We start from the raw sequence: 57671 nt of genomic DNA, 5'->3' as shown, positions 1-57671 counted from the left end.
GTTCCGTTTCAACGTCTGCATGGGCGTTCGCAATATAAAGGCACGGGGATTGGTTTATCCGTGTGCCGACGTATTGTAGAGCGTCACGGCGGTACGATAGCGGCACAAAGTGACACCGGTGAGGGAGCAACCTTCATCATAAAACTACCTGTGGAAAGCGAGCTTTTCACATTGCAAGGAGAGGCTTAAATGCCATTTTCTAAAGTAAAGCCAATCACCATTTTAATGGCTGATGATGATGAAGATGATCGTTTATTAACGCAAGACGCACTCGCTGAAAGCCGTGTATTAAACGAGTTATACTTTGTTGAAGATGGTGTGGAGCTTTTGGAGTACCTAGAGCGTAAAGGTAAGTTTGAAGACAAAAACTCATCGCCACGACCTGGGTTGATTTTATTGGATTTGAATATGCCACGCATGGATGGACGCGAAGCGTTGCAAGCGATTAAAGGCAATTCAAACTTAAAAGGTATTCCTGTAGTTATTTTAACCACGTCTAAGCAAGAGGAAGACATGGTTAAGGGTTACGATTTAGGCGCGGCTTCATACATTACTAAACCAGTTACGTTTGATGGCTTAGTTGAACTAATGAAAACGTTAGGTAAGTACTGGGTGGAGTTTGTAGAGTTACCTAGTACGTTTAATGACTAAATAAAAAACTGGAGACGCTATGTTAGATAAGGCAACCAGACTGTTACTTGTTGAAGACGATGAAGATGATTATATTTTAACCTGTGATTATCTAGAGCAGCTGAGTTCGCATACATTTGATATAGAGTGGATCAGTGATCCCAAGCAGGCAGTTAAGGTACTTAGTAAAAATCAGCATGATATTTGCCTGCTTGATTACCGCTTAGGGGCTTCAGACGGCTTAGCAGTTTTAAAGCAAGCTGTAGAAAATGGTTTTAATGGCCCTATCATTATGCTCACAGGGCAATCAAACGACGCCCTTGATTTAGCCGCTTTGGATGCCGGAGCTGTTGATTACCTCGTAAAAAGTGAAATGAGTTCAAGTCGCTTTGCCCGCTCTATTCGCTACGCATTAGCCCGACGCGATGTTGAAGATGAACGCCTTGAACGACTCAAAGCAGAAGCCGAAAATCGTTCTAAAGACCGCTTTTTAGCACATTTAAGCCATGAGCTACGCACTCCGTTATCGTCAATCTTGGGCTATACCGAGTTGCTTATGCAAAGTGAATTTAACAATCATGCCAATAATGAGTTAGGGGTTATTTATCGTAATGGTAAGCATCTACTTAGCTTGTTAAATGATGTTCTCGATTTATCAAAAATAGCTGCCGATAAACTGGAGCTCAGCTGCAGTGATGTCAACCTTGATAGTTTAATGGCTGATGTGTTTACCTTAATGCGAGTATCTGCGCTGGATAAAGGGCTGTCGCTGCGTTTTGAGTCATTACAACCTTTGCCCCTTGTAATTAGTATTGATGCGACACGGTTTCGGCAAATTTTAATTAATATCATCAATAATGCGATTAAGTTCACCGAGCAAGGCGATATCATTGTTCACGCATGGACAAAAGTTATTGATGGCCGTGAAATGCTGTTTTTTAGTATTAAAGATTCTGGAATGGGTATTGCCCCTGAGAAACAAGCACTTATATTCAAACCATTTGAACAAATAGCCGATGTAGAATCGCGCTCAGTTGGCGGCGCGGGGTTAGGTTTAGCTATTTGCTCTGAATTGTTGAGTCGTATGCAGGGCGGGATCACATTAGAGTCTGCTATTGGTCATGGATCTGAATTTACTATTTCAGTGTATCCGGGCAATATTCAATATGTAGAGCGCAGTGTATTAAAGCTCGATTTGACACCTAATATGCAGCAAAAAATGGCCCCCTGTAAAGTCAGTGGCCGAGTATTGGTGGTGGATGATTTACGAGATTTACGGGTGTTAGTTGGGCATATGATCTCTTCTGCTGGTGCAAAGGTTGATTATGCTGAACACGGTAAGCAAACACTTGATAAAGTAACTAAAGCACAACAGCAAGGTGATCCGTACGACATTATATTTTTAGATATTCATATGCCGGTGATGGGGGGCAAAGAAACCACGATTGAACTTAGAAAAATGGGTTTTAAGGGGGCGGTAATCGCGCTTACTGCTGCCACGATGAAAGGTATACATAGCGAGTTATTGGCGCTGGGCTTTAACGATGTGATAGGCAAACCTGTTGATTCAAGCTTACTTTATCAGTGCTTAACTAATTACTCTATGGCGGCTAATAAGCCCGTTGATAAATTAGCGCAACCAGCGCGAGTAAAAAGTTGTGCGCGTTTTTTATTGGTTGAAGATGATGCAGATGCGGCGCAAATCACCCAGTTATTACTGGAAAGTTTAGGGGTTGAAACCGTTGTTGCAACTAGTTATGAGCATACTTTAGCAATTCTAAAAAATGACTCTCAATTTGATAAAGTGTTATTAGATATGCATTTGCCTGATGGCAGTGGCTTGGATTTAGCTCGTTATACAAAGCAGTATTATCCAGATTTAAAGCGAGTAATCGTCAGTGGTATACAGCCAGATCCGAAGCAAATCGAACTCCTTGAGATAGAGCAAGTATTACTTAAACCGATTAATTTAGCATTACTAACCCAACTTATTGAGGGTTAGTAATAATTGATTGACGCACCACTAATTCAGGTTCAAAAAGAGTTTGTAAAGCTGGGGTGGTTTTTTTATACACCTCACTTAAAATCCAGTTAGCAGCCATTTGGCCCATTTCGTTGATTGGGTAATTGACGGTACTAAGTGGTGGATACACATGACGGGTAAAAAATACGTTATCGTAGCCCATAATAGAAAGTTGCTCAGGCAAGATTAATGATGACTCACGGGCACTGGCCATAGCGCCGGTTGCCATTTCATCATTGGCACAAATTAGCGCTGTAAATTTTGAATTACCGTTATATAAATGCTGAAAGCCTGCAGTGCCGCTGTCTTCCATAAAATCACCTTGATATAGTAATTGCTCATTAAAACTAATGTTGTGCTCTGCTAGAGCTTGTTTGTGCCCTGCGAGGCGATCTTGAGCATCTTGTTTCCACAGTGGGCCGCTGATATAAGCGATATTCGTATGGCCTTGCTCTAATACGTGTTTAGTCGCTAAATAACCGCCTTTTACGTTATTTAAAATAATGCAGCGCGATGCTAGTTCGCGAATGTATCGATTGATCAGTACAAAAGGAGTTTTCCCTTTGCTCAACTCTATTAAGTAGTCATCACTAATTGCTTCAACATGCAAAATTAAGCCATCACAATTACGACTAATTAAAAACTCGATTGCTTGTTGTTCACGTTCTTCGTCACTGTGACCTGCTGCAATGATCACATGCTTGCTTTGTTTACGAAAAGCAGTCTCAATGCCGCTCATCATTGGGCCATAGAAAGGGCCTTGTAGTTCGGAAACTAATAAACCAACACTATTTGAACAGTTAGATGCGAGAGATTGTGCTATGGAATTAGGCCGGTAACCAAGCTGTGTCATCGCAACGGTTACCTTTTTTCGCGTTGCATCACTGACATTAGTATTATTATTCATTACCCTTGAAACGGTCGCTAATGAGACCCCAGCAAGTTTTGACACCTCATAAATGGTCGCCATGATATTCCTTGTTAAGTACTACTTCTTTGCGCTAAATCAGCGTTTATTTTCTCTAAGGTATTATTATCAAGAATATACCTTTTCATGATCAACGCGACAAGTACACTACCAATTGCAGGAAACAGTGTAAACGAGGTTAAAATACCGACTTTAGTTGCTTCATTAAGCTCAGTGTTAGCTTGATAGCCATAGTAAGCCAGTAACCAACCAGCAATAGCTCCGCCCAGTGCCAGGCCTAGTTTAATAAAGAACACCACGCTTGCATAGACCAAGCCAGTTAGCCGATGGCCATTTTGCCATTGTCCGTAGTCAATTGCATCTGCCATTTTTGCCCATAACAATGGAGTTGCCATTTGGGTGAAAAAACACCATAAAAAATAGACTGCAAACGCGAGCACTAATTGGTCGTCAGATAAGAAAAATGCAAAACAGCTTATGGCCGCAGAGATGTATTGGAGATATATATATGCTGCTTTTTTGTCAACCCGTTTACTCAGTGGTTGTGCGCAGGCGCAGCCAAGGATATTACCGATCATTCCCAAGGTAACAAATTGCGTAACTAAGTCGGCTTCACCAAGAACATATTTTACGTAATAAATTGCTAAAGTCGTACGCAGCACCATACTCGTGAGCAGCATAATGGCAGCACCACAGAGTATTTTAAAAGGACCGTTTTGCCACAACGTTGCCATTTGTGCTTTGAGGCTAAGGGTTTGTTGCTGTGGTGCAACCACGCGTTCCTTAGTAAAGCGAAAGCAGGTCAAAAATAATATCACACCGAAACAGCTCATCAGTATCATAGTAAGCTGATAGCCAAGAGCATTATCGCCTTTACCAAACCAGCTTACTAATGGCAATGTGCAAGCACTGACGAGTAAGCCACCGAGCATACCAAATACAAAACGATAAGATTGAATGGATACGCGTTCACTCGGATCGCGACTTAGTACTCCACCCAAAGCTGAATAAGGAATATTAATTGCGGTATAAACCAGCATTAATAGTGTATAGGTGACAAACGCGTAGATGACTTTTCCTGTCGCGCTTAAATCTGGTGTGGTAAAAGTAATTACACTAACCAGCCCAAACGGGATCGCGAGCCACAATAGGTAAGGCCGGTAACTACCATATTTGGTTCGGGTTGCATCGGTGAGCGCCCCCATTAACGGATCGGTGATTGCATCAATAACTCGCACCACTAGGAACAGAGTACCAACGATGGCCGGAGAAATACCAAATATATCGGTATAGAAAAAAGTTAAAAATAGCATCACGGTTTGAAAAATGATGTTACTTGCAGTATCACCTAAGCCATAGGCTATTTTTTCTTTTCTAGTTAGCATAATTGGCACTCATGTTGTTATTATTTTTTGCGCTGTGTGAGCAATGCGCGATATTGTATTGCGCTCTCTTTTAGTATGCGTTGCTGGTTTTCATAATCAACATAAACGAGACCAAAGCGTTTTTCATAGCCGTATGCCCATTCAAAGTTATCCATTAAGCTCCATGCAAAATAGCCTTGTATATCAACCCCTTGCTCAACTGCGTCATGCACTGCATTGAGGTGGGTATGATAATAACTAACGCGCTCTGTATCGAGTACTTGGCCATCTCGTAGTGTATCTGCCATGGCCGCACCATTTTCAGTTACATAAACTTTAGGTAGTTGGTATAGCTCATTTAATGATACTAACAACTCAGTTAAACCTTGTGGATAGACTTCCCAGCCCATGTCAGTCACAGCTATGTTGTTGATTTGTGCTTCGGCAAACCAGTTATCATCAGTGTTTTTGTAGTGTATGCGGGTATAGTAATTAACGCCAATAAAGTCGATTTTTTGACTGATTATCGCCATATCATTAGCAGCTATATGGGGTTGCACTTCACTACTGAGGCTATTTAAAAGCGCCGGATACTGACCTTCTAAAACTGCTTTGATATACCACTGATTGTGATATTGATCGGCTAATAATGCTGCTTGTGTATCGTTTTCTGTCATTGGATAAGCTGGGCTGAAGTTAAGAACAATACCAGCTTCTATATTAGGGCAATTGGCGCGCAGTACTTGCATGGCAAGACCATGGGCTAACAATAAATGATGAGCCGCTTGACGACCTGCTTGTTGACTTTTAATACCGGGTGCATGTACACCCACTTCATAGCCTAAATAGGCACTGCAAAAAGGTTCATTTAAAGTCGCATAAGAGTCAACTAAACCTGTCAACTGCTTGGTAACTAAATCAGTATAGTGAGCAAATGCATAGGCGGTGTCACGGTTTAACCAGCCACCGTTATCTTCCAAGTGTTGGGGTAGATCCCAGTGATATAAGGTGACATAGGTCTTGATATTGCGTGCTTTTAAAGCCGTTAATAAATCACGATAAAAGCCAATGCCTTGCTGATTAATACTGCCATCTTGATGCAATACGCGCGGCCATGAAATTGATAATCGGTACGCATCAACGGCTAAGTCAGCAATCATTGCGATATCTTGTTGCCATAGTTCAACATGGTTACAGGCTGTATCGCCATTGCTATTGTCGGTGATAGCCCCTGGTTGGTCACAAAAAGTATCCCAAATAGATGTCAGGCGTGCGTTGCGAGCTCCCTCAATTTGAAATGAGGCTGTGGCTACACCAAAGGTAAACTGAGGTTTAAGTAGCGCAGAGCTAGGCGGCAGAGAAATAGTTTTAAACACGATTAGGTGCATCCTTTAACATTCAGTTTTGGCAATTACTTTTACATTAAGCGCAGCATAGTTATTAAAATGGAAGCGCTTACAGAATATTTGTAAATAAATTGCTAATTTCGATTTATATGATATAAATGTAAGCGCTTACATTTTATGTTGCAACTATTATTTGCTTTTTTTAAGTAATGAAAAAGTACTTTAATAAACGTAACGAACTGATAATTAAAATAATTAGAGAGTTTAATATGGCAAACGTCACACACAATTTGGCAACGAATGAACATAGCCTACAACCAATGGGCAAACAAACGTTTGCTTTAACGTCGTTGACCACCTTATTTTTTATGTGGGGGTTTATTACGTGTCTAAACGATATTCTGATCCCCTATTTAAAAGGGATGTTTTCACTCAATTATACCCAAGCGATGCTAATCCAATTTTGTTTCTTTGGGGCTTATTTTGTGATGTCGATACCCGCTGGTAAGTTGGTGAGTAAAATAGGTTATCAATTTGGTATTGTGGTGGGCTTGGTGGTGGCAGCGGTTGGTTGTGCATTATTCTATCCCGCAGCCGTAGCGCATGTTTATGAGCTGTTTTTATTGGCGCTATTTGTACTGGCCTCGGGGATTACCATCTTACAAGTGTCAGCCAATCCATACGTAAGCGTACTTGGCGCTGCAAAAACAGCGTCGTCGCGTTTAACCATGACCCAAGCATTTAATTCGTTAGGTACTACGGTTGCGCCAATCTTTGGTGGCTGGCTTATTCTAACCGAAGTCAGCCAAGCAACCGCAGAGCAAGTTAAACTTCCTTATCTAATGCTTTCAGCAAGCTTGCTGGTACTTGCGGTTATTTTTGCTTTTTTAAAATTACCTAAACTTGGCAAAGCAGCAGATGCTGAGAGTGAAAATCAATATGTTGAGAACTTTATTGATTTAGGTAGTGTTTGGCAGTATCGCCATTTAATTTTAGGAGCCATTGGCATTTTTGTTTATGTCGGTGCTGAAGTCGCAATCGGCAGCTTTTTAGTAGGCTTTTTAACCTTAGATCATATTGCGGGTTTTACTGAGCAGCAAGCAGCACATTATATTAGTTATTACTTCGCTGGCGCCATGATAGGTCGCTTTATTGGTGCTGCCATCATGCAAAAACTCAATGCAGGTAAGGTATTGGCATGTCATGCACTACTTGCCATGGTACTGGTGTTAATGGCGATGACAGGACAAGGGGCATTAGCAATGTGGGCTATTTTGTTGGTCGGATTATGTAACTCAATTATGTTCCCAACCATCTTCAGTTTAGCCCTACAAGGCCTTGGCAAATATACCTCTCAGGGTTCGGGTATTTTATGCTTAGCCATTGTCGGTGGTGCAATTATTCCATTATTACAAGGTGTCCTAGCTGACAATTTTGGTGTGCAATTAGCACTATTACTGCCGATCGGCTGCTATTTATATATTACTTACTTTGCGCTATTTGGCTCAAAAGTAACAACCTCAACTCGTCATTGATAACTAGGTGGACAATATGACAATAACAAAACCACGTACTCTTTTGGTAATGATGATTGCAGCAATGGCGATGAATGGCTGTTCGCAATCAGAACAAACAGCAGCGACCAATGATATTTGGCCGATGATCAAAAGCGGTGTTAAAGACGATGCCAATATGGAGCAAAAAATTGCTGACTTGCTCGGCTCAATGAGCTTAGAACAAAAAATAGCCCAGATGATCCAACCTGAAATTCGCGATATTACAGTGGAAGATATGCGTCAATATGGTTTTGGTTCTTACCTTAATGGCGGTGGGGCTTTTCCTAATAATAATAAACATGCCACGGCTGCTGATTGGATTGAACTAGCCGAAAAAATGTACCAAGCATCAGTAGATGATTCCCTTGATGGTAGCCGTATCCCAACTATGTGGGGAACCGATGCAGTTCATGGTCATAATAATGTTATTGGTGCGACGTTATTTCCGCACAATATCGGTTTAGGTGCGGCTAACAATCCACAGTTGATTGAAAAAATTGCTGCAGCGACCGCGCAAGAAGTGATGGTAACCGGTATTGATTGGGTGTTTGCACCTACTGTTGCAGTAGTACGAGATGACCGCTGGGGCCGCACTTATGAAGGGTATTCAGAAGATCCACAAATTGTTAGAGATTATTCAGCCGCAATAGTAAAAGGCTTACAAGGCGCAGTTAATCAAGACTTTTTATCAGATAAACGGGTGATCAGTACGGTTAAGCATTTTATTGGTGATGGTGGTACACAAGGCGGTGATGACCAAGGTAATAATATTACCAGCGAAGCAGAGTTATTTACCATTCATGCGCAAGGTTATGTGGGAGGCTTAGGTGCTGGAGCACAAACAGTTATGGCGTCGTTTAATAGCTGGCATGGCGAAAAAATCCATGGCAGTAAATATCTCTTAACTGATGTGCTAAAAGGCAAAATGGGTTTTGATGGCTTTGTTGTGGGTGATTGGAATGGTCATGGACAAATTCCTGGTTGTACCAATGGAAACTGTGCACAAGCCGCTAATGCCGGCCTTGATGTATACATGGTGCCTACTGATGCATGGAAGCCACTTTATGAAAACCTTATCGCACAAGTTAACAATGGCACAATTGCGCAATCACGAATTGATGATGCGGTAACGCGTATTCTGAGAGTAAAAATGCGTGCGGGTTTATTTGATAAACCAAGTCCTGCAAATCGTCCACTTTCAGGAAAAACAGAGGTCATTGGTAGTGCTGAACATCGTAAAATCGCAAAACAAGCAGTTCGCGAATCTTTAGTACTCCTAAAAAACAAACAACAGTTACTGCCGCTTTCGCCAAAAGCAAATGTGTTAGTAGCTGGTCTAGGTGCTGATAATATCGGTATGCAATCTGGCGGTTGGAGCATTACTTGGCAAGGTACGGGGAATCAAAATAGCGATTTCCCAGGTGGCACGTCGATTTTGGATGGTATTGAACACACTGTTAAGCAAGCGGGCGGGCAAGTTCAGCATGACTTAAACGGTGAGTTCAATACTCGTCCAGATGTCGCTATTGTAGTATTTGGTGAGCAACCTTACGCAGAAGGCAATGGGGATTTAGATAATCTTGAATATCAGCGGGGTAATAAAACGGATTTAGCGCTACTGCGAAAATTAAAGCAAGCCGGTATTCCCGTTGTATCATTATTTATTAGCGGCCGCCCAATGTGGGTAAACGCAGAACTTAATGCCAGTGATGCGTTTGTCGCGACGTGGTTGCCAGGTAGCGAAGGGGATGCAATTAGCGATGTGTTATTTGCAAATGTAGATGGCTCAGTAAATCATGATTTTAAAGGCAAGCTGTCGTTTTCTTGGCCGAATAACCCAGTTGATAACGAAAATCGTGGTGATAAAGATTATTCGCCATTATTACCGTATGGTTTTGGCTTAACTTATTCAGATAAAAACACCTTGCAAGATGATCTTGTTAAGCAAACAGGAATATCACAGCAGCTTGATGATTTAGTATTGTTTGAGCGCGCGGTTAAAGCGCCATGGAGTCTGCATTTACAAAGTGGTGAGCAGCAAAAAGTGATGGCAAGTAGTCGCGAATCAATCGGAGCTGTTAGCGTTAAAACCTTTGATAAAGACGTTCAAGAGGATGCGCGTGCAATTACCTTCAGCGGCGATGAACTAGCAGCAGTGCGTTTAAGTGCGGCATTCCCATCTGATTTACGTTCGTTTGTTGAAAAAGCAGGGCAATTACAAATGCAAATTAAGGTTGAGCAAAGTGCCGATGCCCCGCTTTGGCTTGGTATGCAATGTGGTGATGATTGCCAAGGTAAATTGGATATTGCTAAGCAGCTAAATGCAACCAACGAATGGCAGACTTTAAACATTGATTTACGGTGTTTTGCACAGCAAGGTGTTAATTTAGGTCAAGTATTTTCACCTTGGCAGTTAAGTACAGCTGCGCCATGGCAGGTATCGATTGCGAAACTCAACATCACCAGCGAGCATGTATCTACTGAGGTTATTTCATGCCAGTAATGCCTTTGTTGATCTTAATACCAGTGACATCGATCTAGATAAATAGCAATACGAAGTTAATTGCCAATAAACGTCATAAAAAGTAGTCTAGGCTGCTTTTTATTGAATAGGAAAGATCGAAATGAAACCAGTGAATCCATCAAAAGTCATTTGTATTGGTCGTAACTATGCTGCGCATATTGCTGAGCTTGGTAATCAAGAGGCAGACGAAATGGTGGTGTTTTTAAAGCCGCCAAGCGCGATAACAAATACCTTAATGTGTACTCATAAGGATGAGCAATTACATTTTGAGACTGAAATTTGTTTTCAAGTTAACAATGGCTGTTTAGCTGCTGTGGCGGTGGGACTGGATTTAACTAAGCGAGATTTACAGAGTAAATTAAAAGCCAGCGGTTTACCGTGGGAACGCGCGAAAGCCTTTGATGGCTCTGCATTGTTTAGTGAGTTTGTACAAATAGACGAACAAGCTATTGAGCATTTAAGCTTAACCTTACTGATAGATAATAAGGTGCGACAACAAGGCGGCGTTGAGTTAATGCTTTATAAACCTGCGGTTATTTCAGCCCAAGTTAGTGAGTTTATGACTTTAATTGATGGCGATATTATTATGACTGGCACACCTGCAGGAGTAGGAGCTGTGAACGCAGGAAGTAAATTTATTGCTCAGTTACACTTGGGCTCAGACTTATTGGTTCAGCAAGAGTGGTTGGCTGAGTAAGTTTTAATATCTGTTGTTGATATTGTTGATCAAACTCTGCAAAGGTATTTTCAAGCAATACACGCTGTGTTTGCTGGTACTTTGCAGACGGCAGTATGCTATTTGTTAGCACTCGATTTATTTTTTTTAAAGCATTATTAGCAAAATTATTAGGGGCATTGGTTGAGCAGCCAATCGCACCTAAAACCAGCTTATCGGCGTGATCGGCAATAGGTAAGGTTACTACATTATCAAATTCGCTGAAGCGGTTGTAGTAATCGGCTAAAAAAGGATAGTCGATAGTGTAATCAATATACCCATGATTGAGCCGATTGATCACCGAGCTGCTTTCGTTTTCACTGTTCCAACTTAATGATGTATGTTGGTCGCTTTTAGTATTTCGAGCGATGGTATTTAACTCTGGAGTAAATTTACGCGCAGCGGATTGACCAAAAATAAATTTATTATCTGTCAGTAGTTTAACTAAATTTATCGGTGAACTGTGTTGTTGGCTAATTACTTTCGCTGTTTTAGCTGAGGCAATGATAGCAAATGGTGGGTACACCGTAGTTGGCACCGAGTAGAACACTCGCGGGGTGTTAACTTTACGATGGATCATACAAGGGAAACATGCTTGTTGACCTTCATCGAGGTACTTACCTATACGTTTTTGCGGCAACATGAGGCGGGTATGCTTTATATCGGGTAATTCACTGATGAGCTGTTCGACTAAGTAATCACATAAGCCACCATCGGGAGTTTGTGCTGTTTTGGCCAGATGAAAAGGCGCTGTATTGCTTTGTAGCCAAGTTATATGGGTTACTTCATCGGTAGTATTAGCAAGTACATAGACGCTTGAAAAAAAAGAGAATAATGCAACGATGTAATAGACAATACGCATAGCTATATTTACTTTATCCGCTAATAATTTAAATCGAGTATACAATAACTAATATTTTGCGCTACTAAAGACTGGTAAGTTATTACGGTAAGTTAATTTTTTAATACTTTAGTGGTGTTTTTTTTGATTCACTATTTGTGAGAAGTCGTTTTTCAAGTATTTTAATCCGGTGGAAAGCCCAAGCATTGATAATGATTGGGCTTTATTGATTAAAATGGCATTGGGTATTGCTTAAATACATTACCGATATCAGTTAGAGCTTGTTCACTTAATTCGATGTTGAACGCGGCAATGTCATCTTTTAGTTGTACCAAGCTGGTTGCACCAATAATTGAAGAAGTAACGCCATCAACTTGGTCACACCATGCAAGCGCCAATTGTGCTGGGGTTATTTGGTATTGCTGGGCAATTTCAACATAGTGGCTGATTGCTTGTTGAGATTGCGCTGTGTCACGGAATAAACCATTACGCTGCACCAGTGTCCAGCGGCTACCATCGGGACGTGCGCTATTTAAATATTTACCACTTAACATACCGCCTGCTAAGGGTGACCAAGGTAAATAAGCAATATCTTCGTGAATACATTGCTCTATTAGATAAGGCCAATCTTTAGCGTGTAATAAACTAAATTCATTTTGAATAGAGACCATGCGCGGTAAATTATGTTGTTCACTTAACCGTAAAAATTGGCTAATACCCCATGGCGTGTCGTCAGAGAGACCACAATATTTAATTTTACCAGCTTTAACACAGTCGTTTAAACCTTCAAGAATATCGAGCATACCCGCTGTGTGTTGCTCTGTATTAGCGTCACTAAAACGGATCATACCTGGCCAATGTTTGCTAAAGTGCGGTGATTGACGATTCGGCCAATGCAGTTGGTATAAATCAATTACATCGGTTTGTAGGCGTTTTAATGACTCGTCAACGGCATGAACGACTGCTTGACGAGTAATATCGCCGCCATCGCGTATCCAAGCTAGGCCATTGCCAGCAATTTTAGTGGCGAGCACAATATCGTCTCGCTTACCTGGATTACGCGCTAACCAATTACCGATAATTTGCTCTGTCTTTCCGTACGTATCAGGAGTGGGAGGTATGGCATACATTTCTGCAGTATCAATGAAGTTTACGCCATGCTCTAAGGCATAAGCAATTTGCTCATCAGCATCTGCTTGATTATTTTGTACGCCCCACGTCATGCTGCCTAAGCATACACGAGACACATTTAGACCACTGCTACCAAGTGGGTTGTAACGCATAATGATTCCTTACTTTTATGATTCTCGGCTGTACTTATGTAATGCAGCCAATAATGGCTCACTTAATTGTGCTTTCTTACCCGTTTTAAAATTAAACATCACCACTTGCGATGACCCTAATGTAGTCAAGGCATTTTGCGCTTGGCTAAATACGCTGTAGTGCATCATAAAACGGTCTTTTTGAATATCACTGATGGTAACGCCTACCAACACTGTATCAGGAAATGTGACAGGGCGTTTATAACGCGCGTTATTTTCACTGATCACAGGACCAATACCTGTTGTTTGTAAATCTTCGAGTAAATTTATTTGATTAAAAAAATCAATTCGAGCAGTTTCAAAATAACGAAAATACACCACATTATTGACATGTTGTAAGGCATCCATTTCTCCCCAAGCAACATTAATTGCTGTATGGATAGGATGTTGTTCTATGAATGATTGCATATTCGACAGCTCTTTAAAGTAAAAACGTAGATTAGCAATTGGTGCTGTTTAGCTCAAGAAAATTAGGAAAACAGTGAAAATGTGCTAGTTTTAGTAGTTCACGGTTACGTAAATGAATACTTTAATCTGATTTAAAGGAGCTAATTATGAATACAGTGACAGCAAAAATAATGAAACGCTTAGCGCTACTGGTGGTGATCTGTTTGGCATTCGTTTGTTATGCGATGGGTAATGCTTCTGGGATGGTGATACTAATCGTAGTTGGTTTTATTTTAGAAGGTGCTTTTTGGTTATTCGGTGCGAGGTTATTTAATCGTAAAAAATCCTCACAGCAAGAATCATCGAGCTGATGACTTGCTAATAAATCAAACTTAATGAATAATGACTGTTCATTTGTACAGTGCTTGGTTTGAGGAATGAAAAAGTTTATTCATATTGACATGGATTGCTTTTACGCAGCCGTCGAAATGCGCGATAACCCCGCGCTTGCTAATGTACCTTTGGCAATTGGTGGCAATAGCCGCCGTGGAGTGCTCTCTACAGCAAATTACATCGCCCGCGAATACGGTGTGCGCTCTGCGATGTCTAACTACCGTGCTAAACAATTATGCCCAGATTTAGTGATTGTACCAGGGCGTATGCAAGTTTATAAACAAGCCTCTTCGCAAATTCGTGCTGTATTCCAGCGCTATACCGACCTTATAGAGCCTCTTTCTTTAGATGAAGCTTACCTTGATGTGACTGAAAGTAATGCATGCCATGGTAGTGCGACCTTAATGGCAGAGCAGATCCGCGCCGATATTTTTGCAGCCACCGGTTTAACTGCTTCGGCTGGAATTGCGCCGATAAAATTTATTGCCAAAATTGCCAGTGATGAAAATAAACCGAATGGTCAATTTGTAGTATTGCCTGAGCAAGTGGATGACTTTTTAGCGCAATTACCTTTGGGTAAAATACCCGGGGTCGGTAAGGTTACCCTTGAAAAACTCAATTTAAAAGGCTTATACACCGGTGCTGATGTGCGCGCTAAAGGGGTTAATTGGATGCAGCAACATGTTGGTAACTTTGGGGTCTCGCTGTATCAAAAATGTGCCGGTTTACATATTGGTAAAGTATCCACAGAACGTACCCGTAAATCGCTCAGTGTTGAGCATACCTATGAATATAATAAAACCAGCTTACAAGCGTGTTTAGATCAATTGCCAATATTATTGGCTGAGCTTCAACGTCGATTAACAAAACAGCAATTAGAGCAACGTATAAATAAACTCAGTGTCAAAGTGAAGTTTGCTAATTTTGTGGTGACATCGGCCGATCAAACTTGCCACCGACTTGATGAAACTATCTTGGCTGAGCTGCTGAGCAAAGCATATCAACGTGGCTTGCAGCAGCCAGTGCGGTTACTCGGTGTAGGGGTCGGTGTTAAAAATGAACCGCAGCAACATGTACAGCTGAGTATATTAGATTAAGATACTGCGCGCTATTTGCTTCAATAAATGATAAGTGGGCAGTGAGTAACTGCTGTATTTTACACTGTAACTCCAAGTTGCCAGCGTTATGTTAGCTCGTCGTACATTGCTGGCAATAGCTATTTAAATCAATGATAATAAGTTCCTACGTATTTTGACAACAGGACCTTTTTTTATGGCATATCCTCACGCAGTTGCAGCCCCGCAATTAGATAACGCAAAACATGATGCGCTTATTATTATTGCCGATAACTTTTCTGAGTTAGACGATCCGAATCTAAGCCAAGCTATTAAAGCGCAAATGGCGGTTGATGCACGTATTGGTAAGCAAGTCACGCTGCTTGTTGTTGATTCTAAAAGGGTAATTTTAGCGCCGACAGGTCCATTAAATCGTGATTATGACGATGTACGTCGTTATTTTGATGCAGCTAAATTGGCTATCAATGAAGCTAAAGCATCAGGCAGTACAAAACCTGCTATTTACTTACCACAAGCAAGCCAAGATAGCCGTTATCAGTATGCCTTAGAAGTTGCTTATCTTGGTGCTTGCCAAGCGTTGTGGCAGCCGCTTGAGGCGCGCGAGTTTCATGGTGAAAGCATTGAACCGATCACTCAAATAGCCTTGTTTGGTGCTAATGAGCAAACAATTAAAGCAGTAAATGCCATTGCCGCAGGGCAGTATGCTGCTCGTGATTTATGTGGCACTGAGCCTGAGCGTATGGCGCCACCACGTTTTGCTGATTACTGTGTAGATTTATTTAAAGGCAGCAAGGTCAATGTTGCAGTGATTGCAGATATTGCCACGATTGATAAAGAGTACCCGATGATGAGTACCGTGGCTCGCGCTTCATATGCGGTTGAGCGTCATCACCCTCGTGTTGTAAAACTTGAATATGTACCAGAGGGCGAAGTAACACGTACCTTAATGTTTGTCGGTAAAGGCTTAGTATATGACACCGGTGGTGCCGATTTAAAAGTGGGCGGGCATATGGCCGGTATGAGCCGTGATAAAGGCGGCGCAGCCTCTGTTGCTGGTTTTATGAAATCAGTGGCAGACTTTCAACCACAAGGCGTTAAAGTTATTGCTTACTTAGCGGTAGTTCGTAATTCAATTGGTTCTGATTGTTTTGTACCAGATGAAATTATTACTAGCCGTGAGGGCGTACGTGTTCGCATCGGTAATACGGATGCAGAAGGGCGCTTAGCTATGGGGGATTTACTCAGCGAGATGAAAGATTTAGCAAAAGGAGAAGTTAATCCTGAAATCTTTACGGTCGCAACGTTAACCGGACATGCAGCTCGTGCAATGGGACCTTACAGTGCATACGTTGAAAATGGCCCTGCACGTGCGGCTAATATTTCTCGTAAGCTGGCTGACAGTGGTGACTTATGGGCTGATGGTGCAGAAGTTTCTCGCAGCCGTCGCGAAGACTATGATTTTATTAAACCGCGTACTTTAGCTGATGACGTATTATCAAGTAACAATGCAGCATCAGCAGTTACCGCACGTGGTCATCAGTTCCCTATGGCATTTTTAGCTATTGTTGGTGGCCTTGATAAGCATGGTTGTGAGTCAGCACAGCCTTTACCTTATGTGCATATGGATATTGCCGGTAGTGGTGTTGAAGGTGGTGATTGGCAGCACGGTAAACCAACTGCAGCAGGCCTAAGCAGTTTATTTGCTCGTTACTGCTTATAATAAGCAGTATTAAATACAACAACCCCGTCATATAAAATGACGGGGCTTTTTTGTAATTTGTTTTTGTTAATCAATCTAATTTAAAGCGATTAACCACATCAGTTAGCTGTTGGCTACTGTGTTTTAGATTATCGCTTGCACCTGAAAGTTGTGATGTATTGGCCAGAGATTGTTCGGTTGATTGCGATAGTTCATTAATTCGCAAATTGACTTCATCCGCAGCACTTGATTGTTGCTCAGTCGCACGGGCTATTTGACCATTCATATCGGTGATAACCGACACCAGACGTTCAATTTCAGTTAATGAGGTATTGGCAGAGCCAGCTTGTTGTACTGTGCTGGTGGATAATTGTTGGCTAGCTGTTACCGCCTCTACAGCCGCCTGTGCGCCTTTTTGTAATTTGGCTATCATCGCCTGAATTTCGTCTGTGCTCTTGCCTGTGCGACTTGCAAGAGTGCGTACTTCATCAGCTACAACGGCAAACCCTCGGCCTTGTTCGCCAGCACGTGCCGCTTCGATTGCAGCATTGAGTGCCAGTAAATTGGTTTGCTCCGCAATACCGCGGATCACGTCTAGTACCGATCCTATATTATTACTTTCTTGAGCTAAATCAGCGGTAACTTGACTCACAGTTTCAATGTTTTTGGACAGTGTTTCTATGGATTGAATTGTTTTAGCAACGACTTCTTTACCTTCAGATGCATTCACCGCGGCTTGGTTAGCGGCTTGTTCAGCCGCTTCGGCATTGCGACTTACATCATGAATTTGGTGGGTCATTTGCTCCATTGCTGCAGCGACTTGCGTTGAGCTATCGTTTTGCAGTTCAATAAAAGAATGATTGGTTTTACTCGCATCATCCACTGTTTGGGCATGCTGGTTAACATCATTGGCATTATTTGCCACTTGTTTAAGTGACTCACGCATTTTGGTAGTAAATAAATTAAAGTGGCGAGATAATCGTGATACCTCATCATTACCATTTTCATCTAAGGTTTGGGTTAAATCCCCTTCACCTTGAGAGATACTTTTCATCATATTTGCAGCAAGCCGAGTTGGCAGTAAAATACTTCTGGCGATTAAGTAACTTAAACTAATTAACAGCAAAATAATCACTGCGGCATTGAGAATAACTAAATTCCGTAAGCTGGCAAAAGCGTTATCAATAGTATCAATATAAACACCTGAACCGACTATCCATTGCCACGGGGTAAAACCTTTCACATAGGCTATTTTATCAACTGGTTGATCTTTACCTGGTTTAGGCCATTTGTAAGGGATAAAACCTTCACCACTTTGCTTAACTATTTTAACCATTTCAACAAATAACGGTACGCCATCTGGGTCTTTACTGTTGCTGAGTGATTTACCGTTTAATTCTGGTTTAAAAGGATGCATAACCATGGCTGGCTGAAAATTATTGATCCAGAAGTAATTGTCATTGTCATAGCGAATACTAGCTATTGTAGCTAGAGCACCTTGTTGGGCTTGTTGCTCGGTGAGTTCGCCGCTTTGTTGTAATGAATGATAATGGGTAATAACGCTATAAGCAGCTTCAACCAGATTTTTAGTTTTCGTATATTGGCCTGCTTTGAGTGAACCATATTGCTGAGTTAAACTGGTAATACTTAAAAAAAGTAAACCAACAACGACCAAACTTACCAAAATAGCTAAGCGCTGAAAAATAGTAAAACGGCGTAGGTACGACATAAAAAATCCTTTAGAAGTGCTCGCAGAAGGCGCGCATATATTAAGCGTAGTAAATATTACTTTAAAATCTAGTTAACTGTTCCTTGTTTTGGTCTAAAGTTTTTAAATAAATAGGATTATCATTAAGTCAAAAAAAAGGCTGATTTTTCAATCAGCCTTTATGCGGTCATTACTGATTTACTCTACATCAAAATGACGATTAAAGAAGTTAGTGATTGTTTGATGCAAGTGAGTTTGCACTTGTTTACCCCGTAAGCTGTGCTTGGAACCAGGATAAGTCATCATTTCAAATTGCTTTTCGTTATCTTGCAATTGTTTAAATAACTTAGTGGCATGGGTAAACAATACGTTATCGTCGGCCATACCATGGTAGATCATTAATGGCCCTTTCAAGCCATCTGCGTATGGAAATACCGCACTGTCTGCATAGCCTTTGGCATTTGTATCAGGATGTCCTAAATAACGCTCGGTATAGTGAGTATCATACAGTGCCCAATCAGTCACTGGCGCTCCAGATACGCCTGCTTGAAAATAATCACCAGCTTTAAACATGGTCATTAATGCCATATAGCCACCGTAACTGTGACCATAAATACCAATACGTTGTGGGTCAACATAATCAAGCGTACGTAAAAATTCGACGCCTTTTATTTGATCAGCCACTTCAACCACACCTAAATGTTTGTAAATGGCATCTTCAAACTTTTTACCACGATTATACGAACCACGGTTATCTAATTGGAACACTACATAACCTTGCTGTGCCATATATTGGAAATATAAGTTTTTGCTGCGCCAACTATTGGTTACGCGTTGTGCGTGCGGGCCGCCATAGACATTGACAAGAACAGGGTGTTTTTTACCATCATTTACCGTTGCAGGTTTAAATAAACGATAGTGCATCACTTGACCATCATCAGCAGTCAAAGTGCCATATTCAGGCTCAGCTAGATCAGCAAGATAAGGGGTCAGAGGATGGTTTTCATCAAGTTTGTTTTGCTCTAGCCAAGTAACAAATTCACCGTTTACTTTACGCAGTGCCGCTGAGTTTGGTTTGTTGACCGATGAACTGTTATCAATAAAAGTTTTACTGTCTTTTGCCATTACCACATTGTGATAAGCACCTTGCTCAGTGATACGTTTAATATCGCCCTTTTTAAACAGTGGAACACTGTATAGCTGGCTTTCCAAAGGCGTGTCTTTGCGTCCGGCAAAGTAGACAATGCCTTTTTTCTCATCAATACCTTTTAAGCTATCAACCACCCAGTCACCATCGGTGATCTGACGCACTAACTTACCATTGGTACGATATAGATATAAATGCTTAAAGCCATTGCGCTCAGAGGCCCAAACAAAATGTTTTTTGTCTTTCAAAAACTGTAGATCAAAATGTAAGTTGATCCAGGTATCACTAGTTTCTGTTAAGGCGACTTTTTGCTCTGTTGTTTCGCTGTTATAAAAGCGCAATTCTAAGTTGTGCTGTGAGCGGTTTTGCCACTGATATGATAGGGTTTTGTCATCTTCTAACCATTTTGCACGGGCAATGTAAATGTCTTCGTCTTTACCTAAATCAACCCAATCAGTTTTTTGATTATCGAGCTTAACCACACCAAGTTGAATTTTTACATTATTAGTGCCGGTAAATGGGTAGCGTTGGTTAAACAGTTTCACTTCATCAGCGTAAATTTCATTGCGGATAGCTTCTTTAACTGGGCTTTCGTCAATGCGAGTGAAGGCTATTTTTGATTCATCACCAGACCACCAATAACCTGTCATTCGGCCCATTTCTTCTTGCGCGACAAACTCCGCCATGGCGTTTTTGATCACACCGCCGCCATCTTTACTCAGCTGAATTTCTTTACCTGATTTAAGATTTAGCGCATAAAGATTTTGTTCACGGACAAACGAGACAAAGTTTCCTTTTGGTGAAAAGCGTGCGTCGGTTTCAAATGCCTCAGTATCGGTCAGTTTACGGCTTTTTCCTGCTCCTAGCTCGTAATAATAGAGGTCACCATTAAGTGGAAATAACAAGGCTTTACCGTCTTTAGACCATTTGTATTCTAAAATACCTTTACCAAAAATACGTTGGCGCTCACGGCGTGCTTTTTCTTCGTCTGAGAGGTTTTCGGAGCCTGAAAAAAGTTTGGCAGAGTCGACTAAAATACGATTTTTGTTATCTTTTAAATTATATTCCCACAAATCATAACGGTTGTAATCGTCGCTTTTACCTTGCAGGTAGGTAACTCGGCTACCGTCTGGTGAAAACTTAAGCTGTACAGGTGCTTTACCCGCTAAACTTGGATCATCAAAAATACGTTCTAAAGTAAGAGGCTTAGCTTGCACTGTGATGGCTGTTGCCACCAAAGGTAGCAAGTATGAGAGGTGTTTAATTTTTTTTAACACGTGTTTACCTTCGCTCGAATAAAAACTGCAACGATGGTAAAGCCAAGCGTGGGCAACTGCAACTAAATGCTATAAAGTAGCGAAAATGTAATGCACTTAATTTGTAAGGAATAAAAATGACCGTTGAATTCTCTTTAGCCCCAGAACTTGCACGTGATTGTATTGAACTGGCCGATTGGCCATTATGCAAAGTGTTACTTATGAATGATAGTCAATACCCGTGGTTTATTTTAGTGCCTCGTAAAGCGAATTTAAAAGAGAGCATTGATCTAAGCGAGTCTGAACAGCTATTGCTAATGCAAGAGTCAGCGAAGTTAAGTCGGCTCCTCAAGGAGGTACTTAACCCAGATAAACTTAATGTCGCAGCGCTTGGTAACATGGTTCCACAGTTACATATTCATCATATTGCCCGCTATAAAACCGATGTCGCATGGCCTGCGCCAGTATGGGGGAAGTATCCCGCCGTGCCTTACAGTGAAGAGCAATTGGCACGTTTAAAAACACATTTTTAATCGTGGTTGAGTGTTTATATAACAGAATTTTATCATGGAATTATGACTTTTAGTTGGGTGAAAATAGACTATGCTTAGGGTCACTAAGTCGTGGCTGTTTATTACATTCAGTATATAAGGATTGCAAACTAACGGATGAAAGCTTTTGTATTGTTTACCTTGTTAATTGTATTTTCGCATCACAGTGCAGCAAATACATTTTACTTTGTTGGTACCACCTTTCCGTCGGTACTTGAAAAAAATGAACAAGGTCAAATAGAAGGCTTAGGCGCCGACATCGCAGGTGAGATTTGCCTGCGTTTAGGTTGCCAAATTAAAATTGATATTTTGCCATTTAAACGGGCGCTAAAAATGATTGAACTTGGCAAAGCTGATGCATTTATAGGCCCTTATAAGTCGGCTATTAGAGAGCAATATATGGTTTATAGTGAGGCTGCTTTCTATCAAGATCCGCTGGTTTTTTATGTCAAAAATAGTAATGAATTCCAGTGGCATAATAATTTAGAAACATTAAAAGAGTTATCGGTAGGATTAACAAGAGGTTGGAACTATGGTGACGATTTTGAGCAATATAAAAGTCAGTTGGAAGTTTCTGAAGTGGGTACTGTAGAAGCCAGTTTTTTGCAATTAATTCATGACCGTGTCGATATTATAGTGACTCATCCAAGAGCCGCACAGCCCGTTATTAAGCAGTTAAGTTTAGCTAATCAAGTTAAACAGTTACAACCGCCATTAATTGTTAATAAAGGCTATTTTGGTTTTTCAAAAAAACGTAATTTAAATGAGTTTATTACCTTATTCGATAAAGAATTAAATAATATGATTGCTAATGGTGAAGTAAAAAAAATGAGTGAAAAATATGGTTTAGCATTCCCGTAATAGCAATATTGAATTAAAAAAGGCGTTTTAGGTGAGCCCCTAAAACGCCTTTTTAGTATTAATTATATTATTCTAAACCTAACTCTTTCTTACCTTGTTTAAATGTGACATCTACAGGGATATTAGCTTGGCTTAGTTTTTCTAAATCTTTAGCAAGTTCCACTTTGATATCACCATGTGTGGCAATCAGTTGATCAACTTTCTCATAATCACCATCACCTTGTAAGGTTAAGATCAAACCAGATAGCTTGGCCATTGCTTGGCCCATTTTTTCCATATTTACGCTGTAAAGGCCTTGCTCATTTTTAGAGAATGCACCTTCTTCTGCGAAAAAGTTAAAGCGGATCATATTTGCTTTACCATGGGCACTTGATGCGCCAAAACGCACTGAGCGGAAAATACCGGCCATAAAAGTGATGTAATAATCTTCAAGTGTTCCCTCTGTGATCTCACCTTTTTTGAGTAACTGCTCAACCATGTACAAGCCTAAGATATCGGCTTTGCCTTCTTCTAAAGCACTGGCATGTTCTTGTAAAGACTGACGAACAGTGCCTTTACCTGTGATAGTATTTTTTATCCCTAAACCATGAGCGACTTCATGGAACATGGTATTGGCAAAAAATGCATCGAAAGTAATGTGTTTACGTTGCTCAGGAACAATTAACTGCTCAGCGATTGGCACCAATATTTTATCAAACTTAGCGCGCATAGCATTTTTCAGTTGTAAACGGCGAGTGCCTTTTTCAAGTTGTACTTGTTCGTCATTTGGTAAGTTAATAGCAATAGTTTTACTGCCAGCATTAGAATGGCCTGCGTAGTAAACAACATCATATGCATTTAAGTCCGCATCAGAGCCTGGCACTTCTTGTTTGTATTTGCCATCAACAGGGAGGCCTTTTTGTAGCTCTGGTAAAAATGCTGCAAATTTAGCAAGGCGCTCTGACCATGCTAAATCTTTCACTAATACATACGATTCGAAGGCTGCGCGAGAGCCGAACAATTGATCTTCATAGGTTTCGATTGGACCAATAACGATATCGATGGGGTTGTTCTTCATGTCCATCCAAGCAAAGTCTGATGCTTGATAATCATCGTTTTGTAGTGCATCTGCACGTAAATTCAGGTAACTAGCAAACTCTTTATCATCGGCAAGCTTGCTCGCCTCACGTAATAAGTTAGCCGCTTTTTCAAGGGCTTGAGCATATTCAACCGAATAGGCAACGCTATATAGCTTGCCTTGCTCATCTCGCTTAATGACTGAATACAGGCCATTTTTATCTGCTACGTCAGCCTTGTTTAGCTCTTCTTTAGTGATATCGGCTGGATAAAATTGAGCTCCGGCTGTTTTATCTTCATAGCCTGACAAAAAGACTTGATCGCCATTTAATCTATCCCATGGTCCATAGTTAATATCGGCAAATTTTTGTACTTTAGGATCATTGATTTTGGCTAAAAATGCCGCTTTATCTTCACCAAATGCTTGGCGCCAGAATAGATCATCCATAATTTTAGACGCATCAATAAGTTTTGCTATTAACGCTTTTTGGTTGTCGCTTAAATGTGATAAATCAGTCGTTAAACTAAAATCGGTATAGATATCAAGGCGACTAGTGTCAGCGTTAACAAGTTGTGGGCCGCTATCTTGTACTTGCTTAATTGAGGCTGCTGCGTCAGTTGACGCTTTAGGTGCGCTGGCTTGATCTGAACATGCACTAAGAAAAACGGCACCGGTGAGAATAAGTGCTTGGCTAATTTTATTGAGAGTCATTATATTGCCTGTTAAAAAGTAAGTTTAATTATAGATACCCTTGAGAGGGTATTTCGCTTCCTTGTTATGCCAGCATTAAAGCAAATCTTATGCGTAAATAGCAAGTTTCCTGTGTTGTGATGGTCTTAGCGAAGGGATATAAAGTGTAGTAGAAAAATAAACTAATATAATTTCTGTAATTTTCTTAACTTTAGCGGTAACTTAGACAATACTGTATTTATAAAAAATAAACATTCCATGGTTTGGGTGTATTAACAAATCAATACAAAAGGATGGCACATTTATGTCAACAGAAAACGCACTACTGACCATTTTGGTTGATCGTATAAATAATGACACGTTAGTTTTACCCACCTTGCCTGAGGTTGCGGTTCGTGTACGTCAAGCTGCCGATAATCCAGATGTAAACTTAGCGCAAATGGCTGATGTGATCTCTCATGATCCGGCATTAGCAGCACGGATGATAAAAGTCGCAAATAGTGCTTTTATGGGGCGAACAGTTAAAGTTTCTAATATAAATCAAGCGGTAACGCGTATTGGTCTGCGTCAAATCAAAAATATCGCAACAGCAATGGCGATGGAGCAACTGTTTGTTTCAAATAATGAGCTGATCAAAGGTTACATGGATAAGGCATGGCAGAAGACCTTAAAAGTAGCATGTCACTCAATTACTGTGATGGAGTTTTTCCTTAAGAAAAACAAACAGACCTCATTGAATCGTGACACCATTACACTGGCATCACTAGTTTATAATATTGGTGTATTGCCTATTTTGACTGAAGCGGAACGTCACCCGGAAGTATTTGCCAATCCAAGCTTTTTAGCGCATGCGATTCAAAAGCTTAGCGGTAAAGTAGGGGGAGCCATCATGCGTGCTTGGGAGTTTACTGATGAATTTGTTGAAGTAGCAGAAAGCTGGGCCAATCCTAACTATCGCCCAGAGCATATTAGCTATGTTGATTTCATTCGTATTGGCGCGATTATGGAAGGTATTTTACAAGTTTCAGATAAGTCTGCAGCATTACAAACTTATATTGATAAAGGTGTGATCCCATCACTTGATATCTTCTCAAGTGATGAATATAACGATATGCTCGATGATGTGAAATCGGTATTTAGTTAAGTTAATTCGTCAGTTAAAAAAAGCGCCAATAGGGCGCTTTTTTAGTATTTAAAACTTAGTCAAAATTTAGGCTAAATCTTCCACGTCACCTAAACCAGCCGTAAGTTCTTCTAGCATTAGTTTAATTTCTTCAGAGGCGAGAATAAAGTCAGCATCAAGTTTGACCAACATATCTTCTTTAGGGATGTCGGCGTTTTCTTCTTTTAATGTTTCAGAGTAGCTTAAGCGCTTAATAGAGCCATCATTTTGCAGCATGAACTTCAGGCGCTCTTGCCAATCTAGTGCAAGTTTTGTTACTCGCTTACCGCTTTCAAGGTGCGATTTAACTTCATCACAGGCTAAATCATGGCCTTTAAGCTTAACTTGAGCACCGCTATCGTCTGCTTCTTCAAGCTCTGCGTCAGAGCCAATAGCAAAGCCCTCAGGTGTACTGAAGTTAGTTAACCAGTCCGTTAAAAACACATCTAAGTCATAGTTTGCAAATGCAGGAACTACCGGCAATGTACCTAGTGATTTGCGAAGTAGTGCTAGTAACTCTTCTGCTTTATTAAAGCTACCACTGTTGACGACTACCCAGCCATTTTCTTGGTCAATAAAGGCAAACTGTAAACTCGACTTTTTAAAGGCTTGCGGTAATAAGCTATGGAGGATATTTTCTTTGAGCTCGTCTTTTTCTTTTTTCTTAACAGGGCGATTTTCTTCTGCTTCGATAAGTTCTATTTTTTCAGCAACCATATCGTTGATAACGGATGCAGGAAGTACTTTTTCTTCACGTTTAGCACAAACCAAAATACTCTTTTGCGAGAAATGGGAAAGGGTATCACCATGTTTACCAAAGGCTTTGGTCCAGCCAAATGTACTTAAATCTTGACTACCGCAAGGGCGAAATAAATCTTGCTCTAAGGCTTTCTCAAAGTCTTCTTGGGTGTACGACACGTCTTGCTTAAAGCGGTAACAAATAAGGTTACTAAACCACATAGGGAGATTGATCCATTCGGTAAATTTACCCAATCATAACAATAAAAAGCTGATGCGCAAATGACTGATTGGCCAAACGTTTAGCAATTAAGCAAAGTGTTAGGCAAACAGTCTCGGCGCATTAGTTATTAAATATAGACAAAGGTTTTGGCATGTCTTTAGGGAAACTAATATGATAATGCAAGCCGTTCCCCGGTGAGCTTGTCGCATCGATTTCGCCGCTCAAGGTTTGCTTGACCAAATTGAAAGTAATGTGTGTGCCCAGACCACTGCCGCCTTGATCGCGTTTAGTCGTAAAAAACGGATCAAACAGTTTTTCAAGTTGCTGTTCGGTAACGCCATTGCCATTATCTTTAAAGTCGATAATCACTTGGTCATCTTCATCTTTAATAGCAATGTCTATAATGCCATTGCTGACACCATCGAATCCGTGGATCAATGAATTCATAATCAAATTGGTAAAAATTTGACTGATAGCACCAGCAGGTAGATTTAAGGTTAAATCTACCGGGCAATCTAAATTAATATGATGACTGGTATTTTTTATCTTAGGGTGTAATGAGCGAATAATTTCACCTAGATATTCTTTTAGGTTGATAGTGCGCACAGCTTCACTGGCTTGATCAACCGCAATTTGCTTAAAGCTGGCAACCAGCTCTGAAGCACGGTCTAGGTTAGTGGTTAATAGGCTAGTACTTTGTTTGGCATCATTAATAAACTCCTCAAGTGCTTTAGGCGAGAGTGTTTTCTCTTTGTAAGCGTTTTCAATTTGTATTAAACGCTCTTGCAAAAAGGATGTGGCAGTAACCCCTATACCGACCGGGGTATTGATATCGTGGGTAATACCGGCAACTAAACCACCCAAAGCGGCCATTTTTTCTGAGCTGACTAAACGCTCTTGCGCCATATTGAGTTCATCAACATAACGTTGCATTTCAGTTTGTTTAGTTAGTAGCTCTTGCTCAGTATGGCGACGCAAATCAACTTCTTCGGTGAGCGTTAGTTTTTGTTTTTCCAACTCGTATTTTTGTTGCTGTAAATCCATCATAGCTTGACTTAAATTTGATGTTTTACGTGCCACTTCTTGTTCAAGTTGTAGATTTTGCTGATCGAGCTTTTCGTTACTTATTATCAATGCTTTTTGAGTTTGTTCAAGCTCTTTGCGGTATTGCACAACTTTATCGATCAACTTATTGAATGATTGTTCCATTACTTTTAATTCGTTGTGCTCAGTTGTTTCAATTTCGATATGTTGACCTTCGAGGTCATCTAATTGAAGATCTTCAATTTGCTCTGTTAGTTGTGCTAGAGGTTCAGTGAGTAGTTTTCTAAATGCCATTAAGAATAAGATGATTAAAAATGTAGTTTTGATCATCGCATTGCCAATTAAAAAATAAATTGAGATCATAATGCGACTAAATACCACTTCTCGGCTCGAAAATAGCGTGACATCACCAACTTGGGTGGCGCGGCCAGAAAATTCAAAGATCAATGGAAAGGTATAACCGAATAAGCCAGATGGAGTATCTTCGATAATCGCTTCTTCTTGTACTAATTGTTGGCTATATAGCTCGCGAATATCGAGTGAGCGACCTAATTGTGAGATTATCTCGCCGCTATCATCACGTACAATAATACCTTCAATCATTGGAATTGCTAATAAGCCTTCTGCTGTGGTGATGGTTTGTTTAGTGTTTAGCTCCCAAATAGCACGGGTTAAACTACGACTAAATGTTTTTTGTAAGGTCGTCAGTTCGTCACGTATATAATCTTTCGTGTTTACATATTCTGCAATAACTTGCCCGCACGTGACTACAAAAGTTAATAAAAAGTAGACGGATAACACGCTGGTAAGTAGCTTTTTTGATAGGCTTTTTTGTAGCATCGGTGGCCTATAGCTCCTTTATTTTTTTTACAAAGCTTAATTAATACCCTAGCAACGAGTACACTCAGTATTAAAGTTAGCTAATAAATGTTTAAAAATAAATAAAATAATCTTATTTAACAGTACAAACATTGTTAATTTTTCTTTTTTTAGCAAAAACTTAAGCTTATCGCTGTTAAATTTTTGTGTTATAAAATCACAACATTACTACAACATCGTTATTTATTGAGTGATAAGTTGTCTGCTCAGTAATCTATTATCCGTATTTTTAGTTGTCTATATTATGAATTTTTCCGTACTGGTGTGTGATGATTCAACAGTAGCACGCAAACAAGTTATACGCTGTTTAAATGAGTGTATCTCAGCAGATATTATGCAAGCAAAAAATGGCCGTGAAGCGTTAGAGTTAATGCATATACATAACTTCGATTTACTGTGTCTTGACTTAACTATGCCCGAAGTTGATGGAGTACAAGTTCTTGAAGGTATTAAAGCACAAAAAATTGAATGCTTTGTGCTGGTAATTTCGGCAGATATTCAACTTGAAATGAAACAACGCGTCGCTAAGTTGGGAGCTATAGCCTTCGTTGATAAGCCGATAGATAAAACAAGATTAAATGAAATACTGCATAAATTTGGCATTCATTAGATTTCTTTATAATCAAAAGGCATAATTTATCTTTTTATTTGGGGTTGACAGAATAGCCCTGTTTAAGGCAGTCTAAGGGCTATGAAAACAAATAATCACGCATTGACCATTATTATTACAACCACCATTCTTACTGGATAGTGGCATAGGTCGGTGCAACAAATTTAAAGGCCTGTGTTCACAACGAACACAGGCCTTTTTTCGTTTTATGGGATGAGGAAACATAAAAAATGCGAGTATTAAAATTTGGTGGGTCGTCACTTGCTGACTTTGCCTGCCTACAACAGGTAGCACAGTTAGTTAAAGCACAATTAAAAGACGAAATGTTATTGGTGCTATCGGCTCCAGGTGGCATGACCGATTCATTGGTTGCACTGGCAAGCGCTGCTGAACAAGGACTTGATTATGATACACAGTGGCACGCATTAATTGAGCGTTGCCAAAGCTTAAAAGCAGCCGTTGAAGCTGAATATGGTAGTGTTCAAAACTGGCCTGATTTAAACGAACTGCAAAATAAGCTAGCGGGTGTCAAACTCATCCAATGTTGTCCAGATCAAGTGCGTGCTTATGTTATTAGTTTTGGTGAGCGCATCAGTGTATCACTGATGCAGTGTCTATTAAGCTCACATAACGCCCACTACCTCGAAGCAACCGATTGTATTGCATCAACTAATGGTCATATTGATGCAGAAGCTGATCTAGTGGCGAGTAAAATTCGTTTTCAAACGGCTTTAAAAGCTAATCCTGCGACTATTTATATTATGCCTGGCTTTACAGCTAGCAACGAACAAGGCCAGCTAACTACACTGGGACGAAATGGCTCAGATTATTCAGCCGCAATTGCCGCAGCGTGTTTAGAAGCTGAAGTATGTCAAATTTGGACTGACGTTGATGGTGTGTACAGTGCTGATCCGCGTTATATCAAAAAAGCCACTAAAGTTGATTTTTTATCATATAAAGAAGCTATGGAGCTTTCTTACTTTGGTGCCAAAGTTCTCCATCCTAAAACAATTCTACCGTGCGCTAAAGCTGGCGTGCCGTGTGAAATTAAAAATACCCATAATCCGGATGCACAAGGATCACTGATCAGTAATGATAATGTGTCATCGGAGCCGGTAAAAGCGTTATCTAGTTTACAAAATCTTGCGATGCTAACGGTTTCAGGCCCCGGCATGAAAGGTAAAGTAGGCATGGCATCAAAAGTTTTTAATGCCCTTGCTCACGATAATGTTTCGATTGTACTGATCACTCAATCGTCATGTGAATTTAGTATCAGCTTCTGTGTCCATGAATCAGATTTGCCATTGGCTCTTGAGGCATTGCAAACTGCGTTTGAGCTTGAATCACAGGCGGGACTAATTGAACCTGTACAAGTGCAGCGTAATTTAGCAATCGTTACTTTAGTGGGTGATAATATGCGCGCTCATAAAGGCTTAGCTGCTAAATTTTTCGCATCACTTGCCCAAGCACAAGTTAACATTGTCGCTATTGCCCAGGATTCAACTGAAAGTGCAATTTCAGCAGTGATTGACGGCGAGCTGTGTAATGATGCTGTAAAAGTGTGTCACGAAAACTTCTTCACTCATATCCCATCAATTGATGTATTTTTATTAGGCTGTGGTTTAGTTGGCCAAGAACTTATTAAGCAGTTAGAGCGTCAGCAAGCATGGCTTGAAAAACGTAATATCAAACTAAACTTGTATGGTGTTGCTAATTCACGTCAATTACATCTTGATAGCGAAGGAATTGCTTTTGACGATTGGCAGCAAAAGTTGGCAGCATCAGAACAACCGTTTGACCTCAAACTGGTTGAACAATTTGTTAGGCAAAATCATTTAATCAATCCAGTGCTGGTTGATTGTACGTCTTCAGATGCTTTAGCGGCTCAGTATGTAGACTTTTTGAATGCCGGTTTCCACGTTGTGGCTGCAAATAAAAAAGCCAATACAAGTTCATATGCTTATTACCAAGATTTAATTACAGCAACGCAAAAAAATAATCGTAAGTTTTTATACGAAACAAATGTCGGTGCAGGTCTTCCAGTAATCGATAACTTACAGTCACTGTTTGGTGCTGGCGATGAGTTACTTGAATTTAGCGGAATTTTATCCGGTTCATTGTCATATATGTTTGGCGCATTGCAAGATGGTTTATCACTGTCTGAGGCAACCATTAAAGCAAAAGAGAGTGGTTTTACTGAGCCAGATCCACGTGATGATTTATCGGGCACTGATGTCGCGCGTAAGTTATTAATTATTGCCCGCGAAGCAGGTATGAAATTAGAGTTGAGCGATATCGAAGTTGAATCAGTGCTTCCTTTGGGTTTTGCCCAAGGTGATAACGTTGACGAATTTATGGCTAAATTGCCAAGTTTAGATGCTGCGTTTAATGACCGTATTCAAAGTGCTGCAAGTGAAGGCAAAGTGTTGCGTTATGTTGGTACTATCAAACAAGGCCACTGCAAAGTAGGTATTGAAGCGGTAGATGAAAAGCATGCTCTGGCTGTTATTCGTGACGGCGAAAATGCCTTAGCAATTTTGAGTGCATACTATCAACCACGTCCATTTGTTATTCGTGGTTATGGTGCCGGCTCAGCAGTGACTGCGGCCGGGGTATTTGCTGACATTTTAAAAACGTTATCGCGCTAGGAGAGTATAATGATCGAAGTATATGCTCCAGCCTCAATCGGTAATTTTGCAGTTGGTTTTGATGCCTTAGGTGCTGCGCTTGCTCCTATTGATGGCACGTTATTAGGTGATGTTGTTGCGGTAAGTTCTAGCGAGCTTGACGAATTTATATGCTCTGGGGATTACGCAGATAAACTACCAAGCGATGCCAGTGAAAATTTAGCGTATCAGTGTTTAGTGCATTTTCGTGAACATGTAGCGCCAACCATGCCAAGCGTTAAACTGGAATTAAAAAAGAACTTACCAATTGGCTCGGGTCTTGGTTCAAGTGCTTGCTCTGTAGTAGCCACATTTGCGGCGCTGGATCAGTTTGCAGGTACTGCACTGAGCCAAGTGCAGTTAATTGAATTAATGGCTGATTTTGAAGCGATTGTCAGTGGCGGTCGTCATTACGACAATATCACTCCGTGTTACTTGGGTGGTTTGCAGCTTACTGGTGATTTAATTCCAAATAAATCAATTGCTTTACCGGTTGATGAGCGTTGGTATTACGTAGCGGCTTTTCCTGGTTTTTCACTTAATACCGCTAAAGCGCGTTCAGTGTTACCAAAACAGCTAAGTATGCATGCGAGCGTTGAATTTGCGCAGCGCTTATCAGCGTTTAGTACTTTATTGTTAACTAGCCGATTTGATGAAGCACTCTCCATCATGAGTGATGAAATAGCGGAGCCGCATCGTGCGCCACTGATCAACGGTTTTAGTGAAGCTAAAGCGGCGCTGCCAGAGTTTGGTGCTGAGATTGTCAGTATCTCAGGTGCTGGTCCTACATTATTTACCGTGTGCAAAACGCTTGAAGCTGCACAGCAATGCGCACAGTGGCTTGAACAAAACTATATTAATGAGCAAGGCTTCTGCCACATTTGTAAACTCGATAACGCCGGCACGCGTCAGCTATAAGAATTTAAGGAACTAATAATGCAATTACATAATTTAAAAGATGATTCTCAAAAAGTGTCGTTTGTTGAAGCGGTTAAAACAGGTTTAGGACGTAATCAAGGAGTATTTTTCCCTGAATCGCTCGCGCCTTTAGCTGATGTTGATAGTTTACTCGATATGGACTTTGTTACTCGTAGCAGTAAGATTTTATCGCATTTGATTGGTGATGAATTACCTGCTGATACGGTTGCACAAATGGTGCAAAATGCCTTTAACTTTCCTGTTAAATTAGTTGAAGTTGAAGACAATATTTATTGTTTAGAGTTGTTCCATGGGCCAACGCTTGCATTCAAAGACTTTGGCGGTCGCTTTATGGCTGAGTGCTTGGCACAATTTAGCCAAGGTGAAAAAACCACAATACTCACAGCAACCTCAGGGGACACTGGGGCAGCTGTTGCGCATGCGTTCTATAACAAGCCAAATATTGATGTGGTTATCCTGTATCCAATAGGTAAAATCTCATTAGCACAGCAAAAATTGTTTACTACTTTGGGTAATAATATCCATTGCTACGCTGTAGATGGTAGCTTTGATGATTGCCAAGCGATGGTTAAAAATGCCTTTTTAGATGATGAAGTTAAATCTCGTTTAGGTTTAAATTCAGCTAATTCTATCAATATAAGTCGCCTTGTTGCACAAGTATGTTATTACTTTGAAGCAATAGCGCAATTACCAAAAGAGCAGCGCGCCAAAGCACATATCTCAATACCTAGTGGTAACTTTGGTAATGTATGTGCGGCGATGATCGGTGCGGTGATTGGTTTACCGGTCGCTAAACTTAGCGCTACAACCAATCAAAATGACACTGTACCGCGCTTTATCCTTGATAAAAACTGGGCGCCTAATGCCACAATCGAGTCATTGTCTAATGCCATGGATGTGAGTAAACCTAATAATTGGCCACGTGTACAAACCATGCTTGATAACAAATGGTTTAGTTATGATGATTTTTATTCAACTAGTGTTGATGAAAATGATACCCAAGCAGTGATGAAAAAAATTCATCAAACAGGCTATGTTGCTGAACCACATACAGCGATTGCTTATCAGGGCCTAAAAGCTAACTTAGCAACTGATTCTGCTGGTATTTTTCTGGCAACAGCGCATCCGGCTAAGTTTAAAGAAAGTGTTGAAGAGATTTTAAATATTGAACTTGAAATGCCAAAACCACTAGCTGATGCATTAGCTAAACCATGCTTAGCCGAAGATATCGCAGATGATTACGATATCCTGCGTGAAATATTATTAGCTAAACTAGGTTAGTTTTTACCCGCTCAGTAAAACTAAAAATAAACGGCATATGTGAAAGCAATGTCGTTTTTTATTGCTTTAAATTGTACTTAATAGCAGTAATGGAAAATTAAACTATTGAACGTGAACGGCGGTTTAGCACTCGTAAACAAAAAATTAAAATGGCTATAAGGCAGATCATAATCCCTGCAAGTATAACTAATTCATTCGCTACCCAATGGATTAGGAGTAATCCGCACATAAATAAAATAAATGGTTTAAATTCATAATAATAAAAGTGTTTGTTAACTTTAAAGCGATTTACTTTATGATCTTTACGCCGTGAATTTGAGCGTAATCGCCAAATGTTGGCACCATTGAAGAATAAAAAAATACCAATGGCTGTTGGTAAAACAGTGCTGAAAAGTAAAATGCAAAGTCCGCCAACAATTATATAACAATAAGGAATTGATTCGTAGATAGGTTTAGCTAGCATAGTAAATTAGTTCATCATCCATGATTACATTGGTATCATAATAGTGTAAACAATCGCGAATGCAACAGATTAAGGTATAAATAATGTAAATGTTATTTGCTTTTATTCATTAAAATTTCTGATGCTTTAATAAAAAAATATCATTACAAAAACACTGTGAATTAAATTCAATCCCTGTTTAAATATGTTCATCTTTACACCATAGGCAAATTGACGTTTTCAGCGTATAATTCAGCCTTCAAAATACCATACACGTTGCCCTAGGAGCCCCCATGTTAGAACGTAGCATGAATATTTCGGATTTCGATCCAGAGTTATTTGAAGCAATCACTAAAGAGACTGCTCGCCAAGAAGAACACATCGAGCTTATCGCATCTGAGAACTACTGTAGCCCACGCGTACTAGAAGCGCAGGGTTCACAGCTAACAAACAAATATGCTGAAGGTTATCCGGGCAAGCGTTACTACGGTGGTTGTGAGCATGTTGACGTGGTTGAACAACTAGCGATTGACCGTGCAAATGAATTGTTTGGTTCAGATTATGCTAACGTTCAGCCTCACGCAGGTTCACAAGCAAATGCTGCTGTGTTCTTAGCTTTATTAGATGCTGGCGATACAGTGTTAGGTATGAGCTTAGCTCATGGTGGTCACTTAACGCATGGATCACATGTAAGCTTCTCTGGTAAGCTTTATAACGCAATCCAATACGGACTTGACGAAGCGACTGGCGAGATTGATTACGCACAAGTTGAAGCACTTGCACTTGAGCACAAACCAAAAATGATCATCGGTGGTTTCTCAGCATACTCAGGTATTGTTGATTGGGCTAAATTCCGTGAAATCGCTGACAAAGTAGGCGCTTACTTGTTTGTTGATATGGCTCACGTTGCAGGTCTTATTGCTGCTGGTGTTTACCCAAGCCCAGTACCACATGCACACGTTGTTACTACAACTACGCATAAGACATTAGCCGGCCCTCGTGGTGGTTTGATTATTTCTGCTTGTGGCGACGAAGCTATTTATAAAAAGCTTAACAGTGCAGTATTCCCTGGTGGTCAAGGTGGTCCTTTATGTCACATTATCGCTGCCAAAGCAGTGGCATTTAAAGAAGCATTACAACCAGAGTTTAAAGTATACCAAACTCAAGTTGTGAAAAATGCTAAAGCTATGGTTGCAGTAATGCAAGAGCGCGGTTATAAGATCGTATCTGATAAAACAGAAAACCACTTGTTCTTACTTGATCTAATTGATAAAGACATCACTGGTAAAGACGCAGATGCGGCTTTAGGTAATGCTAATATCACCGTAAATAAAAACTCAGTACCAAATGACCCACGTTCACCGTTTGTAACGTCTGGTTTACGTATTGGTTCACCGGCAATCACACGGCGTGGTTTTAAAGAAGCTGAGTCTAAAGAGCTTGCTGGCTGGATCTGTGACGTACTAGACAACATCAACGATGAGTCAGTACAAGCACAAGTAAAAGAGAAAGTTAAAGCTATCTGTAAAAAATTACCTGTTTACGCTTAATTGAGTTACAAACAGTAATTTAGATCACAATAGCTTAGTTTTTTGCTATTATAAAGGCCGCCTAAAAGCGGCCTTTTTTGTTTTTAACGGAAGCTGATACCTATGCATTGTCCATTTTGCACCGCAAAAGATACCAAAGTGATTGACTCGCGTTTAGTGGGAGGTGGTCACCAAGTAAGGCGACGCCGTGAATGCAATGAATGTCATGAACGCTTTACTACCTTTGAAGGCGCAGAACTTGTAATGCCTCGGGTGATCAAACAAGACGGTAGCCGTGAACCTTTCAATGAAGATAAACTCCTTAATGGTCTACACCGTGCATTAGAAAAACGCCCCGTCAGTACCGAGCAAGTTGATGAAGTGGTCAATATTATTAAATCGCAATTACGTGCCACCGGCGAGCGTGAGATTTCCAGTCACCTGATTGGCGAATGCATTATGGAAGCGCTGAAAAAACTCGATAAAGTCGCTTACGTCAGATTTGCATCGGTATACCGTTCATTCGAAGATATTCGTGAATTTGGTGAAGAAATTGCCCGTTTGGGAGAGTGATATGAACCAATATCAGTTTAGCGAACAAGATTTCTCTTATATGACCCGAGCGATTGAGCTTGCCAAACAAGGACGCTTTACTACCACCCCAAACCCAAATGTTGGCTGTGTATTAGTAAAAAATGACGTTATTGTTGGTGAAGGTTTTCATCAAGTTGCCGGCCAAGGCCATGCTGAAGTGAATGCATTAGCAATGGCGGGTAGCCAAGCCTTTGGCGCAACTGCTTATGTCACGCTTGAACCTTGTAGCCATTTTGGTCGCACACCGCCGTGTGCCGAAGGTTTAAAAGCTGCTGGCGTGGTAAAAGTAATTGCTGCTATGGTTGATCCAAATCCGCAGGTGGCCGGTAAAGGTTTAGCTATTTTAGCGGACGCGGGCATTGAGGTTGCGTCAGGTTTGTTAGAACAACAAGCAAGGCTGTTAAACCGTGGCTTTTTAAAGCGCATGGAGCAAGGTATGCCATTTATTACCTGCAAAATGGCCGCAAGCCTTGATGGTAAAACGGCACTTAAAAACGGTCAAAGTAAGTGGATAACGGGCCCTAAGGCTCGCCAAGATGTGCAACTACAGCGCGCACAAAGCTGCGCTATTTTAACCGGTGCGGACACAGTATTAGTTGATAATGCAAAACTCAATGTTCGTGTTGATGAGCTGCCAGAGCCGTTACCAACGCAATTACCTGTACGCCAACCTGTACGTATTATTATTGATTCACAAAATCGTTTAACACCTGAGCTAGCATTATTTAGCATTGCCAGTGAAGTAATTATTCTTACCACTGAACTTGATAAATCACAGCAATGGCCTCATTACGTAAGCCATATTGTAGTACCAGAAAAAAATAATAAAGTTGATTTAGTGGCTGCCATGAAACTTCTAGCGCAGCAACAGTTTAATCATATTTGGTTAGAGGCAGGGGCAACCTTAGCGGGCCAAATGACTGAATGTAATTTAATTGATGAATATATTGTTTATCTGGCGCCGAAGTTGTTAGGGAATGACGGCAAAAGCTTACTAAACTTTACAGAGCTGACAAGTATGCAGGACGTTGTTAATTTATCAATTAATGAGTGTGTGTGTATCGGTGACGATATTCGTATCACGGCGACACCACGCAAAGCCTCATCTAAACCAAATAACTAAAGAGTAACCACTATGTTTACTGGGATCATCGAAGCAACGGGCACTATTAGCGAGTTACAACAAAAGCAAGGCGATTTAGCTATCCGCATTAAAAGTAATAACCTTGATATGGCCGATGTAAATTTAGGCGATAGCATTGCAACTAATGGGGTTTGCTTAACGGTTGTGGCCAAGCACAGTGATGGATTTAGCGCTGACTTATCAAATGAGACGATTAGTTTAACGGGATTTGCTCACTATAAACAAGGGCAAACTGTAAACCTTGAGAAAGCCATGCAGCCAGTATCTCGTTTAGGTGGTCACTTAGTTTCAGGGCATGTTGATGGCATCGCGACTATTACCGCAATTACGCCTAATGCGCGTGCCGTTGAGTACTGGTTAAGCACCGATGTACAACTAATGAAATATATTCCTTATAAAGGCTCGGTATGCATTGATGGTATTAGCCTAACAGTAAATGCAGTAGCAGATAATAAATTTAAACTGACAATTGTGCCGCACACTAGTGAGCAAACAACTATTGCTGATTTTAAAGTAGGCACGCAAGTGAACTTAGAAGTAGATCAAATCGCGCGTTATTTAGAGCGTTTGATCAAAGGGGCAGAGCAGCCAGCTAGTTCAGATATTTCAATGAGTTTACTCGCCCAAGCCGGTTTTATTAAATAAACGCACTCCACAACTTACACGAGCAGATTATGAATTTACACAGCGCACAAGAAATTATTGATGACATTAAAGCCGGTAAAATGGTTATTTTAATGGATGATGAAGACAGAGAAAATGAAGGCGATTTAATTATCGCAGCCGAGCACATTAGTGCTGAAGCGATCAATTTTATGGCCACTCATGGTCGTGGTTTAATTTGCCTAACAATGACTCAAGAGCGCTGTGAGCAACTTGATTTACCATTAATGGTAAAAAACAATGGTGCGGCATTTTCGACTAACTTTACGATGTCGATTGAAGCATCGAAAGGTGTGACTACGGGGATTTCTGCTGCTGATCGCGCTCGTACTGTGCAAGCTGCGATTGCCAAAGGTGCTGTACCAAGTGATATCGTTCAACCTGGGCATATCTTTCCTATTATGGCACAACCAGGTGGCGTATTAACGCGTGCCGGTCACACTGAAGCCGGTTGTGATTTAGCCCGCTTAGCCGGTTTAGAGCCTTCATCAGTAATTGTGGAAATTCTTAATGCTGATGGCACCATGGCGCGTCGTCCTGATTTAGAAGTATTTGCTGAGCAACATAATATCAAAATTGGCACTATTGCTGATTTAATTGAATACCGTAACATGAATGAAACCACCATTGAGCAAGTGGCAAAATGTAAGTTGCCAACCGTACATGGTGAGTTTGATTTAGTTACTTATAAAGATACCATTGACGGCCAGTTACATTATGCGCTGTTAAATGGTGAGGTTAAAACGAATGAACCAACCTTAGTACGGGTTCATTTAAAAAGTACCTTCAATGATATTTTGTTATCTGATCGCAGTGCCGATAGAAGCTGGGGCTTGTCAGATGCCATGGCTTATATTGCAAAGCATCAAGGTGTGTTAGTTATTCTAGGTAAGCAAGAATGCACCGAAGAACTAGAAGCGACAGTCAAAGCGTTTGCTGCAGAAGATGCTGGTGAGACGGTCGCGCATCGTAAATTCCAAGGTACTTCACGCACCGTAGGCGTAGGGTCACAAATTTTAGCTGACTTGGGCATTGAAAAAATGCGTTTGATGAGCTTGCCTAAAAAGTACCATGCGTTATCGGGCTTTCACTTAGAAGTGGTTGACTACGTAGAGCCACAATAAGCACAACGCTTAAACTAGGCTATTATTTTATTTATATGGTATGATGCGCAGCAATTTTTGCGCAATCGCAACCGCTTGAACTTATTTTTTAGGGTTATCGAATGAAAATTATTGAAGGTAATAAATACGCTCCTGGCAAGAAATTCGCTATCGTTATTTCTCGTTTTAATGACTTTATTGGTAGCAGCCTATTAGCTGGTGCTGTTGATGAATTAAAACGTACTGGTGGTGTATCTGATGATGATATTACCGTAGTTTATGTACCAGGTGCGGTAGAATTACCTTTAGCGGCGAAACGCGTTGCAGCAAAAAAAGAGTATGATGCAATCATCGCTTTAGGCGTTGTGATCAGAGGTGGTACACCACATTTTGATCTTGTCGCTGGCGAATCAAATAAAGGCTTAGCGCAAGTGTCGCTTGAGTATGATATCCCGATTGCATTTGGCGTATTAACCACTGAAAGCATTGAGCAAGCGATTGAACGCGCTGGCACTAAGATGGGCAACAAAGGCGGCGAAGCTGCTTTAGGCGCACTTGAAATGGTTAATGTGTTAGATAAAATTTAAGTTTAAGGAATTTTTGTGAAACCAGCAGCAAGACGTAAAGCACGTATCTTAGCACTTCAAGCCGTTTATTCTTGGCAATTAAGTGGCAATGCCATTGCCGATATCGAACAACAAATGTTGATCGAAAACGATGTGACTAAAATTGATGTTGAATACTTTAAAGATCTTTCGCGTGGTGTTGCTATAAATCATAAGCAACTAGACGAAGCAGTATCGCCACATTTAACTCGTCCATTTAACGAGTTAGACCAAGTTGAACGCGCTATTTTACGTTTAAGCAGCTATGAGCTGAAATTCCGTGAAGATGTACCTTATAAGGTTGCTATCAACGAAGGTATTGAGCTTGCTAAGATATTTGGCGCTGAAGACAGCCATAAATTTGTTAATGGTGTACTTGATAAAGCGGTAAAGCATTTACGTAAGTAATGCGACCGTAAAAGGAGAGCCGGCATAGGCCGGCTTTTTTGTGTATGAAGGAATTTGAATTAATAAATCGCTACTTTAAAGGTCGTGGCATAACTCGTCGCGATGTTAATTTAGGGATTGGTGACGATTGTGCATTGGTTACTGTTCCTGAAAATTGTCAGTTAGCGATTACCACCGATACACTGGTAGCAGGCGTACATTTTTTTGATGACATCGATCCGCGTGCATTAGGCCATCGTGCTCTTGCCGTAAACTTAAGTGATTTAGCTGCTATGGGGGCTGAGCCTACGTGGGTTTCGGTTGCTTTAACGTTGCCAAATATTGATGTTGAGTGGCTGGAAGAATTCACCGAAGGCATGCATGAAATCGCAGAGTATTTTAATGTGCAAATCATTGGAGGCGATACCACGCAAGGGCCGTTAACAATTACTATTTGTGCTAAAGGTACAGTGCCTGCAGGTAAAGCACTGCGCCGAAGCGGTGCTAAAGTAGGTGACTGGGTTTATGTTACAGGGCCGCTAGGTGATGCCGGGCTTGCGATTGAAGCTCGTAAGCAAGATATTAAGATTGCTCCAGAGCACTTAAGGTACGTTAATCAACGATTTGATTACCCAACTCCGCGTGTTGCTGCGGGGCAAGTATTACGCGGTTTAGCATCATCAGCGATTGATATCTCAGATGGTCTATTGGCAGATCTTGGACATATTTTAGCTCTGTCGCAAGTTAGCGCTTGTATTGATGTGAATAAAATACCAACCTCGGATGCATTGCGTGCTACTTTAGAACGAGATCAACAACTGCCGTTTATCCTCAATTATGGCGATGACTATGAGTTGTTATTTACGGTACCTGATAGCAATAAAAGTATGCTGGAAATGAAATTGCGCCAGTATGGTGTAGATGCAGCCTGCATTGGACAAATAAAAAGTGGTGAAGGCGAAGTTGAGCTGATGCTCGATGGCGAAAAATTAGCATATGATGATGCTGGTTTTGAACACTTCACCAAGGAGTCGGTTTGAATAAACCTGCATTATTTAATTTAAAGCGCCCTCATCAATTTTTTGGTTTGGGCTTTGGTTTAGGGTTAGCGCCTAAAGCGCCGGGTACGTTTGGTACCTTTGCTGCGCTACCGTTTATTTTTACTACTATGTATTTCCCGCTGTGGTTACAAATTGTATTTGCGGTGGTTATTAGTATTTTTGGTATATGGGCATGTGGCAAAACCGCTGATGATCTGGGCGTACATGATCATCCCGCGATTGTATGGGATGAAGTTGCCGGATTTTACATTACCATGATCGGAGCTGCATTAAGTTGGCAGTCTTTGTTAGTGGGTTTTTTGTTATTTCGTTTTTTTGATATCGCTAAACCAGGTCCTATTCGCTTTCTTGATAAGCGGGTTCATGGTGGTGTAGGTATTATGGCGGATGATGTTTTAGCTGGTATATTTTCTTTAATTTGTGTTCAGGCATTGTTTAAAATGGGTTATTTGCCCTTTTAACCTTAGTTTTGCAACGAGGTATTGACGTTATGATGCGATTTTTATTGGTTATTATTGTGCTGTTCTGCAGTATGCCAAGTAAGGCGTCAATTACCGACTATGTTGTAAAACAATGGAATATGCAAAATGGCTTACCATCGCAGTCACTTAAAAGTGTCGTGCAAGATAAGCAAGGCTATATGTGGCTGGGAACTCAGTTTGGCCTCAGTCGCTTTGATGGCAATACATTCACTAATTACAATACCTTAAATAGTAATTTTTTACCCAGTAACGGCATTAATAAATTACTTGTCGATAGCGAAGGCTATTTATGGATTGGTACTAAAGATGGTATTGTGGTCATCGATCCCACCACTATGGCAGCGCAAGAGTTTAGTGTAAAAGGCCCTGTACGCGATGTTATCGAAGATGCGAAAGGCAGTATTTGGATAGCAGCGAATGGCCTGTACTTTGTATCTCGCAATCAGATCAATGTCAGCGCAGTGCATGACTTACTAGTCCCTGTGATGAGTGCCAGTTCAGTAAAGCAGATTGTTGGTACTGTCAGTCAGCTGGCATTATCGCCAGAAGGGATCTGGCTGGTGAATGAACGATACTTGCTACGGTTAACTAATTCCTCCTCTGATTTTGCAAAGTTACGCTTAGAACTAACTGCTAAGGTATCGATACCTGAGCGTTTAGCACAAACGATTATTCACGATTTAGCATGGCTGGAAGGAAACTTATATTTAGCGTCAGAGCTCGGTGCTTACTTTTTAGATTTAGATGACGAGTTAAGGCCTTTTCCACTTCCCAATGCGAATAACTCAGCGGTTTATAAATTTATGAGTGACTCAAATGGAGCACTGTGGATTTCGACCTATGGGCGCTTACTGTTTCGAGACAACTCCGGCGATTGGCAATGGGTTGAACCGAGCCAACTTGACCAAAGTATTTGGTTTGCTGATTTATATCGCGATAATGATAATAATATTTGGCTTGCGAGTTTTAGTGAAGGATTATGGCTTGCGCACGAAGGCAGAATAGAACGTCACTCAGCTATATCACAAATGACCGAAGCGGTTATGGCCATTAGCCAAGCGCCCGATGGGAGATTGTGGGTCGCTAACCGCAGTGGTGTAGGCTACTTTGATTTAGATAAAAACTTTATCAATCAAATCCCAAGTAATCAATACGGACGTGCAGCCGTGCATGATTTACAGTTTGATGGCTCACGGTTATATATCGCCACTGGGCGTGGTGTGTATATTTATGAAAACAACACCTTGTTCACTGTCCCTGGACGCGCTTTAAAAGATAACCCGGTGTTTGCGATTAGTCGCTCCAGCAAAGGAGGCTTTTGGCTTGGTACTGGCCGGGGTATGTATCGGCTTAGTTACGGTGGTTTAACCCCATTTGCTTATAACGCATTTTTAGGCAGTAAGTTTATTACTTATGTCGTTGATGAAGCTAATTTTGGTTTAATTGGCACTAGCAAAGGCGCTTACTACTTTACTGATCGTGGTATTGAAAAAATTGGCGATCAAACGAGTCTTGAAAGTGCTTATGTTACAAGCATCTTAAACATTGATGGAGTTGGTATATTAATCGGCTCATTAAATGATGGTTTATTTTATCGAAGCACACAAGGGCATTGGCGTCAGTTAGATGCTACCAATGGCTTACCTTACGGTTCTATTTTTAGTTTACGTTATGATGAAAAGCTCAAGCGCATATGGGTTAGTACCATGAAAGGTGTCTACCGAATGCCGGTTGAGCAGTTTAGTAACGATATTGAAAGCTTAAAAGTAGAGCAGGTTATTTCGTCATACGATCGTCAACTAGACGGTAAGGCCAGCCAGTGTTGTACCGGCCTTGGCCATGATGCTGTGGCGGAGTTAGGTAATTCAATGTGGTATCCGAGCCTACAGGGGGTCGTGGAGATCCCTAAGGATATTGAGCTGTTTGGCGTTAAACCATTACAGCCAAAGGTTGAGAGTTTAAATACTGGGATACGTAAACTTGCAACAGCTGCATTAGGGCGTAATCCTGAATTAGAAATCGATGAACGTGATATCACCCTTAAATATACAGCGATAGACTATTATGCACCGACCAGTATTGAGTTTCGCTATCGTTTAACTGGTTTAGACAGCGATTGGCGTTATGCTAATACCCGTCGTGAAGCTATTTATACCAATTTACCGCCTGGTGCATTTTTGTTTCAACTTGAGGCTAAACGACAAGGTGAAGGCTGGCAGAAGGCGCAACGTACGGAATATTCATTTGTGGTACCAAGACGGTTTGATGAAACAATTTATTTTCGGTTGTTGATCACTGGTAGTTTTATTTTATTATTTTATTTAGTGTTTTGGGTATTTAGAAAGCAAGAGCGCCGTAAGCAAACCGCGCTTGAAAGTCTGATCACGGAGCGCACCGGGGAGCTGCGACAAGCTAATGATAAGCTAAATCAAGTTAACTCACAGCTAAAGCTTATGAGTCACTCAGATGAGCTTACTGGGCTGAGAAGTCGTCGCTTCTTATTTGATCAACTACCAAAAGATATAGAGCACTTTCAGCGTAACTCACAATCATTACAAGCGCAGGGAAAATCCTTGGTGTTGCTAATCATTAATTTTGATAATTTTAGCCGCATTAATGACGCTTATGGACCGATTGGTGGTGATAGTTGTTTGCAGCAAATGGCTGCATTGCTTAACTCTCGTACGCAAGGATCCGATTATGTTGCCCGTTGGAGTGGTGATGAATTCTTGTTACTGCTACGTGACTTTAAACGCACTGCAATCGACAGTTATGTTGCACAGCTGTGTAAAGTAATTGCTGATCACACATTTAAGTTGCCCAGTGGTGACAGTATAAACTTGACTGCATCGATTGGCTTTTCATTTTACCCATTACCATTATTAGGTGGTCAGGTTATTGGTTGGGAAACCTCTGTCAACTTAGCGGATATCGCGCTACATCAAGTTAAAAAGCGCGGTGGCGATGGTATTGCAAACATCACCTTTGATGAACAGTTAGATGCCTTTGAATTTGAGCAAACCAACAATGTTGAGCAACAACTGAGTGTATTACAAGCTAATGGTTTAGCAGATATCAAAGTGTGGATGCGCTAATTGGCTAATTATGCGTTTGCTTATTCTAAGACTGCTGTTAGTTAAATATAGAAATGCCTTAACTCGAAAAGTTAAGGCATTGGGAGGCCAACTAAAGGCAGTTAATTTAACTGTCCTTGATGGTTAGCGATTTAGCCAGCTTGGTAAAATAGCAACAGACTCAGGAGCTGTGAATGAGTAGCTTACGCTGGCTGCAATATCACCGCTGGGGCTATTGAGAATATTATCAAACCGCATGACTAAGCCATTTGATTTTTCGGCTACGTATAAATGATTGCCGGTAAACATAATATCGACAGGATTACCGAGCATGGTTGCAGGTCCGGCGATATTGACACTGACATTGTTCAAACCTGATCCGGTTCCTGCATTATTTAATACAAACAATTTACCATCAGTGGCGTCAGCGGCACTGCCTACATCTGAGACAATTAATGAGTCACTTAGTGGATCGTAATCAATGCCATGTATATTGGTAGGGGCTGGGAATGCGACTCCTGCTGTTGCGGGTGTAATTAAGCGATCTTCCCCGGTTACAGTGCTCATACCCGCCATTAGCTTGCTTTTAACTTCATCAAAAACAGCAATAGTCCCATTGGTTAATGCCACAAATGCTCTATCAGTAGTGACATCATAGTCAACATCCCATGGACGTGCACCACCGCTTGCTGTGAGCGTCAAAAGGGGCGTTACATCACCCGTAGTACATGTTGAGAATATTAATATTCCCGGTGTTGTGGCATTGTTTTCAGCGACAAAAATCATCCCACTGTCTGATGCTACATCAATACCTTTTGGCGAGATTAGGCCGGTATTACTGCCGCTGATGATAGAATCTTGGCTTAGTGTAAATACCTCGCCATCACGGTGCATCGCGACTTTATTGGAAATAACAATTCCACCTACAGAGGTTGTGCTGTTATCAAAGCTCGCATAGCTGTTACCGGCTTTATCAAAGGCAACACTTTCGATTGTTTGACTTGCATTATAACTGCCAATTTCACTTGTTAACTGTGCATTTAGACGTGAAATTTGTCCTGTTGTAGGGCCTGCCGCGCTTGGATTACTGCTTACAGCAATACCCATCAATGGCATATTAGTCATATAACTGTCAGATACATCAGGCATATCATTATGCATCACTGTTGCGGTTATTGACTCTGGCTTAATCGTTGCGGTGACGCTATCTGGACTAATGTCACCACTGACGCCATTAAAGATATTGCTAAATACCAGAATTGCATCATTAGATTTTTCTGCAACGCGTAAGTCGCTACCAGTCAGGCTGATATCCACAGGGTTACCAAGCATAGTAGCAGGGCCAGCGATACTGCGAGCAACCGTGGTATTGCCAGTAGCAAGGGATGCGTTGTTGATCACAAATAATGCGCCGTCGGTTGCATCACTGGCACTGCCGACGTCAGAAAGTACTAATTTATTTGTATCAGCATCATAAACGATACCATGAATATTAACGGAAACTTTGTTACCGCTTGCATCACTGGGTGTGATTGTACGAGTTGCCATAGCGGTAAAGCCACCATCTACATAATTATCGTATACTGCAACATCACCATTAGTGAGTGCCACATATAAGCGATCGTTTATATCATCGTATGTTACATCCCACGGTTTTGCGTCTGTAACTGTACTAGCTAAAGGCGCTGCATTTCCTGCGGCGGTAGCACCAAAGACAGTGATCTGCATGGCATTAAAGTCAGCGGCAAAAATGAGTCCGCGCTTATTTGATATATGAATACCTTTGGGATTGACTAACGTAGTGTTGCTGCCGGTAATGGTACGATCACGATTACTGTCAAACATACCCCCATCGGCACGGCTTAATACTTGGCAAACGGTGCTAAGAGCGCCATTACCAGAATCGCTGGCTTGAATTAAATTACCTAAGCTATCAAATGCAACACCTTCATTTGCACCACTATTAAATGTTTTTAACTTTGCAGCATTTTGATTAATCAAATCAACGGTGCCTGCATTATCAGCACCATTATTAGCCAAAATAAAAGTTGCGGCTGCAAATCCTGGAGTACCATCTGATCCATTCGTGCCATCGCTACCATTTGTACCATCAGCACCATCGACGCCGTCCATGCCCATTTCACCTTGCGGGCCTACAGCACCATCTTTTCCATCATCGCCACTACAGCCGGTTAAGCCAATCAAAATTGCTAGAGTAAGCGCAGACAAACAAAGTTTACTGGTCATTAATTGTGCGTGAATAGATTTGGTGCTTTCGCCTGATTTTAACGTTTTCATAACTTGTACCTTCTTAAATATTCCATCAAATGTGAACATACAAAGAGCTTGGCTTAAAACAGCTTATACCAATCGTGTTAAGTTGTTAGTCATTTATAGCGACGGATAAATAGAGTGATAACAAGGCATAAATTTTTATATGTAGTTGTTCTACATGAAAAATTCATAACGCCGTTAGCGCTTTATTTAGCACGCTAGAAAGGCTAAATATTTAAGTCGATTGGTATTAAATAAAAGCGTGAACACTTTGCTCACGAGCTAACCTCAGTGAATAAACGTGGCAGGGAAATAATTGGATGCAAGAAAGTTGAAAAAAAAGTGAGATTTTTTTAAATGTTTGAAAATAAATAACAAAGGAGCCTACGCTCCTTTGTTATTTTATTAACTTAAACGTTGGTTACTTAGTAATAAAGTTTTTTATGCTATCGAGTATACCTTGTGAGCCTAAGCCCATTTCATCGTGCATTTGCTCTTGCGTGCCATGCTTGATGAATTCATCGGGAATGCCTAAATTTAGGATGCTTACTGTTGCTTTGATAGCTGCTAAATATTCATTAACAGCAGAGCCTGCACCACCAACAATCGCGTTATCTTCAAGGGTTACAATGACGTCATGATCGGCTAATAAAGTGTCGATTAGTGCGCTATCAAGAGGTTTAACAAAACGCATATCAACGAGGCTGGCATTTAATTCATTGACTGCCAGTTGAGCGTTTTCAAGTAAAGTACCAAAGGATAAAACTGCGATTTTAGCACCTTGTTTAATCACACGACCTTTACCAATTTCAAGCTCAGTCATTTGCTCGCAGATTTCAGTTGTGCCAGCACTACCACGAGGATAACGAACTGCAACAGGGCTGTTACAACGATAACCAGTGTACAGCATTTGACGACATTCATTAGTATCACTCGGTGCCATGATAATCATATTAGGGATACAACGGATAAAGCTTAAATCGTATGCGCCTTGATGAGTTTCGCCATCAGCTCCAACAATACCAGCACGGTCAATTGCAAATAACACGGGTAAGTTTTGCAGAGCAACATCGTGAATAAGCTGATCGTAGGCACGTTGTAAAAAGCTTGAATAAATAGCGACAACTGGTTTTAAGCCTTCGCAGGCAAAACCTGCGGCTAAAGTAACCGCGTGTTGCTCGGCAATGGCAACATCAAAATATTGCTCAGGGTATTCTTTTGAAAAATGCACCATGCCTGAGCCTTCACGCATAGCCGGGGTGATTGCCATAAGCTTTTCATCTTGACTTGCCATGTCACACAACCAATCGCCAAATACTTTAGAAAAAGTCGCAGCGCCTGGTTTTGATTTTGGTAGGCTGGAAATCGCAGGGTCGAACTTAGGTACGCCGTGATAGCCTATTGGATCTGCTTCTGCTGGTTTATAGCCTTTACCTTTCTGGGTTTTGATATGCAGTAACTGCGGCCCTTTTAGGTTACGCATATTGCGCAGTGTATCAACCAACATGTTTACATCATGACCATCAATTGGGCCAATGTAATTTAAGCCTAACTCTTCAAAAAAGGTGCCTGGGATAACCATGCCTTTTAAGTGCTCTTCCATGCGGCTGGCTAATTCTTTTACTGGTGGCACGCCAGATAGCAGCTTTTTACTACCTTCACGAATGTTAGTGTAAAAACTGCCTGATAAGATACGAGCGAAATGATTAGTTAGTGCACCGACATTTTCAGAAATCGACATTTCGTTATCGTTTAATATGATCAGCATGTCAGATTTAACATCACCTAAGTGATTCATTGCTTCAAACGCCATGCCCGCGGTAATCGCACCATCACCAATAACCGCTACTGTTTTTCGTCCTTTGCCTTCTTTTTGCGCCGCAATTGACATGCCTAAAGCAGCAGAAATCGAGGTGCTTGAATGGCCAACACTAAAAGTGTCGTAGTGGCTTTCTTCACGAAATGGAAACGGATGTAAACCGTCTTTTTGGCGGATCGTGTGCATTTGATCACGGCGCCCTGTGAGAATTTTATGTGGGTATGCTTGATGGCCTACATCCCATACTAAGCGATCTTCAGGGGTGTTATATACATAATGAAGCGCTACAGTAAGCTCAACTGTGCCTAAACCTGATGCTAAGTGACCACTACTTTGCGAGACTGAGTTTAGTAAGTAATCACGTAACTCATTACTAAAAGCAGGTAATTTGTCTTGCGCTAAATCACGCAACTGGGCTGGTTCGTCAACCAAACCTAATAATGGATACTTGCTACTATCAAGTGTCATGATTTTTAATACATCCTTCGCTAACCAGAGGTCATTATAGCGTAATATTACTCTGATTCTTTAGTTATTTTGTACATCATTACTTGCTCAAGCTAGAGCCTAGAATTAATAATCGCGTTCAACAATATATTTTGCCAAGTTTTCTAGCTCAGAAGTGTCAGCATCTATTGCTGCTAACGCATCGAGTGCGCATTTTAGTAATGATTGTGCTTTTTGTTTTGCACCTGTAAGCCCAAGTAGAGCAGGGTAGGTCGCTTTATTTGCTGCAACATCGGAGCCTTGTGGTTTACCTAAGACTTGGGTATCACCTTCGATATCAAGAATATCGTCTTGCACCTGAAAAGCCAGCCCAATTGCATCACCAAACTGTTTTAATTGTAATAATGTTTGTTGATTTGTATCAGCTGCGCATAATGCACCTAAAGTAATTGCACAATTTAACAAAGCACCTGTTTTTAATTTATGGATACGTTCGAGCTCAGCTAAATTGACTAATTTGTCAGTCGCTGCAATATCCAGTGCTTGACCACCGACCATACCTTCAATACCCGATGCTTTGGCAAGTGCTGCAATCATTTTTAACTGTTGCTGTGCAGGAACGTTAAATGAATGGTTAGCAATTAAATCAAACGCTAATGTTTGCAGCGCATCACCGGCTAAAATAGCATGAGCTTCGCCATAGACAATATGGCAAGTCGGTCTACCACGTCGCAGGTCGTCGTCATCCATCGCGGGTAAATCATCATGAACTAACGAATAACTATGAATACATTCAATAGCAGCAGCCAACACGTCTAAATCTTGTTTATTTGCGCCAAGCATTTTTCCCGTGGCATACACTAAAAATGGTCGTAATCGTTTACCGCCATTTAAAACGCTGTAGTGGGTGGCTTGTTTGATGCTTTGCTCGGTATCGAGCGGTTGCTCAAAATACCGATTGAGAGTGGCTTCAACATCTTGTTGAGCACATTTTATTTGCTCTGTTATTAACACCCGTTATTCCAAATCATTATCAAAGTTAGTAAGTGGTGACTGACTATCACTACCCATTAAAATCGCTACTTTTTGTTCAGCTTGTTGTAACTTACTTGAAGATGCGCCGGCTAAAGCAATACCGCGTTCAAACTGTTTTAATGATTGCTCAAGGGAAAGCTCTCCTTGCTCCATTTCTGTGACGATTAAGGATAATTCATCAAGCGCTTGCTCGAAGCTTAGGTTCTCTGGTTTTTTCGTCGCCATACTGATTTAACTTAGATGATAGAAATGTGAGGCCAATTTTAGGGGGAATGCTAAACTAGGTCAAAGGGTGATGCATTTTTTTTGAATAATTAATTGTTTTCTTGCCACTTTTAATTATTTATACCTTTACTTAAGCCTTGCAGGTTATCAATGGTAGCTTAAAATGCTAAACAGGGTTGAAAACTTTCATTTCATTTTTTTCATTAAATGGTTTAAGTAATTCAATAGATTGCCGATAAGCTGTTAATAATAAAAATTTGTTGCTGGTAGCAACAAAGCATCGATTCCTCTGGAGGGGTAAGTGGATTTAGCAACCATTATAGGTATTCTCGGAGCTATTGGTCTTATTGCTATGTCAATGGTACTAAGTAGTGGCGGCGAAGTGGCTATGTTTTATAACACGCCATCGGTGGTTATTGTTTTCGGTGGTTCGATTTTTATAGTGTTATCAAACTATACGATGAGTCAATTCCTCGGTATCGGTAAAGTCGCGGCTAAAGCCTTCATGTTCAAAATAGAGTCACCTGAAGAGCTTATCGAAAAAGCAGTTGAACTTGCAGACTCGGCCCGTAAAGGCGGATTTTTAGCACTAGAGGAAGCAGAAATACCCAATGCGTTTATGCGTAAAGGGGTTGATATGCTTGTTGACGGTCATGACGCTGATGTTGTTCGTGCCACCTTGCAAAAAGATATTTCTCTTACTTCTACTCGTCATGAATCGGGGGCCGGTTTGTTTAAAGCGCTTGCCGATATTGCGCCTGCGATGGGGATGATCGGTACTTTGATTGGTCTAGTTGCGATGTTGTCGAATATGGATGACCCTAAAGCGATTGGTCCTGCGATGGCGGTAGCGCTTTTAACAACATTATATGGTGCGTTTTTAGCAAACGTGGTGGCAATTCCTATCCAAGTAAAATTGGAATTGCGTAAAGACGAAGAAGCAATGAATCAGCGGCTAATTTTAGATGCGGTATTAGGTATACAAGATGGCCAAAATCCAAAAGTCATCGAAGGTATTTTGAAAAACTACCTAGCTGAATCAAAACGAAAAGTGGATACTGAGGAGTAAGCATGTCAGATCAAGAGTGCAAGTGTCCACCACCCGGGTTACCAGCATGGATGGGTACCTTCGCGGATTTGATGTCACTATTGATGTGCTTCTTTGTACTTTTACTCGCGTTTTCAGAAATGGATGTACTTAAATTTAAACAAATCGCAGGCTCAATGAAGTTTGCCTTTGGTGTACAAAATAAAATAGAAGTAAAAGATATTCCCAAAGGAACATCCGTTATCGCGATGGAGTTCACCCCAGGTAAACCTGAACCTACCCCAATCGAAACCATTCAACAGCAAACTGTCGAAATGACCCAGCAAATGCTTGAGTTTCAGGCTGGTGATGAAAGCTCCGCTGGCGGTCGTCAAGAGCAACGCGGTAATAAGCGTGGCGGTGAGTCACAAAGTACAGCGCAACAACAAGCATCAGAACAATCTATTTCTGCAGCTGATCAAGAGCAGGTTAATGAGTTAGTTAAAAAGATAGCCCAGCAATTGGAACAACAAATCATGGATGGTGCTGTTGAGTTGGAATCATTAGGTCAGCAAATTATTATTCGTATTCGTGAAAATGGTTCATTTCCATCTGGGAGTGCATTTTTACAACCTAAGTTTAAACCAATCATTCGTGATATAGCTGCGTTACTAAAAGATGTGCCAGGTGAAATTACGGTGTCTGGTCATACTGATGATTTTCAAGTTTCGAATGAGCTGTATACCAATAACTGGGACTTATCATCGAAGCGTGCAGTTGCGGTTGCAACTGAAATGCAAAAAGCGCAAGGCTTTGATAAAACCAGAATGGTTGTTGTCGGTCATGCCGAAACTCGACCACTTGTTCCAAATGATTCTGATGCGGATAGACGACGTAATCGCCGCGTGGAAATTTCAATAATGCAAGGCAAGGCTAAGGAGTCAGATCCGATAGATGTGCGTTAAGATGCTTGGCAAAGTACCTAATTTAGCTTAAAGTAGTTTTTTAACAAGTGTAACGGAGTGTCTGATGAAAAACGTTGATAAATATAGCTATATGCCGGGTAATGGCAGTGGTGACGATGATAAAAAGCCAGACTAATCATGCCTGATTGGTTTTTAGGTGCTATATCATTACTTAATAAAAGCTGGGTGTTTTTTTTAAGCCCAGCTTTTTTGGTTTTTTATCTTCGCAAAGACTGGCTCGCTTTACGTTTTACTTTAGTGACTGGGTTATTTTTCTTATATGGAACCTTGATACATAATAGCCTTAGAGAGTTAGATGACCCTTATATTTGGCGTTATGTAGTTTGGGCTTTTAATGATATTGCTTGGATGGCTTTGATTGCTTACTGGGCTATTAAAGATAAAGTGTATCTTTGGCAAAGTGTGATCGGTCAATTGGTTGTAATTAGTGCGCCTATCTTACAATTATTTAGATTAGTGGATCGCCACCTTTGGGATTTATCGTATAGCACTATGCTATATAAAACGTTATTACCGTTAATCAATATTGGCACTGTCGTTGTGTGCTACCTTCCTCTGTTGTATTTATTTATGCGAAAAAATCGCAGTTTAAAGAGCTAATCATTAACTATTTGTAGATTAAATTACGTGTGCTAAACTACTGTTTAAATAACCAGTTGTTGATAGTGCCCTATGAAACTTTATATAGCCGAGAAGCCATCTTTAGGTCGTGCCATTGCCGATGCGCTACCAAAGCCTCATAAAAAACATGATGGCTATATTGAAGTGGCTAATGGCGATTGTGTTTCTTGGTGTATAGGTCACTTGCTCGAGCAAGCAGAGCCTGATGATTATAATGAGCAATATAAAAAATGGCGCTTTGATGACTTACCGATTATCCCACAGCAATGGCAGTTAAAAGCAAAATCTAAAACTCGTAAGCAACTTACGGTACTTAAAAAGTTAATCAAACAAGCTGATCAACTTGTTCATGCTGGTGATCCAGACCGAGAAGGGCAATTACTTGTTGATGAGGTGATTGAGCAAGTTAAACTTAGCCAAGCCAAAAAACAGCAAATTCAACGTTTATTGATCAGTGATTTGAATGTTAGCGCGGTTAAAAAGTCGCTGCAAAACGTTCGCTCTAACCGTGAATTTATTCCACTTAGTGTATCTGCTTTGGCGCGTTCGCGAGCTGATTGGCTGTTTGGTATGAATTTAACGCGCGCCTATACGCTTGCAGGTCAAAAAGCAGGGTTTGGTAATGTATTATCAGTAGGGCGTGTACAAACACCGATATTAGGATTGGTTGTCCAGCGTGATAACGAGATTGCTAATTTTGTGCCAAAACCTTTTTATGAAGTATTAGCTCATTTAAGTACCGAAAATAAAGAGCCGTTTACAGCAAAGTGGCAACCAAGCAAAGCGTGTGAACCTTATCAAGATGAAGAGGGGCGAGTGCTCCATCGAGGCCTTGCTGAGAATGTTGCGTCGCGAATTTCTAATCAATCAGGTGAAGTTACGGCGCTTGAACAAAAGCAGAAAAAGCAACAAGCACCTTTGCCGTATAATTTGTCAGCGTTACAAATTGATGCTGCGAAAGCTTTTTCAATGCCTGCACAAAAGGTATTGGATATTTGTCAAAATTTATATGAGCGTCACAAGCTAATTACCTATCCACGTTCAGACAATCGTTACTTGCCCAAAGATCATCACCAAGAAGCAGCCAGTATAATAAAGGCAATTGCCATCAATGGCGGGCAAAATGACACTCATTGCCAAGGCGCAGATGTGAGTAAACGCAGTAAGTGTTTTAACGACGCTAAGGTAGCTGCGCATCATGCCATTATTCCTACCGCTAAGCAGCAAAAGTCAGCAAGTTTGAGCGTTGAAGAAGGTAAAGTGTATGGTCTTATTAGCCGTCATTATCTGATCCAGTTTTATCCAGACTACATTTACAATGAAACAAAGGCTGAAATAACAATTAATGGTGGTATCTTTAAAGCCAACGCAAAACAAGATGTAAGTTTAGGCTTTAAAGCGTTAATGGGAAAAACCGCATTAAAAGATGAGCAGATATTGCCGCCATTAATTAAAGGGCAACAGTTGCAGTGTGAACGCGGTGAAGTAATTGATAAAATGACCAGCCCGCCAGCTCATTTCAATGATGCAACGCTGCTTAGTGCAATGACAGGTATTAGTCGGTACGTTAAAGATCCAGAAATCAAAAAAATACTCAAAGAAACAGACGGCTTAGGAACCGAAGCAACCAGAGCGGGTATTTTAGAGTTATTATTTAGAAGACAATTTTTAAGACGTCAAGGTAAACTCATTTTAGCAACCGATACAGGTAAAGCATTGATCAGTGCGTTACCGCATGGTTTAGCCAGCCCAGACCTAACCGCAAAATGGGAAGCATCGTTGGGCGACATAGCAGAACAACAAATGAGTTATCAACAATTTTTAAATCCTTTATTAGTGGATTTAGCGGCTTTTGTGGAACTTGCCAAAAATTGTGATAGCAACGTATTTGCACAATTACCAAAAACGCCGCAAAAGCGGCGTTTTACAAGAAAAACTAAACCAAAAACAAAATCGGCTTAGTCATCCATTGCTAAGATTATTGATTAAACAAAGCCACCGCAGCGTTACTCATCGCAGTGATACCTGTGGGGATTGCAACTTTATAGTCAGGTGCAAATTTACTTGAATGTAGTGAAGGTAAAGTTGCCCCTGATGTTTGTGCCGCTTGATATTGAGCTTGCTCTACACCACCTAACCAAAATAAGGTGATAGGGATGTTTTTATCTGTGCGGCCATATAAACCAAAATCTTCCCCTGCCATAACCGCTTCGGTTTCAAGCACATTACTTTGTCCAATCGCCGAGCTAATCGCACTACGTACAATATTAGTTTGTGCAGGGTCGTTATATGTAGATGGGATTGACTCATCTTCATGTACATAAACCACAGGTATTAAGCTTTCATCCAATCCTGCACTTAATGCAATGCCTTTAGTTATACGTTTTATTGCTGCAATTTGTTGCTCGCGAATTTTAGGATTATAACTTCTAAGTGTCAGCTGTAGCTTTACTTCATTCGAAATTACATTATGTTTAGCTCCACCGTGAATTGAACCCACTGTAATTACTGAGGGTTCAAGAGGTGATAATTCGCGACTGGTAATTGTTTGCAGTGCCAACACGATCCGTGATGCGATAACAACAGGGTCAATAGTCATATGTGGGTAAGCACCATGACCACCTTTACCTTTAACCGTAATATCTACTGAATCCACACTGGCCATGGTGTACTCATTTTTCATACTGACTTGTCCTGCAGGAACACTCGCACTAACATGCAAAGCGATAACGTGATCAGGAGTCGGGTATTTACTAAATAAACCTTCTTTGAGCATCGCTTTTGCACCGCCACCCACCTCTTCTGCAGGTTGTGCCACCATCATTAAGGTTCCTTGCCATGCATCTTTATGTAGCATTAATTGTTGCGCAGTACCAATAAATGAACTCATATGAATATCATGACCACATCCGTGCATCACACCAACGTTTGCTCCTTCATCATTTATAACAGTGACTGTTGAAGCATATGATTTACCAGTTTGTTCTATGATTGGTAAGCCGTCTGTATCAGTACGGATCATTATTGTCGGGCCATCACCATTTTTATATAAGCCTACTACACCAAAGCCACCCACATTGTCGGTCACCTCATAGCCAAGCGCACGTAATTTGGTGGCAAGCTTTTCTCCCGTTTCTTGCTCATGGTATGAAAGTTCTGGGGACTGGTGTAAATCTAAGTAAAACTTTTCAATGGCAGGCATCGTTTTATCTAACTTCAGCTCCAAGGTTGTTGAGCTTGCTAATGGACTAAGCAGTATAAGTGCAGCGTATAGACTATGAAATTTCATAAAAGACCTTTTTGATTTATGGCTTGTGATTCTGGGCTTGTAATTATTATGTTTGCCTCCATATAAAACCCTAAATAGTCTGATATGGCAATCAATAGCAATGAATAATATGGTAAATGTTAATCCGCAAAATCTTCAACAAGTGCTGGGTGAAACATCACAACAAAAACTAGTCCTGTTAAGTTTCTTTTCAGCACAAAGTCCAGAGTGTCAATCTCAAGCAGCTATTTTACAGACAATAGCCAAAGATTATGGTGACTATATATTAGTTGCCACATTAGATTGTGATTTAGAGCAAGCACTCGCAGCACAACTAGCACAGCAAGTTGGACTACAAACATTACCAACCTTAGTGCTATTAAAAGATTCAGCACCTGTTGATGTATTAGCCGGTGCACAAGCTGAAACTCAAATCAGAGAAGCGTTAAGTAAACATTTACCGCAGCCTCATGAAATGTTGTTAGAACAAGCCAAGCAAGCACTGATCGCTCAGGATTTAAATCAAGCGTTTAATTTTGCCAAGCAGGCTTACGAATTAGACAATACAAATGCGCGTATAAAATTAGTATTGGCAGATATATGCATTCAAATTCATAAACTGGATGACGCGCAAGCTTTGTTAGCTTCAGTAAATGAAAATGAGCAAGATGCATACTTTACAAATATTCAAGCAAAGTGCGCACAAGCACTTCAAGCACAAGAATCGCCAGAGCTAAAAGCATTACAAGCGAAAGTTGAAAAGTATCCTAACGATCTTGAATTAAAAGTTGAACTAAGTGCAGCATACGACCAAGCAGGCAAAAAAGAGCAAGCGTTAGAGTTACTATTTACAGTGTTGAAAAAAGATTTGAATTTTGCCGATGCCAAGGTAAGTTATTTAGCTATTATTGCCTCTTTACCGGATGGTGATAGTTTAGCGGCTAAATATAGAAGAAAGCTTTACAGTATCCTCTATTAACAAGTTTTTATTTTGTTTTATGGAAAGCGCCGAAGTTAATGGCGCTTTTTTTATGCCAAAAACTTGCGAAATATCGATAATAGATAATACTGAAGATCCTTTCAGGGAAAAGTCGTTGTTATTTTGTACAGTTGACTAGGGGTTTTAGTGTGTTTAGCGCGTAAATTGAACGAACAGCACTTTATTTCAAGTTTTCTTTAAAAAACGCTTGCGTAAAATTCGCCGCGCCCTATAATGCGACCCCACTGAGACGGCAGACAGCAACGCTTAGCGAGGCAAGAGTTAATCAG

Annotated in this window: 47 protein-coding genes (1 of these 47 running past the window's edge); 31 read left to right on the top strand and 16 right to left on the bottom strand. The window is 40.7% G+C overall.

All coding sequences use genetic code 11. The annotated features are described in order from the left end of the window. The 3 genes in view from H5203_RS14395 to H5203_RS14385 are tightly spaced (at most 19 nt apart) and all read left to right on the top strand, a layout consistent with a single transcriptional unit that may run on beyond the window. Window positions 1-189, top strand: partial view of an ATP-binding protein gene (locus tag H5203_RS14395; protein ID WP_145241194.1) — the end only. It extends 1296 nt beyond the left edge of the window; only the last 189 of its 1485 coding nucleotides appear in the window; the start codon falls outside the window, past its left edge; the stop codon is at window positions 187-189. Then, window positions 190-651: a response regulator gene (locus tag H5203_RS14390; RefSeq protein ID WP_145241192.1), complete on the top strand. Its 462-nt coding sequence runs from the start codon at window positions 190-192 to the stop codon at window positions 649-651. Between the two features lie 19 nt (window positions 652-670). Then, window positions 671-2632, top strand: a complete 1962-nt coding sequence (locus H5203_RS14385) for a hybrid sensor histidine kinase/response regulator (protein ID WP_182819891.1) — start codon at window positions 671-673, stop codon at window positions 2630-2632. On the opposite strand, the gene H5203_RS14380 is transcribed toward H5203_RS14385, so the two are convergent. Genes H5203_RS14380 through H5203_RS14370 form a run of 3 tightly spaced genes read right to left on the bottom strand, consistent with a single transcriptional unit; the run spans window position 2619 to window position 6333 of the window. Beyond that, window positions 2619-3623, bottom strand: a complete 1005-nt coding sequence (locus tag H5203_RS14380) for a LacI family DNA-binding transcriptional regulator (RefSeq protein ID WP_145241188.1) — start codon at window positions 3621-3623, stop codon at window positions 2619-2621. The genes H5203_RS14385 and H5203_RS14380 overlap by 14 nt on opposite strands. 11 nt (window positions 3624-3634) lie before the next feature. Beyond that, entirely contained in the window at window positions 3635-4966 is a 1332-nt protein-coding gene (locus H5203_RS14375; protein WP_182819890.1) for a glycoside-pentoside-hexuronide (GPH):cation symporter, read from the bottom strand. Between the two features lie 20 nt (window positions 4967-4986). Next, entirely contained in the window at window positions 4987-6333 is a 1347-nt protein-coding gene (locus H5203_RS14370; RefSeq protein WP_182731823.1) for a GH1 family beta-glucosidase, read from the bottom strand. A gap of 278 nt (window positions 6334-6611) precedes the next feature. On the opposite strand from H5203_RS14370, the gene H5203_RS14365 reads away from it, so the two are divergent. The 3 genes from H5203_RS14365 (at window position 6612) to H5203_RS14355 (ending at window position 11068) form a co-directional block, all read left to right on the top strand. Further along, window positions 6612-7826 (top strand): sugar MFS transporter, encoded by a 1215-nt coding sequence (locus H5203_RS14365; RefSeq protein ID WP_259397251.1) that lies wholly within the window; start codon window positions 6612-6614, stop codon window positions 7824-7826. 16 nt (window positions 7827-7842) lie between these two features. Then, window positions 7843-10350 (top strand): exo 1,3/1,4-beta-D-glucan glucohydrolase, encoded by a 2508-nt coding sequence (locus H5203_RS14360; protein WP_182819889.1) that lies wholly within the window; start codon window positions 7843-7845, stop codon window positions 10348-10350. A gap of 121 nt (window positions 10351-10471) precedes the next feature. After that, complete coding sequence (locus tag H5203_RS14355; RefSeq protein ID WP_149981213.1) at window positions 10472-11068, top strand: fumarylacetoacetate hydrolase family protein; 597 nt, start codon at window positions 10472-10474, stop codon at window positions 11066-11068. On the opposite strand, the gene H5203_RS14350 is transcribed toward H5203_RS14355, so the two are convergent. From H5203_RS14350 to H5203_RS14340, 3 genes are all read right to left on the bottom strand, one after another. After that, the gene (locus tag H5203_RS14350) at window positions 11007-11948 is read right to left on the bottom strand and encodes an ABC transporter substrate-binding protein (protein WP_182734622.1); all 942 of its coding nucleotides are present in this window, start codon (window positions 11946-11948) and stop codon (window positions 11007-11009) included. The genes H5203_RS14355 and H5203_RS14350 overlap by 62 nt on opposite strands. A gap of 209 nt (window positions 11949-12157) precedes the next feature. Beyond that, window positions 12158-13210, bottom strand: a complete 1053-nt coding sequence (locus H5203_RS14345; RefSeq protein WP_182778830.1) for an aldo/keto reductase — start codon at window positions 13208-13210, stop codon at window positions 12158-12160. A gap of 15 nt (window positions 13211-13225) precedes the next feature. Continuing rightward, window positions 13226-13657: a thioesterase family protein gene (locus H5203_RS14340; protein WP_145241172.1), complete on the bottom strand. Its 432-nt coding sequence runs from the start codon at window positions 13655-13657 to the stop codon at window positions 13226-13228. 146 nt (window positions 13658-13803) lie between these two features. On the opposite strand from H5203_RS14340, the gene H5203_RS14335 reads away from it, so the two are divergent. The 3 genes from H5203_RS14335 (at window position 13804) to H5203_RS14325 (ending at window position 16825) form a co-directional block, all read left to right on the top strand. Next, a complete protein-coding gene (locus tag H5203_RS14335) occupies window positions 13804-14007 on the top strand; it encodes a hypothetical protein (protein ID WP_145241170.1) in 204 nt (67 codons plus the stop codon). Window positions 14008-14073: 66 nt separating this feature from the next. Then, window positions 14074-15126 carry a DNA polymerase IV gene (dinB, locus tag H5203_RS14330; RefSeq protein ID WP_145241168.1) on the top strand — a complete coding sequence of 351 codons (1053 nt, stop codon included), beginning with the start codon at window positions 14074-14076 and terminating at the stop codon, window positions 15124-15126. 175 nt (window positions 15127-15301) lie between these two features. Beyond that, window positions 15302-16825 carry a leucyl aminopeptidase family protein gene (locus tag H5203_RS14325; RefSeq protein WP_182718306.1) on the top strand — a complete coding sequence of 508 codons (1524 nt, stop codon included), beginning with the start codon at window positions 15302-15304 and terminating at the stop codon, window positions 16823-16825. Between the two features lie 70 nt (window positions 16826-16895). Here the strand turns inward: H5203_RS14325 and H5203_RS14320 are convergent, their stop codons facing one another. Further along, window positions 16896-18533, bottom strand: coding sequence for a methyl-accepting chemotaxis protein (locus H5203_RS14320; protein WP_182734626.1), 1638 nt, complete (start codon window positions 18531-18533; stop codon window positions 16896-16898). A 177-nt stretch (window positions 18534-18710) separates the two neighbouring features. Then, entirely contained in the window at window positions 18711-20936 is a 2226-nt protein-coding gene (locus H5203_RS14315) for a S9 family peptidase (RefSeq protein WP_182819888.1), read from the bottom strand. 116 nt (window positions 20937-21052) lie between these two features. On the opposite strand from H5203_RS14315, the gene H5203_RS14310 reads away from it, so the two are divergent. Together H5203_RS14310 and H5203_RS14305 are read left to right on the top strand one after the other, a co-directional pair. Beyond that, complete coding sequence (locus H5203_RS14310) at window positions 21053-21448, top strand: HIT domain-containing protein (protein ID WP_145241160.1); 396 nt, start codon at window positions 21053-21055, stop codon at window positions 21446-21448. Between the two features lie 135 nt (window positions 21449-21583). Then, window positions 21584-22327 (top strand): ABC transporter substrate-binding protein, encoded by a 744-nt coding sequence (locus H5203_RS14305; RefSeq protein WP_145241158.1) that lies wholly within the window; start codon window positions 21584-21586, stop codon window positions 22325-22327. A gap of 67 nt (window positions 22328-22394) precedes the next feature. Here the strand turns inward: H5203_RS14305 and H5203_RS14300 are convergent, their stop codons facing one another. Beyond that, complete coding sequence (locus H5203_RS14300; RefSeq protein WP_145241155.1) at window positions 22395-24095, bottom strand: dipeptidyl-peptidase 3 family protein; 1701 nt, start codon at window positions 24093-24095, stop codon at window positions 22395-22397. A 283-nt stretch (window positions 24096-24378) separates the two neighbouring features. On the opposite strand from H5203_RS14300, the gene H5203_RS14295 reads away from it, so the two are divergent. Continuing rightward, complete coding sequence (locus H5203_RS14295) at window positions 24379-25218, top strand: HDOD domain-containing protein (RefSeq protein WP_145241153.1); 840 nt, start codon at window positions 24379-24381, stop codon at window positions 25216-25218. 66 nt (window positions 25219-25284) lie between these two features. Here H5203_RS14295 and rdgC read toward each other — a convergent pair whose 3' ends face one another. Both rdgC and H5203_RS14285 read right to left on the bottom strand, forming a co-directional pair. Further along, a complete protein-coding gene (gene rdgC / locus H5203_RS14290; protein WP_145241151.1) occupies window positions 25285-26196 on the bottom strand; it encodes a recombination-associated protein RdgC in 912 nt (303 codons plus the stop codon). Window positions 26197-26317: 121 nt separating this feature from the next. Beyond that, window positions 26318-28081, bottom strand: coding sequence for a HAMP domain-containing sensor histidine kinase (locus tag H5203_RS14285; protein WP_145241149.1), 1764 nt, complete (start codon window positions 28079-28081; stop codon window positions 26318-26320). Between the two features lie 283 nt (window positions 28082-28364). Here H5203_RS14285 and H5203_RS14280 point away from each other — a divergent pair, with 283 nt between their 5' ends. The 14 genes from H5203_RS14280 to H5203_RS14215 all read left to right on the top strand — a co-directional run bounded on the left by H5203_RS14280 (window position 28365) and on the right by H5203_RS14215 (window position 44721). Further along, a complete protein-coding gene (locus H5203_RS14280) occupies window positions 28365-28730 on the top strand; it encodes a response regulator (protein WP_182731831.1) in 366 nt (121 codons plus the stop codon). Between the two features lie 230 nt (window positions 28731-28960). Further along, window positions 28961-31378, top strand: coding sequence for a bifunctional aspartate kinase/homoserine dehydrogenase I (gene thrA, locus H5203_RS14275; protein WP_145241147.1), 2418 nt, complete (start codon window positions 28961-28963; stop codon window positions 31376-31378). A gap of 9 nt (window positions 31379-31387) precedes the next feature. Beyond that, on the top strand, window positions 31388-32314 hold the full coding sequence (gene thrB, locus H5203_RS14270) for a homoserine kinase (RefSeq protein WP_145241144.1): 927 nt from the start codon (window positions 31388-31390) through the stop codon (window positions 32312-32314). 18 nt (window positions 32315-32332) lie between these two features. After that, a complete protein-coding gene (thrC, locus tag H5203_RS14265; protein ID WP_145241142.1) occupies window positions 32333-33616 on the top strand; it encodes a threonine synthase in 1284 nt (427 codons plus the stop codon). Window positions 33617-34351: 735 nt separating this feature from the next. After that, entirely contained in the window at window positions 34352-35608 is a 1257-nt protein-coding gene (gene glyA, locus H5203_RS14260; RefSeq protein ID WP_145241140.1) for a serine hydroxymethyltransferase, read from the top strand. Window positions 35609-35710: 102 nt separating this feature from the next. Then, window positions 35711-36160, top strand: coding sequence for a transcriptional regulator NrdR (gene nrdR, locus H5203_RS14255; protein WP_016708083.1), 450 nt, complete (start codon window positions 35711-35713; stop codon window positions 36158-36160). Between the two features lies 1 nt (window position 36161). Next, entirely contained in the window at window positions 36162-37304 is a 1143-nt protein-coding gene (gene ribD, locus H5203_RS14250; protein ID WP_145241138.1) for a bifunctional diaminohydroxyphosphoribosylaminopyrimidine deaminase/5-amino-6-(5-phosphoribosylamino)uracil reductase RibD, read from the top strand. Between the two features lie 12 nt (window positions 37305-37316). After that, window positions 37317-37970, top strand: coding sequence for a riboflavin synthase (locus tag H5203_RS14245; RefSeq protein WP_145241136.1), 654 nt, complete (start codon window positions 37317-37319; stop codon window positions 37968-37970). A gap of 29 nt (window positions 37971-37999) precedes the next feature. After that, the gene (ribBA, locus tag H5203_RS14240) at window positions 38000-39112 is read left to right on the top strand and encodes a bifunctional 3,4-dihydroxy-2-butanone-4-phosphate synthase/GTP cyclohydrolase II (protein ID WP_145241135.1); all 1113 of its coding nucleotides are present in this window, start codon (window positions 38000-38002) and stop codon (window positions 39110-39112) included. A gap of 101 nt (window positions 39113-39213) precedes the next feature. Then, entirely contained in the window at window positions 39214-39678 is a 465-nt protein-coding gene (ribE, locus tag H5203_RS14235) for a 6,7-dimethyl-8-ribityllumazine synthase (RefSeq protein ID WP_145241133.1), read from the top strand. 15 nt (window positions 39679-39693) lie between these two features. After that, on the top strand, window positions 39694-40104 hold the full coding sequence (nusB, locus tag H5203_RS14230) for a transcription antitermination factor NusB (protein ID WP_145241131.1): 411 nt from the start codon (window positions 39694-39696) through the stop codon (window positions 40102-40104). Between the two features lie 44 nt (window positions 40105-40148). Further along, window positions 40149-41123 (top strand): thiamine-phosphate kinase, encoded by a 975-nt coding sequence (gene thiL / locus H5203_RS14225; protein WP_145241129.1) that lies wholly within the window; start codon window positions 40149-40151, stop codon window positions 41121-41123. Further along, window positions 41120-41605, top strand: a complete 486-nt coding sequence (locus H5203_RS14220; protein WP_145241127.1) for a phosphatidylglycerophosphatase A — start codon at window positions 41120-41122, stop codon at window positions 41603-41605. Before thiL ends, H5203_RS14220 begins: the two co-directional genes overlap by 4 nt. Window positions 41606-41634: 29 nt before the next feature. Further along, the gene (locus tag H5203_RS14215) at window positions 41635-44721 is read left to right on the top strand and encodes a ligand-binding sensor domain-containing diguanylate cyclase (RefSeq protein ID WP_145241125.1); all 3087 of its coding nucleotides are present in this window, start codon (window positions 41635-41637) and stop codon (window positions 44719-44721) included. 123 nt (window positions 44722-44844) lie between these two features. Here H5203_RS14215 and H5203_RS14210 read toward each other — a convergent pair whose 3' ends face one another. From H5203_RS14210 to H5203_RS14195, 4 genes are all read right to left on the bottom strand, one after another. Continuing rightward, window positions 44845-46998: a hypothetical protein gene (locus H5203_RS14210; RefSeq protein WP_182819887.1), complete on the bottom strand. Its 2154-nt coding sequence runs from the start codon at window positions 46996-46998 to the stop codon at window positions 44845-44847. A 397-nt stretch (window positions 46999-47395) separates the two neighbouring features. Beyond that, a complete protein-coding gene (gene dxs, locus H5203_RS14205) occupies window positions 47396-49261 on the bottom strand; it encodes a 1-deoxy-D-xylulose-5-phosphate synthase (protein ID WP_182819886.1) in 1866 nt (621 codons plus the stop codon). A gap of 105 nt (window positions 49262-49366) precedes the next feature. Next, window positions 49367-50254, bottom strand: a complete 888-nt coding sequence (gene ispA, locus H5203_RS14200) for a (2E,6E)-farnesyl diphosphate synthase (protein ID WP_145241121.1) — start codon at window positions 50252-50254, stop codon at window positions 49367-49369. A 3-nt stretch (window positions 50255-50257) separates the two neighbouring features. After that, on the bottom strand, window positions 50258-50500 hold the full coding sequence (locus tag H5203_RS14195; RefSeq protein WP_145241119.1) for an exodeoxyribonuclease VII small subunit: 243 nt from the start codon (window positions 50498-50500) through the stop codon (window positions 50258-50260). 301 nt (window positions 50501-50801) lie between these two features. Between H5203_RS14195 and pomA the strand changes: the two genes are divergently transcribed. The 4 genes from pomA (at window position 50802) to H5203_RS14175 (ending at window position 55096) form a co-directional block, all read left to right on the top strand. After that, window positions 50802-51569, top strand: a complete 768-nt coding sequence (gene pomA / locus H5203_RS14190) for a flagellar motor protein PomA (RefSeq protein WP_145241117.1) — start codon at window positions 50802-50804, stop codon at window positions 51567-51569. A 2-nt stretch (window positions 51570-51571) separates the two neighbouring features. Beyond that, the gene (locus H5203_RS14185; protein ID WP_145241115.1) at window positions 51572-52492 is read left to right on the top strand and encodes a flagellar motor protein MotB; all 921 of its coding nucleotides are present in this window, start codon (window positions 51572-51574) and stop codon (window positions 52490-52492) included. A 138-nt stretch (window positions 52493-52630) separates the two neighbouring features. Beyond that, complete coding sequence (locus H5203_RS14180; protein ID WP_145241113.1) at window positions 52631-53113, top strand: hypothetical protein; 483 nt, start codon at window positions 52631-52633, stop codon at window positions 53111-53113. 72 nt (window positions 53114-53185) lie between these two features. Continuing rightward, entirely contained in the window at window positions 53186-55096 is a 1911-nt protein-coding gene (locus H5203_RS14175) for a DNA topoisomerase III (RefSeq protein ID WP_145241111.1), read from the top strand. A 16-nt stretch (window positions 55097-55112) separates the two neighbouring features. On the opposite strand, the gene H5203_RS14170 is transcribed toward H5203_RS14175, so the two are convergent. Continuing rightward, window positions 55113-56423 carry a M20 family metallopeptidase gene (locus tag H5203_RS14170; protein ID WP_145241109.1) on the bottom strand — a complete coding sequence of 437 codons (1311 nt, stop codon included), beginning with the start codon at window positions 56421-56423 and terminating at the stop codon, window positions 55113-55115. A 100-nt stretch (window positions 56424-56523) separates the two neighbouring features. Between H5203_RS14170 and H5203_RS14165 the strand changes: the two genes are divergently transcribed. After that, entirely contained in the window at window positions 56524-57381 is an 858-nt protein-coding gene (locus tag H5203_RS14165; protein WP_145241107.1) for a tetratricopeptide repeat protein, read from the top strand. Window positions 57382-57671 lie beyond the last annotated feature (290 nt).

Origin of the sequence: Pseudoalteromonas sp. SG41-1, assembly GCF_014164575.1 — a bacterium.
GTDB classification, from domain to species: domain Bacteria; phylum Pseudomonadota; class Gammaproteobacteria; order Enterobacterales; family Alteromonadaceae; genus Pseudoalteromonas; species Pseudoalteromonas rhizosphaerae.
The sequence above is the reverse complement of the archived record's forward strand: the minus strand, read 5'-3'. Positions and strand labels throughout refer to the sequence as shown.

Excerpts from the sequence above, each read along its gene's own strand:
- H5203_RS14390 (WP_145241192.1), top strand. The coding sequence starts at position 190 with ATGCCATTTTCTAAAGTAAAGCCAATCACCATTTTAATGGCTGATGAT.
- H5203_RS14385 (WP_182819891.1), top strand. The coding sequence starts at position 671 with ATGTTAGATAAGGCAACCAGACTGTTACTTGTTGAAGACGATGAAGAT.
- H5203_RS14380 (WP_145241188.1), bottom strand. The coding sequence starts at position 3,623 with ATGGCGACCATTTATGAGGTGTCAAAACTTGCTGGGGTCTCATTAGCG.
- H5203_RS14375 (WP_182819890.1), bottom strand. The coding sequence starts at position 4,966 with ATGCTAACTAGAAAAGAAAAAATAGCCTATGGCTTAGGTGATACTGCA.
- H5203_RS14370 (WP_182731823.1), bottom strand. The coding sequence starts at position 6,333 with ATGCACCTAATCGTGTTTAAAACTATTTCTCTGCCGCCTAGCTCTGCG.
- H5203_RS14365 (WP_259397251.1), top strand. The coding sequence starts at position 6,612 with ATGGGCAAACAAACGTTTGCTTTAACGTCGTTGACCACCTTATTTTTT.
- H5203_RS14360 (WP_182819889.1), top strand. The coding sequence starts at position 7,843 with ATGACAATAACAAAACCACGTACTCTTTTGGTAATGATGATTGCAGCA.
- H5203_RS14355 (WP_149981213.1), top strand. The coding sequence starts at position 10,472 with ATGAAACCAGTGAATCCATCAAAAGTCATTTGTATTGGTCGTAACTAT.
- H5203_RS14350 (WP_182734622.1), bottom strand. The coding sequence starts at position 11,948 with ATGCGTATTGTCTATTACATCGTTGCATTATTCTCTTTTTTTTCAAGC.
- H5203_RS14345 (WP_182778830.1), bottom strand. The coding sequence starts at position 13,210 with ATGCGTTACAACCCACTTGGTAGCAGTGGTCTAAATGTGTCTCGTGTA.
- H5203_RS14340 (WP_145241172.1), bottom strand. The coding sequence starts at position 13,657 with ATGCAATCATTCATAGAACAACATCCTATCCATACAGCAATTAATGTT.
- H5203_RS14335 (WP_145241170.1), top strand. The coding sequence starts at position 13,804 with ATGAATACAGTGACAGCAAAAATAATGAAACGCTTAGCGCTACTGGTG.
- dinB (WP_145241168.1), top strand. The coding sequence starts at position 14,074 with ATGAAAAAGTTTATTCATATTGACATGGATTGCTTTTACGCAGCCGTC.
- H5203_RS14325 (WP_182718306.1), top strand. The coding sequence starts at position 15,302 with ATGGCATATCCTCACGCAGTTGCAGCCCCGCAATTAGATAACGCAAAA.
- H5203_RS14320 (WP_182734626.1), bottom strand. The coding sequence starts at position 18,533 with ATGTCGTACCTACGCCGTTTTACTATTTTTCAGCGCTTAGCTATTTTG.
- H5203_RS14310 (WP_145241160.1), top strand. The coding sequence starts at position 21,053 with ATGACCGTTGAATTCTCTTTAGCCCCAGAACTTGCACGTGATTGTATT.
- H5203_RS14305 (WP_145241158.1), top strand. The coding sequence starts at position 21,584 with ATGAAAGCTTTTGTATTGTTTACCTTGTTAATTGTATTTTCGCATCAC.
- H5203_RS14300 (WP_145241155.1), bottom strand. The coding sequence starts at position 24,095 with ATGACTCTCAATAAAATTAGCCAAGCACTTATTCTCACCGGTGCCGTT.
- H5203_RS14295 (WP_145241153.1), top strand. The coding sequence starts at position 24,379 with ATGTCAACAGAAAACGCACTACTGACCATTTTGGTTGATCGTATAAAT.
- rdgC (WP_145241151.1), bottom strand. The coding sequence starts at position 26,196 with ATGTGGTTTAGTAACCTTATTTGTTACCGCTTTAAGCAAGACGTGTCG.
- H5203_RS14285 (WP_145241149.1), bottom strand. The coding sequence starts at position 28,081 with ATGCTACAAAAAAGCCTATCAAAAAAGCTACTTACCAGCGTGTTATCC.
- H5203_RS14280 (WP_182731831.1), top strand. The coding sequence starts at position 28,365 with ATGAATTTTTCCGTACTGGTGTGTGATGATTCAACAGTAGCACGCAAA.
- thrA (WP_145241147.1), top strand. The coding sequence starts at position 28,961 with ATGCGAGTATTAAAATTTGGTGGGTCGTCACTTGCTGACTTTGCCTGC.
- thrB (WP_145241144.1), top strand. The coding sequence starts at position 31,388 with ATGATCGAAGTATATGCTCCAGCCTCAATCGGTAATTTTGCAGTTGGT.
- thrC (WP_145241142.1), top strand. The coding sequence starts at position 32,333 with ATGCAATTACATAATTTAAAAGATGATTCTCAAAAAGTGTCGTTTGTT.
- glyA (WP_145241140.1), top strand. The coding sequence starts at position 34,352 with ATGTTAGAACGTAGCATGAATATTTCGGATTTCGATCCAGAGTTATTT.
- nrdR (WP_016708083.1), top strand. The coding sequence starts at position 35,711 with ATGCATTGTCCATTTTGCACCGCAAAAGATACCAAAGTGATTGACTCG.
- ribD (WP_145241138.1), top strand. The coding sequence starts at position 36,162 with ATGAACCAATATCAGTTTAGCGAACAAGATTTCTCTTATATGACCCGA.
- H5203_RS14245 (WP_145241136.1), top strand. The coding sequence starts at position 37,317 with ATGTTTACTGGGATCATCGAAGCAACGGGCACTATTAGCGAGTTACAA.
- ribBA (WP_145241135.1), top strand. The coding sequence starts at position 38,000 with ATGAATTTACACAGCGCACAAGAAATTATTGATGACATTAAAGCCGGT.
- ribE (WP_145241133.1), top strand. The coding sequence starts at position 39,214 with ATGAAAATTATTGAAGGTAATAAATACGCTCCTGGCAAGAAATTCGCT.
- thiL (WP_145241129.1), top strand. The coding sequence starts at position 40,149 with ATGAAGGAATTTGAATTAATAAATCGCTACTTTAAAGGTCGTGGCATA.
- H5203_RS14215 (WP_145241125.1), top strand. The coding sequence starts at position 41,635 with ATGATGCGATTTTTATTGGTTATTATTGTGCTGTTCTGCAGTATGCCA.
- H5203_RS14210 (WP_182819887.1), bottom strand. The coding sequence starts at position 46,998 with ATGAAAACGTTAAAATCAGGCGAAAGCACCAAATCTATTCACGCACAA.
- dxs (WP_182819886.1), bottom strand. The coding sequence starts at position 49,261 with ATGACACTTGATAGTAGCAAGTATCCATTATTAGGTTTGGTTGACGAA.
- H5203_RS14195 (WP_145241119.1), bottom strand. The coding sequence starts at position 50,500 with ATGGCGACGAAAAAACCAGAGAACCTAAGCTTCGAGCAAGCGCTTGAT.
- H5203_RS14185 (WP_145241115.1), top strand. The coding sequence starts at position 51,572 with ATGTCAGATCAAGAGTGCAAGTGTCCACCACCCGGGTTACCAGCATGG.
- H5203_RS14180 (WP_145241113.1), top strand. The coding sequence starts at position 52,631 with ATGCCTGATTGGTTTTTAGGTGCTATATCATTACTTAATAAAAGCTGG.
- H5203_RS14175 (WP_145241111.1), top strand. The coding sequence starts at position 53,186 with ATGAAACTTTATATAGCCGAGAAGCCATCTTTAGGTCGTGCCATTGCC.
- H5203_RS14170 (WP_145241109.1), bottom strand. The coding sequence starts at position 56,423 with ATGAAATTTCATAGTCTATACGCTGCACTTATACTGCTTAGTCCATTA.
- H5203_RS14165 (WP_145241107.1), top strand. The coding sequence starts at position 56,524 with ATGAATAATATGGTAAATGTTAATCCGCAAAATCTTCAACAAGTGCTG.